The sequence below is a fragment of the Limnobaculum allomyrinae genome, assembly GCF_016649425.1.
Classification (GTDB): Bacteria; Pseudomonadota; Gammaproteobacteria; order Enterobacterales; family Enterobacteriaceae; genus Limnobaculum; species Limnobaculum allomyrinae.
In genome coordinates this window covers 1-57,671 of record NZ_JADRCR010000015.1, presented here as the reverse complement: position 1 = coordinate 57,671, position 57,671 = coordinate 1, and the positions used below count along the sequence as shown (strand labels likewise).

Sequence of the window (57,671 nt, the reverse complement as noted above, 5' to 3'; positions counted from 1 at the left end):
CACGAACAAAAATTCTCATTCGCCACCAGCAACAACTGCATTCCTCGCGGCGCGTCTAACCACGCCAGACTGATAAAGCCACCATTACGTACGCGCTTCTCAATCCATGACTGTTGCTCATACGAAAATACCGGATTCACGGTCTCTCCGGCGCAGGTAATAATCTCACCATTATTAATATAGCCCTGGTGCAACACGATTTTACCGGCATCAAGGGACTCACTGGTTGTCAGAATTCGCTGCTCTTCGTATTTTAGTCTTAGAATATCGTCAGCAGAAAGCTGCTCATTGCGATCCGCCAGTTGGCGTTGCATAAAACTGGGATTACCTTCGCTGTCCAGACGCATTAATTCTTTAGGATAGCCATCAGGAGTTTGAACTTCACGGCGAATCAAACTTACTTTTCCTGCCGAGTATTCATAATAGGTGGAGACAGTGCTGCCGGTATAAGGCGTATATACGCTCATCAGCCGCATAGGCTGACCTTCGCCACTGATTTTAGTCCAGATTCTCATCATGCCATCAGTGGCAATATAGCCCGAGGCACTTAAGGTAGGATCTTTTAGTGAAGTACTGCATCCCGTCAGAATCAGACTGCTTATAACAATCAATCGTTTTATCATGGTCTGAATAAAATAAAAGGGGCCATTCTGCCCCTTTTTTTATCTCATTAAGTGGCTGTTAATTACTTCTTAACAGCTTCTTTCAGCGCTTTACCAGAAACAAATGCTGGAACATTAGCTGCAGCAATTTTGATTTCTTTACCAGTCTGTGGGTTACGACCAGTACGGGCATTACGATGATTCACTTTAAATGTACCAAAACCAACCAGTTGTACTGGGTCACCATCTTTCAGAGACTCAGTAATTGCGCCTAAGGTTGATTCCAGAGCCGCTTTGGCCTGAGCTTTAGTAATACCAGCCTTGTCTGCAATTACGTCAATCAGTTGAGTCTTGTTCATAAATTATCCTTACAATGTGTTTTATGGCATGCAATGTATCGAATACGGGCGGGAAAAGAAAATTTCTAAACCCTTAGCCTGAGCGTCTCGATAGCCACCTTTCAAAGGCAAGACAAATGTAGACCAATAGAGGGCGGCTGTGAAGCCTTAACATGCTATTATTTAAGCTCTGAATCACGTTTTATCATCTATTGTGTTAAATTTATACCAATATTGCTGGTTGCGGCCTCTTTTAAGTCCGCTCTTAGCCCTTTAATCAGCTCAATATCACGCTCTTCGCACTCCACCAGCAGACGATATATTTCCCACTGAACATCAAATTCATGCTCAATGAGTGGCAAAGCTTTTAGCTCATCGTCGGTCATTTCACGGTTAGCTTCAGTCATCTCCAGCATTGCTACGGTACGAACTGACATCTCACTCACGGCGATGGCGTGTTCCAGTGTTTCACCACTTAAATGAGAGTGTAACACTTCACTTAGGGCAACACAGGCATCAATAGCCGGGTAAACGCCATATATATCAAACTGTTCTGCATCAGGAATAATGTCTTCCAGTTTTTCTAACTGGCTGTCAAAATTCACTTTTGCACCTTTCACTACCAGCGTTTCCCAAATTAAATCCAGAATACGGCGATACACTTGAGGTTCCGCAAACCCGGTTTGGTGACAAAACGCCTGATAATTTGGATACATACGCTCACACAAGCAGGCCATAAAAGTGTAGTGCTGCCAGCCGGTCAGCTTTTCCATACGTTTGTGAATCGGGTTACGTAGCATTAAGATATCTCATTAATATTCAATATGATGGGGAATTTCCCACGTTATAATAGCCGTAGCTTAATCAATATTTTTTTCTGGGTGTTGCGCCAGCCAGCGCAAAAACGCAGGACGCCGCGAAGCTATCGCATCAGCCCAACGGGTTGGTTCCGGCAAGCGATAACCGCGCATACAACGTTTTACCCAAGTCAGTGCACTATCTGTACTAATCCGATGCCCAACTGAAATATACAGCGGCTTACAGCGCGCTTTACTGTTCCATACCCAACCGAGGAACTCATTCTTATCACTCAGTTCAGCCAAATCACCCGGTTCTGCAGTTAATGGACGATGTTGCCCACACAGGCGACTCTTTGCTACACCGATCGTTGGTACATCAGCCAACAGCCCAAAGTGGCTGGCAACACCAAGCCGCCTGGGATGAGCAATGCCCTGACCATCAACAAATAGCAGTTGAGGCTTAATGGTGAGCTTTTGCCATGCAGCCAGCAAAGCCGGGCATTCACGGAAAGAGAGTAACCCGGGAATATAGGGAATATTTGTTGGCACTCTGGCTATCTGATACTCCACCAGTTCCAACGAGGGATAACTCAGAATGGCTATCGCTGCCCGGGTTATGGTTCCATCCTGTTCAAAACCAACATCTGCACCAGCGATCCAGTCCGGTTCAGTAAACCCCAGCCGATCGTCTCTGACAATCAACCGGGCTTTTTCTGACTGTTCAGCCCGCAAAGACGCGGTATCAATCATGATAGGCGCGAGACAGTTTATGAACCGCTTCAACAAAAGCACCAGCATGTTCAGGTGGAACATCCTGATGAATGCCGTGGCCCAGATTAAATACGTGGCCGTTACCATGACCAAATCCGGAGAGAATAGTCGCCACTTCCTGCTCAATTCTGGCAGGCGGCGCATACAACATGGAAGGGTCCATATTTCCCTGTAGTGCCACACGATCCCCTACCCGCTTACGGGCATCGGCAATATCGGTCGTCCAGTCTAAACCTAGCGCATCACAACCAGTATCAGCCATAGCTTCTAACCATTGACCACCACCTTTAGTAAACAGGGTTACCGGCACTTTTCGACCTTCATTTTCACGCATCAAACCATCAACAATCTTGTGCATATAGGTCAGCGAGAACTCCAGATAATCACGTCCGGTTAACACCCCACCCCAGGTATCGAAAATCATCACCGATTGCGCGCCCGCTTTAATCTGAGCGTTCAGATATAAAATGACGCTGTCAGCGATCTTATCCAGTAATTTATGTAACACGGGGCCATCGGCATACATCATCTTTTTGATTTTTGTAAATGCTTTGCTGCTGCCACCTTCCACCATATAGGTTGCCAGAGTCCAGGGACTGCCGGAAAAACCGATAAGAGGAACATCGCCCTTCAGATTATGGCGAATGGTGCGCACCGCATTCATCACATAGGCCAGCTCCTGCTCCGGATCGGGAACCGGCAGATTATCAACATCCGCTTTACAGGTGATAGGGCGTTCAAAACGAGGGCCTTCACCGGCTTCGAAGTAAAGTCCCAATCCCATCGCATCAGGAATGGTTAAAATATCGGAAAATAGAATAGCTGCATCCAGTGCATAACGACGCAATGGCTGTAATGTCACTTCACAGGCCAGTTCAGCATTTTTACACAGCGACATAAAATCGCCGGCTTCAGCTCGGGTAGCTTTATATTCAGGCAAATAACGTCCGGCCTGACGCATCATCCAGACCGGGGTTACATCAACAGGTTGGCGTAATAACGCACGCAGATAGCGATCGTTTTTTAATTGGTTCATTATTTTTATCCTTCTGGTATTGCGCGCATTGTAGCATGCAACAAGCTCTTCCAATATCAAGTGGGCATATTACTATATCTGCCCGAGATACTGGTCGGCAAAATGCTAATAATCATGCTCAGATCGACATAATGCGATAGTGTCCTCAATCAAGCGGCGCGCTACCGTACCAGGAGGAGGAAGTTGAGGAAGATTGTCATAGCGAAACCAGTCAGCATCCAGCAATTCTGAAGTGTCTATTTTCAGCTCTCCCCCCGCATAGTCAGCTAAATAGGCCACCATCAGAGAGTGAGGAAACGGCCATGGCTGAGAAGAGATATAGCGCAGATTAGTCACCTGCAAATTACTCTCTTCCTGCACTTCCCGGGCTACCGCTTGCTCCAGTGTTTCCCCGACTTCAACAAAGCCAGCCAGTGCTGTATAAATCCCACCCCGATGGCGGTTATGCTGTGCCAGTAAAATTCGGTCTTCACGGCGAATGGCTACGATAATGCAAGGCGCTATTTGCGGATAGTAGCGCTGACGGCAATTGTTGCATAAACAGGCCCACTCGCGATCGCTGACATGCATTGGATGACCGCAATAACCACAGAACTGATGCGCCCGGTAAAAGCCCTCTAACTGAACTGCTCTGCCTGCCAGTTGGAACAATCCACGATCTTCATTCAGCAACTGCCGAACTGAAGCCATCTCCCTTGAGCGCTCTTTACACACCAGCCAAACGGACTCACTTTGCCACTCACCAATTCGATGAGCCTTTTCACCGGATAAGCCAAAATCATTGGCACGACCATAAGGCACCTCACCTTTTGGCAACCATAATTTCCCGGCATGGCTCAATAGCCACCAGCCAGATTCATGACCTTGTAGTTGTTGTTCCATAAACGTTTTGCTCAACCTCTTAATTTGCTGGCAATCTAACAACAATAGATTTACATTACTTTAACTTGCTATTTTACTAACAGCCATCACTCTGGAAACCCTATGCTAAACCAACTTGAAAGCTTAGCCGAGCGCGTGGGCGGCAAAATTAAACTGATTGATCAGTGGTTAGAATCACGTAAAAACCTACTGGTTACTTATTACCGTCTTGTTGGTATTAAGCCAAATAAAGAAAAAAATATTCCTCTCGATGAAAAAGCCCTAATCGATTTTGGACACCATTTAGTGGACTATCTCTCCTCTTGTCATTTTCATATTTATGACAAAGTCATTACTCAGGAAGAAGGTGCCGGTAGCCCAAGTCTGCTTATTGGCCAAAAAGCCTATCCGAGATTAGAAGAGAACACTCAAAAGATTATGGCGTTCTACGATAATTATGTCGAAAAGGGCATCAATGAAGACACCATATTACAACTGCATGAAGATCTTTCAACCGTTGGCGAACTGTTAGAAAGGCGCTTTTCACTGGAAGATAAACTGATCCAGGAAGCAACCAACAGCTGGCTGAGCCATCACTCTTCTACCGCCTCAAAATAATATCTAAACATGGTGTCAGCGACTGACACCATTAGAGTATAAACCGGGCACAAAAACCCACTTGTGGTTTTTATTAGCTTACTTATACTGTGTTGCATCACCGCTTTTGGTGATTAATCTTGTCGGAGTGCCTAGTGCCACCGTGGTGACACAGGCTGAGACCGTTAATTCGGGATCCGCGGAACCTGATCGGGCTAATACCCGCGAAGGGAACAAGAGTAATATCATCCAGATAAACTGAAATCATTAACCTGCTTTTCGGCTTTATCATTACTCCCTCTCCGAACTCCGGACAAGCAATCCTTAATTTATTAGGAGTTTGCTATGTCTAACCGAAGAACCCAACGCGCTCAGGCGCAGCAATTTATTGACCAGCTACAGGGAAACGCCTTTCCCGATTCTAAACGTATCTATCTACAAGGTTCACAAGCGGATTTACGCGTTCCTATGCGTGAAATTCAGCTATCACCCACACTGATTGGCGGTAGCAAAGAGGAACCTGAATATCAGGATAATGAACCGGTACCGGTTTACGATACTTCCGGCCCTTATGGCGATCCTCAGTCAACGTTGGATGTTCGACAAGGGTTACCTGCTTTGCGAAAAAACTGGATCGAACAACGTGGTGATTCTGAGCCGTTGCCCCAGGTCAGCTCGCATTTTACTCAAAAGAGGCTGGCTGACGAAGGTTTAGACCACCTGCGTTATACCCATCTTCCCGCTCCTCGCAAAGCAAAACCCGGCACACGAGTGACTCAGTTACACTACGCCAGAAAGGGGATCGTAACGCCGGAAATGGAGTTTATCACCATCCGAGAAAATATGGGACGGGAACGTATTCGTACCGATGTATTAAAACAGCAACATCCGGGTCAAAACTTTGGTGCAGTGTTGCCGGACAATATCACTCCCGAATTTGTTCGTGATGAAGTGGCTGCTGGCAGGGCGATTATTCCTCTGAATATCAACCATCCGGAATCTGAGCCAATGATTATCGGCCGAAACTTTCTGGTAAAAGTGAACGCTAACATTGGTAACTCAGCGTTAACCTCATCTATTGAAGAAGAAGTAGAAAAACTGGTTTGGTCTACCCGCTGGGGAGCGGATACGGTGATGGATCTCTCCACCGGACGCTATATTCATGAAACCCGCGAATGGATTATCCGCAATAGCCCGGTGCCTATTGGTACTGTTCCTATTTATCAGGCGTTGGAAAAAGTAAACGGTATTGCTGAAAACCTCAGTTGGGAAGTATTTAAAGACACGCTGATTGAACAGGCTGAACAAGGGGTCGATTATTTCACCATTCATGCCGGTGTGCTATTACGTTATGTGCCGATGACCGCTAATCGTCTGACGGGCATTGTTTCCCGGGGCGGCTCTATTATGGCGAAATGGTGTCTATCTCACCATCAGGAGAACTTTCTCTATCAGCATTTTCGTGAAATTTGTGAATTATGCAATCAGTATGATGTTGCACTTTCTCTGGGTGACGGCCTGCGCCCCGGCTCTATTCAGGACGCCAATGATGAAGCTCAGTTTGCGGAACTGAAAACCCTGGGTGAACTCACCAAAATCGCCTGGGAGTATGATGTTCAGGTGATGATTGAAGGGCCTGGCCATATTCCTATGCATATGATCCGCCAGAATATGACCCTTGAACTGGAGCACTGTCATGAAGCGCCTTTTTATACCTTAGGCCCGCTGACCACCGATATTGCCCCGGGATATGACCATTTTACCTCTGGCATTGGTGCCGCTCTGATAGGCTGGTTTGGCTGCGCTATGCTTTGCTACGTCACCCCCAAAGAACACCTTGGTCTCCCCAATAAAGACGACGTAAAGCAAGGGCTTATTACCTATAAAATTGCTGCTCATGCTGCCGATCTGGCGAAAGGCCACCCCGGCGCCCAAATTCGCGACAACGCCATGTCAAAAGCTCGCTTTGAATTTCGCTGGGAAGATCAGTTTAATCTGGCCCTCGATCCGGAAACCGCCCGAGCCTATCACGATGAAACCTTACCTCAAGCCTCCGGCAAAGTTGCCCACTTCTGTTCAATGTGCGGGCCGAAATTCTGTTCAATGAAAATTTCTCAGGAAGTACGGGATTTCGCCAAAGGCCAGGCTCAACAGAATCTACTGTCAGAGCAAGTCAGTGGAATGAACGAAATGTCAGAAAATTTCCGCGCTCAGGGCAGCGAGCTTTATCACCCTGCCACATCAAATACTGCAATAACGGAGAAAAACGCTCATGGCTGATACCATCCAAACCCATCTTTCTGCATTACCCGATACGCCATTTCTTCCGACGGAGAAAAAGCTGGGGCTCTATCCGGTGGTTGATACTCTGAGCTGGATCGAACGTTTGCTAAATGCCGGCGTTACTACCATCCAACTACGTATTAAGGATCAACCAGACTGTGAAGTGGAAGACATTGTCCAACAGGCGATTGAATTGGGAAAACGTTTTAATGCGCGCCTGTTTATCAATGATTACTGGGGTCTGGCGATCAAACACCAAGCCTACGGCGTCCATCTTGGTCAGGAAGATTTGCTGACTGCCGATCTTAAGGCCATTCATCAGGCTGGCCTGCGTCTGGGTGTCTCTACCCATGATGATGAGGAGTTGGCGCTAGCGGTTGCTGTTCGCCCTTCTTATATTGCCTTAGGCCATATTTTTCCAACTCAAACTAAAGATATGCCTTCTGCTCCTCAAGGGTTAGCCGAGTTAAAGCGCCATGTCGCCACCATCCCTGAATATCCTACCGTAGCCATAGGTGGCATCAGTATCGACCGCGTACCTGATGTATTGGCCTGTGGTGTTGGCAGCATCGCCGTGGTGAGTGCTATTACTCAAGCTCAGGACTGGCGTCAGGCCACCGCTGAACTGCTCCGATTAATAGAACATGAGGAGCATTAATTATGCTGAACGACAGCGAGTTTTTGCGCTATAGCCGCCAATTACTGCTGGAAGATATCGGACCGGAAGGCCAAGTCAAACTTAGACAATCTACGGTATTGATTGTCGGTCTGGGTGGGCTTGGCTCGCCGGTATCGCTCTATCTGGCCGCGGCAGGCGTAGGTAACCTATTACTGGCGGATGACGACAGAGTTCATCTGACTAATTTACAGCGTCAAATACTGTTCCGTACTCAGGATATTAAACAATCTAAAGCCGAACTGGCAAAAGAGCAGTTACAGGCGCTGAATCCCCACATCAGTTATCAAGTCCTGACTCAGCGGCTCACCGATGAAAACCTGAATACGATTTTGCCTCAGGTCGATCTGGTGCTGGACTGCTGCGATAACATGGCAACCCGCCATGCTGTTAATGCTGGCTGTATCCAACATCGCATCCCACTGGTCAGCGGTAGTGCAGTCAGCTTTAGCGGACAGCTAATGGTACTGAAGCCGCCGTTCGATCATGGCTGCTATGCCTGTCTGTACCCTGACCAACAGGAACCCGAACGTAACTGCCGTACTGCCGGAGTCCTTGGGCCAATGGTTGGTACTATCGGCTCACTACAGGCACTGGAGGCAATAAAACTGCTTACGGGAGGAGACTCAGCCCTGGAAGGTAAACTACAGCTATTTGATGGTAAACAACATCAGTGGACCACCTTGCGACTGCATCGTGATCCAGACTGTCAGGTATGCGGAGGTCAGTATGCAAATTAGGGTGAATGAATCACCGATTGACGTAGAGCCTCCCGTTACGCTCTCTGCCCTACTCCAGCAGTTAAATAAATCTACAGTGGGTATGGCGGTAGCAGTTAATCAGCAAATATGTCCACGAACCCAGTGGGACAGCCATCTGCTTCAGGATGGTGATGACATTTTACTTTTTCAAGCCATTGCAGGGGGATGATATGTTAACTATTGCAGAGACTACATTTACTTCACGTCTGTTTGTTGGTACCGGAAAGTTTTCATCGTCACAGATGATGATGCAGGCTATTGCTGCTTCGGGTTCAGAACTGGCAACCATGGCGATGAAACGGGTTGATGTTGATAGCAACAGTGATGCTATTTTGACACCACTACAGCAGCACGGTATCCGATTACTACCTAATACTTCCGGAGCGAAAACTGCCGCAGAAGCTATTTTTGCAGCTCAATTAGCAAGAGAAGCGCTGGAAACCAATTGGCTCAAGCTGGAAATTCATCCTGATGCCCGCTATCTGCTGCCAGACCCGATTGAAACCTTAAAAGCAGCGGAGGAACTGGTTAAGCAAGGTTTTATTGTGCTGCCCTACTGTGGTGCCGACCCGGTGTTGTGTAAACGTCTGGAGGAAGTTGGTTGTGCTGCAGTGATGCCATTGGGTGCGCCTATTGGTTCCAATTTAGGTTTAGTCACCAAAGAGTTTTTAAACATTATTATTGAGCAGTCCACTGTTCCGGTAATAGTGGATGCAGGTATCGGCAGCCCAAGCCACGCCGCTCAGGCGATGGAATTGGGGGCCGATGCAGTGTTGGTCAATACCGCCATTGCCGTAGCCAGAGACCCAATAAACATGGCGCAGGCTTTTAAACTGGCGGTTGAGGCTGGTCGCTTAGCCAGACAGTCCGGATTAGGTGCAATACGCCACAATGGCCACGCATCCGCTTCCAGCCCGTTAACTGACTTTCTCAAGTCCAAAGCGGTGGAGGTGAAATGAAAACGGAATTTCGCCACCACTGGCAAAATTTGGACTGGGATGATATTTCCCTGAGTCTGTACAGCAAAACATCAAAAGACGTGGAACGGGCTCTGAGAAACCAACAGCCTACGCTACGTGATTTTATGGCACTCATTTCTCCGGCAGCGTTACCTTATCTGGAAGAGATGGCACAAAGGGCACAAAGCCTTACCCGCCAGCGTTTTGGTAATACCATAAGCTTTTACGCTCCGCTGTATCTTTCCAACCTTTGTGCCAATGATTGTAGCTATTGTGGTTTTTCAATGAGCAATCGCATTAAGCGTAAAACGCTGGACGAACATGAGATCGCACTGGAATGTCAGGCATTAAACGCCATGGGTTACAAACATCTGCTGCTGGTCACCGGGGAGCATCAGGGAAAGGTTGGCATGGACTACTTTCGTCAACATCTTCCCGCCATTCGACAAAGATTCAGCTCTCTAATGATGGAAGTACAGCCGCTAAAAACCGAAGAGTATGCTGAACTAAAAACCTTAGGACTGGATGCGGTGATGGTCTATCAGGAAACCTATCATAGCTCCACCTATCAACAGCACCATCTGAGAGGTAACAAACAGGACTTCTTCTGGCGGCTGGCAACACCGGAAAGGCTGGGAGATGCGGGCATAGACAAAATTGGGCTGGGAACGCTAATCGGACTTTCCGCCGACTGGCGTACCGATAGCTACTATCTGGCGGAACATCTGAATTTTCTGCAAAAGCGCTACTGGCAAAGCCGTTACTCTATCTCTTTTCCTCGTCTGCGCCCTTGTACCGGTGGAACTGAGCCCGCATCGCTTATGGATGATGCTCAACTGGTTCAACTTATTTGTGCCTTTCGTCTGTTTGCTCCGGAAGTGGAACTTTCTCTGTCTACCCGTGAATCACCGCACTTTCGTGACCATGTCGTACCGCTGGCAATTAACAGTGTAAGCGCCGGTTCAAAAACTCAACCCGGTGGCTATGCTGATAATAAGCCTGAGCTGGAACAATTTTCACCCCATGATAATCGTTCTCCACAGCAAGTAGCCAATGCACTGATTGCCAAAGGGCTACAGCCGATTTGGAAAGACTGGGATCGGTATCTGGGGCATATTTCAGGGATGTAGTTCGCAAAATTGATGAAAACGACACAACGAACATAAATTGATTGCGCTACGTCGCGCAACATCAACCAGTGTAAATAACAGGGGAAAAGTAAATTACATATAGTCGCAGTGTAAAGGTTGTCGACGCCTTTACCGGAGCCACTAATTTCCCCCCGGCTCTGCATCTGTAATACTGAGGCATTTCGTATAAGAGTTTTTATTCGTTATGTCTCAGTCCTTTCTCATTATCTGCAAGTATATATCTGTAGATATCAGGCATAAAAAAACCGCCCCTTGGGGCGGTTTTTAACTCAGCTAATCAGGCCGATTATTCGTCATCACTACCCAGACCAGCGTTCAGTAGCTCAGCCAGGTTGGCTGTTGCTTCTTCTGCACTAACCTGAGGTGTTGCAACGTCTTCAACATGACGGCGACGCGCACGATCCTGATGATAAGCGTAACCGGTACCCGCCGGAATCAGGCGACCAACGATAACGTTCTCTTTCAGACCACGTAACTCATCACGTTTACCAGCAACGGCAGCTTCTGTCAGCACGCGCGTTGTTTCCTGGAACGATGCCGCAGAGATGAAGGACTCTGTTGCCAACGATGCTTTGGTGATACCTAACAGGTCACGGGCAAAGGTTGCAGCCAGTTTACCGTCTGCTTCAAGAGTGCGGTTAGCAATCTTGATGCGAGAGTATTCTGCTTGCTCGCCTTCCAGGAACTCAGTGTTACCCGGATGAACGATAGTACCTTTACGCAGCATTTGACGAACGATAACTTCAATGTGTTTATCGTTAATCTTAACGCCCTGTAAGCGGTAAACTTCCTGCACTTCGTTAACGATGTAACGAGTCACTTCATGCACACCACGCAGACGCAGGATGTCATGTGGAGACTCAGGACCATCGGAAACAACGTCACCGCGTTCTACCAGTTCGCCTTCAAACACGTTCAGCTGACGCCACTTAGGAATCATCTCTTCGTATGGCTCGCTGCCATCCATCGGAGTGATTACCAGACGACGTTTGCCTTTCGTCTCTTTACCGAAGGAGATCACGCCGCTGATTTCAGCCAGAATCGCAGGCTCTTTCGGACGACGAGCTTCAAACAGGTCAGCAACGCGTGGCAGACCACCGGTAATATCGCGTGTACCGCCAGATTCCTGAGGAATACGCGCCAGTGTGTCACCTGGGTTAATCTCTACGCCATCTTCTAACTGGATAATTGCTTTACCCGGCAGGAAGTATTGAGCCGGCATATCAGTACCTGGGATCAGGACATCATTGCCTTTAGCATCAACAATTTTCAGCGCAGGACGCAGGTCTTTAGTACTACCTGTACGTTCAGCACCTTCCAGCACAACGATTGAAGACAGACCGGTTAATTCGTCGGTTTGACGAGTAATCGTCTGGCCATCAACCATATCGGTAAAGCGAATGAAACCGCCTACTTCAGAGATAACTGGCATGGTATGTGGATCCCAGTTAGCGACAGTTTCGCCACCGGTAACGCCAACGCCATCGCCTTTCGCCATAACGGCACCATAAGGCACTTTATAGCTCTCTTTAGTACGACCAAATTCATCGATTAAAGTCAGTTCAGTATTACGTGAAGTGATAACCAGCTTGTTAGCAGCGTTGATAACAAACTTAGCGTTTTTCAGCTTCAGGTTACCGGTGTTTTTCACCTGAATACTGGATTCAGCAGCCGCACGCGATGCCGCACCACCAATGTGGAACGTACGCATGGTTAACTGTGTACCAGGTTCACCGATTGACTGAGCCGCGATAACACCGATAGCTTCACCTTTGTTGATGATATGGCCACGGGCCAGGTCGCGTCCGTAACAGTTAGCACAAACACCGAAGTCGGTATCACAGCTAACCACAGAACGTACCTTGATAATATCAACAGAGTGCTCTTCTAACAGGTCACACCATTTTTCGTTCAGCAGCGTGTTACGTGGCACCAGAATGTCAGCAGTACCTGGTTTCAGAACGTCTTCAGCCGTTACACGGCCTAATACGCGCTCACGCAGAGGTTCTTTAACGTCGCCACCTTCGATAACCGGCGTCATCACGATACCATCGTGAGTTCCACAGTCATCTTCGATAACCACCAAGTCCTGCGCCACGTCAACTAAACGACGAGTCAGATAACCGGAGTTTGCTGTTTTCAGTGCGGTATCCGCCAGACCTTTACGAGCACCGTGAGTAGAGATGAAGTACTGGAGTACGTTCAGACCTTCACGGAAGTTCGCAGTGATCGGGGTTTCGATGATTGAGCCATCTGGCTTAGCCATCAGACCACGCATACCCGCTAACTGACGAATCTGTGCTGCCGAGCCCCGTGCACCGGAGTCAGCCATCATAAAGATGCTGTTGAAGGAAACTTGTTTCTCTTCCACACCGTCACGGTTGATCACGGTTTCAGAAGACAGGTTTTCCATCATCGCTTTCGCTACGCGTTCGTTAGCGGCAGCCCAGATATCGATAACTTTGTTATAACGTTCGCCGGCGGTAACCAGACCAGACTGGAACTGTTCCTGAATTTCTGCCACTTCGGTTTCGGCTTCATTGATGATTTCTGCTTTCTTGGCAGGGATCACCATGTCATCGATACCTACAGACGCACCGGAACGTGCCGCATAAGCAAAGCCGGTATACATGGTCTGGTCAGCAAAAATAACGGTAGGTTTCAGACCCAGGATGCGATAACAGGTGTTAATCATCTTGGAAATGGCTTTCTTACCTAACGCCTGGTTGATAATTGAGTAAGGCAGACCTTTTGGCACGATCATCCACAGGATGGCGCGGCCAACGGTAGTATCTACCAGACCCGTTTTAGCAACCAGTTCGCCTTCAGCATTTTTTTCATACTCAGTGATACGAACTTTAACGCGAGCGTGCAGCTCTGCGTGGCCAGCACGATATACGCGCTCGGCTTCTTTAGGCCCGCTCAGGACCATGCCTTCACCTTTCGCATTCACTTTGTCGCGGGTCATATAGTACAGACCCAAAACAACGTCCTGAGATGGTACGATGATTGGCTCACCGTTCGCAGGAGACAGGATGTTGTTGGTAGACATCATTAACGCACGCGCTTCCAGCTGAGCTTCCAGCGTCAACGGTACGTGAACCGCCATTTGGTCACCATCGAAGTCGGCGTTATAAGCCGCACACACTAACGGGTGCAACTGAATCGCTTTACCTTCGATCAGAACCGGTTCAAACGCCTGAATACCTAAACGGTGCAGGGTTGGTGCACGGTTTAACAGTACCGGGTGTTCGCGGATAACTTCATCCAGGATATCCCATACCACGGCTTCTTCGCGCTCAACCATCTTCTTGGCAGCTTTAATGGTGGTGGCTAAACCACGCAGTTCCAGCTTGCCGTAAATGAACGGTTTGAACAGCTCTAATGCCATCTTCTTAGGCAGACCGCACTGATGCAGACGCAGGTATGGACCTACGGTGATTACAGAACGACCGGAGTAGTCAACACGCTTACCTAACAGGTTCTGACGGAAACGACCCTGCTTACCTTTGATCATATCGGCCAAAGATTTCAGAGGACGTTTGTTAGAACCGGTGATAGCACGACCACGACGACCGTTATCTAACAGCGCATCAACCGCTTCCTGCAACATACGTTTTTCGTTACGTACGATGATATCTGGCGCAGCCAGATCCAGCAGGCGCTTCAGACGGTTGTTACGGTTAATCACGCGACGATATAAATCGTTCAGGTCAGAGGTCGCAAAACGACCACCGTCCAGCGGAACCAGCGGACGTAAATCTGGTGGAAGAACCGGTAATACGGTCAGGATCATCCACTCTGGTTTGTTGCCAGACTGAATGAACGCTTCCAGCAGCTTAACGCGCTTGGTCAGCTTTTTACGTTTGGTTTCAGAGTTGGTTTCATTTAACTCTTCACGCAGTTGTTCACACTCAGCTTCCAGATCCATGCCTTTCAGCAGAGACTGGATAGCTTCGGCGCCCATCTTGGCATCGAATTCATCACCGAACTCTTCCAGCGCATCCAGATACTGCTCTTCAGTCAGGATCTGACGACGCTCCAGATTAGTCATACCGCCTTCAACAACCACATAAGATTCGAAGTACAGTACGCGCTCAATGTCACGTAATGGCATATCTAACAATAAGCCGATACGAGATGGCAGTGATTTCAGGAACCAAATATGCGCAGTAGGAGAAGCCAATTCAATATGGCCCATACGCTCACGACGCACTTTAGTCTGAGTAACTTCAACGCCGCATTTTTCACAAATGACACCGCGATGTTTCAGACGCTTGTACTTACCGCACAAGCATTCGTAATCTTTTACTGGTCCGAAAATACGGGCACAGAAAAGGCCGTCACGTTCTGGTTTGAACGTACGGTAGTTAATGGTTTCCGGCTTTTTAACTTCGCCGAAAGACCAAGAACGGATCATGTCTGGCGAGGCCAGCGCTATTTTGATTGCATCAAACTCTTCGGTCTTAGTTTGTGCTTTCAGAAACTTCAGTAAGTCTTTCACGGATCGGCTCCTGTCGGAGTTAAACCTGTTGGGCGCTCAACTTATTCCTAAACTTACGTTTAAGGGGTTAAGCGCCCCTGTGCCCTGCAACCATCCCCGGCGACCGGGGCTGGAAATAAGAGGAATTTATTCCTCTTCCAACTCGATGTTGATACCCAGCGAGCGGATCTCTTTCAACAATACGTTGAAGGATTCCGGCATGCCTGGCTCCATCTGATGGTTGCCATCCACGATGTTTTTGTACATCTTGGTACGGCCGTTTACATCGTCGGACTTGACGGTCAGCATTTCCTGTAGCGTGTACGCTGCGCCATAAGCTTCCAGCGCCCACACTTCCATCTCACCGAAGCGTTGTCCACCGAACTGAGCCTTACCACCCAGCGGCTGCTGAGTAACCAGGCTGTAAGAACCGGTAGAACGTGCATGCATCTTGTCATCAACCAAGTGGTTCAGTTTCAGCATGTACATATAGCCAACGGTAACCGGACGTTCGAACTGTTCACCGGTACGTCCATCAAACAGCGTGATCTGACCAGAGGTCGGTAAACCGCCCAGTGTCAGTAGCTCTTTGATTTCTTTCTCTTTTGCACCATCAAACACTGGTGTTGCAATTGGCATACCCTTACGCAGGTTCTCTGCCAGAGTCAGCACTTCTTCATCGGTAAACTTAGCTAAGTCTACTGTCTGACGCGTATCATCACCCAGATCGTAAGCTTTCTGGATAAATTCACGCAGTTTTGCAACTTCCTGCTGCTGTTTCAGCATGGCGTTAATCTTGTCGCCAATACCTTTAGCAGCCAGACCCAGATGGGTCTCCAGAATCTGACCGATGTTCATACGCGATGGTACACCCAGCGGGTTCAGAACTAAGTCAACAGGCACGCCGTTTTCATCGTAAGGCATATCTTCGATCGGGTTGATCTTAGAGATAACACCTTTGTTACCATGACGACCTGCCATCTTGTCACCAGGCTGAATCTGACGCTTAACCGCCAGATAGACTTTGACAATCTTCAGAACGCCAGGGGCTAAATCGTCGCCCTGAGTGATCTTACGGCGCTTACCTTCAAGTTTCTTCTCAAACTCAGATTTCAGTTCGTCGTATTGCTCCGCCAACTGTTCCAGCTGGTTTTGCTTATCTTCGTCACTTAAACCGATTTCAAGCCACTTGTCGTGAGTCAACTTGCTCAACTTCTCTTCTTCGATGCCGCCGGAAACCAGCACATCGTGAATACGAGCAAACAGACCAGCTTCGAAAATCTTCAGTTCTTCAGTCAGGTCTTTCTTAACCTGCTTCAGCTGCATATCTTCGATTTCAAGCGCACGCTTATCTTTTTCTACGCCGTCACGAGTAAATACCTGAACGTCGATAATGGTACCTGAAACGCCGTTTGGTACGCGCAGTGAAGAGTCTTTAACATCAGACGCTTTCTCACCAAAAATCGCGCGCAACAGTTTCTCTTCTGGCGTCAGTTGAGTTTCGCCTTTAGGCGTTACTTTACCAACCAGAATGTCACCGCCGGTCACTTCAGCACCGATATAAACGATACCGGATTCATCCAGTTTAGACAGCGCCGCTTCACCCACGTTAGGGATATCAGCAGTGATCTCTTCCGGCCCTAACTTAGTATCACGAGATACGCAAGAAAGTTCCTGAATGTGGATAGTTGTGAAACGGTCTTCCTGTACAACACGCTCAGATACCAGGATGGAGTCTTCGAAGTTATAACCATTCCAAGGCATGAATGCGACGCGCATGTTCTGACCAAGAGCCAGTTCACCCAGGTCAGTAGACGGACCATCAGCCAACACGTCACCGCGTTCAACTGGCTCGCCTAAAGAGACGCATGGCATTTGACTGATACAGGTGTTCTGGTTAGAACGGGTGTATTTAGTCAGGTTATAAATATCGATACCTGCTTCGCCCGGCATCATCTCGTCTTCGTTAACTTTAATTACGATACGAGATGCGTCAACGTATTGAACGGTACCGCCACGAGTTGCAACGGCGGTTACACCGGAGTCAACTGCTACAGCACGTTCCATACCGGTACCTACCAGCGGCTTATCAGCGCGCAGGGTTGGAACCGCCTGACGTTGCATGTTCGCACCCATCAGGGCACGGTTGGCGTCATCATGCTCCAGGAACGGGATCAGAGAAGCACCTACGGAGACAACCTGTTGGGTTGAAACGTCCATATAGTCCACTTGATCGCGGCTGAACAGGCTTGATTCGCCTTTGTTACGACAGGTCACCAGATCTTCCATGAAGCGGCCTTCGTCATCCAGGTTGGAGTTCGCCTGAGCGATAACGTAGTTGCCTTCTTCAATGGCGGATAAGTAATGAATCTCATCGGTTACCAGACCGTCACGTACGCGACGATATGGAGTTTCCAGGAAACCATACTCGTTAGTCTGTGCATACACAGACAGGGAGTTGATCAGACCGATGTTTGGACCTTCCGGCGTTTCGATTGGACATACGCGACCGTAATGAGTCGGGTGTACGTCACGTACTTCGAAGCCCGCACGCTCACGCGTCAAGCCGCCCGGGCCCAGTGCAGAGATACGACGTTTGTGCGTAATCTCAGACAGTGGGTTGTTTTGGTCCATAAATTGTGAAAGCTGGCTTGAACCAAAGAACTCTTTCACCGCTGCCGAAATCGGCTTAGCGTTGATCATGTCCTGAGGCATCAGAGTGTCGAGATCGCCTAATGACAGGCGCTCTTTAACCGCACGCTCAACACGCACTAAACCAACACGGAATTGGTTTTCAGCCATTTCACCAACGGAACGAATACGACGGTTACCCAAGTGATCGATATCATCCACTTCACCAATACCGTTACGGATACCGATCAGTTTCTTCATCACTTCAATAATGTCGTCTTTGCTCAGAATGCCGGAGCCTTCAATTTCTTCACGACCTAAAGAACGGTTGAACTTCATGCGGCCTACCGCAGAAAGGTCATAACGATCTTCAGAGAAGAACAGGTTCTCAAACAGGTTTTCTGCAGCTTCACGCGTTGGTGGTTCACCAGGACGCATCATACGGTAGATTTCAACCAGCGCGCTTAAGCGATCGGTAGTTGGATCGACACGTACGGTCTCGGAGATATAAGCACCGTGGTCCAGATCGTTGGTAAACAGCGTTTCAATACGCTTGTGGCCAGCCATACTCAGCTTAGCCAGCAGATCCAACGTCAGTTCCATATTCGCAGGGCAAATGATTTCCCCGGTCTTCTCATCGATATAATCTTTAGATACGACTTTTCCAATAATGTATTCGGTCGGAACTTCAATTTTATCGATGCCATCTTTTTCAAGCTGGCGAATATGACGAGCAGTAATACGACGACCTTTCTCTACAAAGATCTTACCGCCAGCTTCGATATCGAAAGAGGCAGTTTCACCGCGCAGGCGCTCAGGAACCAGTTCCATTTGCAGCTTGTTATCACGGATTTCAAATACGATCTTGTCAAAGAACAGATCTAAAATTTGTTCAGTCGAGAAATCCAGCGCACGCAGAATAATGGTCGCTGGCAGCTTACGACGGCGGTCAATACGAACAAACAGGTTATCTTTCGGGTCAAACTCGAAATCCAACCAGGAACCGCGGTAAGGAATAATACGTGCGTTATACAGCACTTTACCCGATGAGTGGGTTTTACCCTTGTCGCTATCAAAGAACACACCCGGACTACGGTGTAACTGAGAAACGATAACACGCTCAGTACCGTTAATAACAAAGGTACCGTTATCGGTCATGAGTGGAATTTCACCCATGTAAACTTCTTGTTCTTTGATGTCTTTAACCGTGCCCGCCGGAGCGTCACGATCGTAAATCACCAGGCGCAGTTTTACGCGCAGCGGTGCGGAATAGGTCACACCACGGATTTGACACTCTTTGACATCGAATACAGGTTCACCAAGACGATAGCTCACATACTGTAACTCGGAGTTACCGCTGTAGCTCTGGATAGGGAACACTGAACGGAATGCTGCTTCCAGTCCGTGTTGGCCTTCCGGGTCTTGCTCGATGAACTTCTGGAACGAGTCAAGCTGGATAGAAAGAAGGTAAGGAATGTCCAGAACTTGTGGACGTTTGCCAAAATCCTTACGAATACGTTTTTTCTCGGTATAGGAGTAAACCATAGGGTTCCTCAGCTCGCTGATCAGTGACCCACTCTGTCCGTCCGAACAGGGACAGTTCTTCATGCAACACTATTTATTTCGATCGGAAGAATGAAAATCTTCCGCAATACCCATTTCTATTACTCTTAAATCATTTCATTGCGCTGGCAGCCGGTCAGTAAACCAGACAGGGAACGCAGTATATTAAGTCGTCAATAGAAAGAAATATTGGGGTTACTCAGTAGGCAAACAGTGTGAAATTCTACTGAAACCCTATAGCGCAAAAAGGCTGGTGACTAAAAAGTCACCAGCCATCAGCCTGTAAGTCAGGCTGCAAACTGGAACGAGGTCTTACTTAACCTCAACAGAAGCACCAGCTTCTTCCAGTGCTTTCTTCAGAGCTTCAGCTTCATCTTTGCTGATGCCTTCTTTAACTGCAGCTGGAGCAGCTTCAACTAAGTCTTTAGCTTCTTTCAGGCCCAGACCAGTTGCGCCACGTACTGCTTTGATAGCAGCAACTTTGTTAGCGCCAGCGTTAGTCAGAATTACGTCGAATTCTGTTTTCTCTTCAGCAGCTTCAACAACAGCAGCTGGGCCAGCAGACAGAGCTGCTGCAGAAACGCCGAATTTCTCTTCCATAGCAGAAATTAATTCAACGATTTCCATTACAGACAGAGCTGCGATACCGTCTAAAATTTGGTCTTTAGTGATAGTTGACATAACAAGTGATCCTAAAATATAGAAATAATTTATACGCTAAAAAGCAACGATAGAATAAGCAATTAAGCTGCTTGTTTCTGATCGCGCAACGCAGCCAAGGTACGAGCCAATTTGCCGGCAGCGGCTTCTTTCATGGTTCCCATCAGGCGTGCGATTGCTTCGTCGTAGGTTGGTAAAGTTGCTAAACGGTCAATATTTGCCGCAGTAATCAACTCACCTTCAAAGGCTGCTGCTTTAACCTCAAACTTTGCATTCTCTTTAGCAAACGCTTTGAATAAACGAGCAGCTGCGCCCGGATGTTCAGTAGAAAACGCGATTAAGGTTGGACCAACAAACGTGTCTTTCAGGCACTCAAATGGAGTACCGTCAACTACGCGACGCATTAAGGTGTTACGAACAACACGCATATATACGCCAGCTTCACGACCTGCTTTACGCAGTTCAGTCATTTTGGCTACAGTAACGCCGCGGGAATCCGCAACTACTGCAGACAGCGCACCCTTGGCTACTTCGCTAACTTCAGCAACAATCGCTTGTTTGTCTTGAAGATTTAATGCCATTGGCTTTGTGCTCCTGGATTAGACCGGGATAATTCCCGGAACTCACATCACCTGAATCAATCGTTTCCCGAAGAAAACGATGAACAGGCGTTAAAACACGGTGAGTAGAATCCAGCAAAGACTATTCTTTTTAATAAGAAAAACATTCTTTTGGCTCTCTCACCGTCTACGCAGGTCGTTATACTTTTTCATTAAGAACAAGCAATTAAGTATGTTGCCATACACCTGCGGTCTTGGACGGAGGCCTGGATAAGGCCAGGCTCCAACCGAAAAATTCTATGGCGCCAAATTCTAGACGAATCTGGCGCCATAGTAAAGCAGTGAATTAAACGTTCGCTGCTGAGCTCAGGCTGCTTTGATCGATAGCTACGCCAGCACCCATGGTGGTTGACAGGCTAACTTTCTTAACAAAAACACCTTTAGCTGTAGATGGTTTAGCTTTCTTCAGTGCAGACAGCAGAGCTTCTAAGTTCTCTTGCAGTTTATCTGCATCAAAGTCAACTTTACCGATAGTGGTATGGATAATACCGTTCTTATCATTACGATAACGAACCTGACCCGCTTTAGCGTTCTTAACCGCTTCAGCAACGTTAGGAGTAACGGTACCCACTTTCGGGTTTGGCATCAGACCACGTGGACCTAATACCTGGCCTAATTGACCTACAACGCGCATTGCATCAGGAGAAGCAATAACTACGTCGAAGTTCATTTCGCCTTTTTTGATTTGGTCTGCTAAATCTTCCATACCGATCAGATCTGCACCAGCTTCTTTAGCTGCTTCAGCGTTTGCACCCTGAGTAAATACAGCTACACGAACGGTACGACCAGTACCGTGTGGCAGTACAGTTGCACCACGGACGTTTTGGTCAGATTTACGAGCATCGATACCGAGGTTTACGGCAACGTCTACACTCTCAACGAATTTAGCAGTTGCTAATTCTTTCAGCAGAGCAACAGCTTCAGTAATTTGATACTGCTTAGTTGCGTCAACTTTGTCACGGATTACGCGCATGCGCTTGGTTAGCTTAGCCATTGATTAACCCTCCACTACCAGGCCCATGGAACGAGCAGTACCTTCAATAGAACGCACCATAGCGTCTACATCAGCACCAGTCATATCCGCGGCTTTAGTTTGTGCAATTTCACGAACTTGCGCGTTTGTAACAGTTCCAACTTTAGTTTTGTTTGGAACGCCAGAACCAGACTTAATGCCTGCAGCTTTCTTCAGAAGAACAGCAGCCGGTGGAGTCTTAGTAACAAACGTGAAAGAACGGTCTGCATAAACGGTGATTACCACAGGAATTGGTAAGCCTTTTTCAATGCTTTCAGTTTTAGCATTGAACGCTTTACAGAATTCCATGATGTTCACGCCTTGTTGACCCAGAGCTGGACCAACTGGTGGACTTGGGTTTGCCATACCAGCTGCAACTTGCAGCTTAACGTAGGCTTGGACCTTCTTAGCCATGTGTATTTCCTCGGTTTGGGTGATAACGCCCCGAAAGGCTCCCCGTTTTTAAATAAAGCTGTGAGTGCTTTTATAAAATAAAAGGCGCGGAATTATACGATAACCCCGCGCATCTTACAATACAGTAATCCAATAACCTGACGGTTATATTTTACTAACCGGAGTTGGTTAGTAAATCAGCCTTTTTCGACCTGGCTGAAATCCAGTTCAACTGGTGTCGCACGACCAAAGATAGAGACCGATACTTTCAGACGGCTCTTCTCATAGTCAACTTCTTCAACCACACCGTTAAAGTCAGCAAATGGACCATCATTAACGCGGACCAGTTCACCCGGCTCGAACAGCGTTTTCGGACGTGGCTTATCACCAACTTGTTGCAGGCGATTCATAATCGCATCAACTTCTTTATCGCTAATCGGAGCTGGACGATCTGAAGTACCGCCAATGAAGCCCATAACGCGTGGAATGCTACGAACCAGATGCCATGTCGCATCGTTCATCGCCATCTGGACTAATACATAGCCTGGGAAGAATTTACGTTCGCTTTTACGACGTTGGCCACCGCGAATCTCAACAACCTCTTCGGTTGGAACCATCACTTCACCAAATTGATCTTCCATCTCGTTCAGTTTGATGTGCTCACGCAGAGACTGCGCTACGCGACCTTCAAAACCGGAGAATGCTTGCACTACGTACCAACGCTTTTTAGGGGCTTCAGACATCTTAGAACCTCAGGCCAGTTATAAATGAGACCAAACGGACCAGAATACCATCCAGCCCCCATAGAATCAGTGACATAACAACAGTCACCGCCGCAACAATCAATGTTGTTTGCAGCGCTTCCTGACGTGTAGGCCAAATTACTTTTTTCATTTCAATGCGTGCAGCGCGCGCAAATTCAAGGGTTGCTTTACCTTTAACGGTAAACAACGCAATCACAAAAGCAATGCCAATAATCGCTACAACCGCAATTGCGCGTATCGGTAAGCTATACCCACGATAGATATAATTACCTACGATAGCAGCAATCAATAACGCAGCGACAATCAGCCATTTAACTATTTCTAGTCCGCGCCCGCTTGCTTGAGCTTCGGTATTCGCACTCATAAACCAACCTGTCATTATGACTTAAGTAAATCTTTCACCCCGCATTATAGCAGAGCAACCAAGCCGAATGCTCGTTCTTCGGCATAATACGCCGTATATGAGCCTATCTCACCCTAGCTCTCACTGCCCTTATACCAGATTTCAGAACAGAAAAACTTGATGAGATAGGTTCTTTTTAATTCACAACGTTGAAAAAGGGCATCAAATGATGCCCTCTTACAGCTAGTTTCGTCAAACTTATTTGATGATCTTAGCAACAACACCAGCACCAACAGTACGGCCACCTTCACGGATAGCGAAGCGTAAACCTTCGTCCATCGCGATTGGAGCAATCAGCGTTACTGTCATCTGAATGTTATCACCTGGCATTACCATCTCTACGCCTTCTGGCAGTTCGATAGTACCGGTCACGTCTGTTGTACGGAAGTAGAACTGTGGACGGTAGCCTTTGAAGAATGGAGTGTGACGACCACCTTCATCTTTGCTCAGAATATAAACTTCTGATACGAACTGGGTATGTGGGTTGATAGTACCTGGTTTTGCCAGTACTTGACCACGTTCGATTTCTTCACGCTTAGTACCACGCAGCAGAACACCTACGTTCTCACCCGCACGGCCTTCGTCCAGTAACTTACGGAACATTTCAACGCCAGTACAAGTCGTTTGAGTAGTATCTTTGATACCAACGATTTCTACTGCTTCACCTACTTTAACGATACCGCGCTCTACACGACCAGTTACTACTGTACCACGACCAGAGATAGAGAATACGTCTTCGATTGGCAGCAGGAACGGCTTATCAATTGCACGCTCTGGCTCTGGGATATAAGAATCCAGGGCTTCTGCTAATTCGATGATTTTTGCTTCCCATGCTGCGTCGCCTTCCAGCGCTTTCAGTGCTGAACCACGGATTACCGGAGTATCATCACCTGGGAAATCGTACTGAGACAGAAGCTCACGAACTTCCATTTCAACTAATTCTAACAGTTCTTCGTCATCAACCATGTCACACTTGTTCAGGAACACGATGATGTAAGGAACGCCTACCTGACGGCCTAACAGGATGTGCTCACGAGTTTGTGGCATTGGGCCGTCAGTTGCAGCTACTACCAGAATAGCGCCGTCCATTTGAGCAGCACCAGTGATCATATTCTTAACGTAGTCGGCGTGTCCCGGGCAGTCAACGTGTGCATAGTGACGGCTTGGGGTGTCGTATTCTACGTGAGAAGTATTGATGGTGATACCACGTGCTTTTTCTTCTGGTGCGTTATCGATTTGATCGAATGCACGAGCCTGGCCACCGTAAGCTTTTGCTAATACGTTGGTGATAGCTGCTGTCAGAGTTGTTTTACCGTGGTCAACGTGGCCGATAGTACCGACGTTTACGTGCGGTTTTGTACGTTCAAATTTTTCTTTAGACATCGATAGTCCCTCTAAAACACGATAGATCGTGGTTAAACCACATTAACCAAGCAAAAGCTTGTAATATCAGTTCGAGTTAGAAGTTATCAGGGGAATTTACTGTAGAAGGGAAAGTGGTGCTGATAGGCAGATTCGAACTGCCGACCTCACCCTTACCAAGGGTGCGCTCTACCAACTGAGCTATATCAGCATTTGGAGCGGGCAGTGGGAATCGAACCCACATCTTCAGCTTGGAAGGCTGAGGTAATAGCCATTATACGATGCCCGCAGTTCCGAACTCAGTGACCTGGTGCTTCAACACTCTAAACTCGGTGGTGGGGGAAGAATGACTTCAGACACTGCGATACACCCGTTGGGTAACTACTCAGTAGTTTTTCTCGCTTTGCTGAGTACTGAACTTCAACTGAAGTTCTTAACTCATCCCCTTTCAGGTGTCTTTTCAGACACTGTATTGATGCCACATCGCGTCAATACAATCAAATATGGTGGCGGGGGAAGGATTCGAACCTTCGAAGTGAATCACGGCAGATTTACAGTCTGCTCCCTTTGGCCGCTCGGGAACCCCGCCCAAAAAAACTTGATGGTGCCGGCTGCCGGAATCGAACTGGCGACCTACTGATTACAAGTCAGTTGCTCTACCTACTGAGCTAAGCCGGCATCAAGTGCTGCGCATTCTAGGGAGACATGAAGAACGATGCAACAAAAAAATTCAGTTTAATGCGCTATCGCTCACTTTTTAATCAAACCTGTCTTTTTTTCATCCACAGCGAGCAGATTATAGTCAATTTTTGCGTCTGAACTAAACAAAATCTGACCAGTTATTTTCATCTGTTTTTTGTCCCGCGTTTTTTACCACACATTTTACTCAAATTTCGATATATCCGATCTAAATCAAAGTGCGGAATTTTCATCCTTGTTATAAAACGCACCTAAAGTATGAAGTTTTCATGAAAAGTTATGACGAACGTTTTAACGCATTCCAAATTCTATTAATAAAATATCAGGAGCAACGTTATCTCATGAAGTCCGGATTATCCCCTTTCACACTTTGTTTGTTTGCCGCCTTAGCAGCAGCCCCCATATCAGCACAAAACCATACGTTAAAACTGGCAATAGGCGCTGAGCCTTCTGAGGGTTTTGATCCGTTGCTGGGTTGGAGCCACGGCAGCTATGTATTACTGCACAGCCCCTTGCTACGGCAGAATGCTGACCTGAGCTGGCAACCGGTACTGGTTGATAGCTACAAATTAAGTGATGATGGCCTGACCTGGACTGTACATCTGAAACCCGATTTAAAATTCTCCGATGGCTCACCATTGACCGCTGACGATGTGGTGTTCTCTTATAACCAGGCCGCTATTAGTGGTGGTAAAGCGGATATGGGCAGCTTTCAGCAGGCCAAAACTATCGATAAACAAACGCTAACTATTCAGCTTAAACACCCTGAAAGTACCTTTATCAATGTGCTTGGCGCCTTAGGTATCGTCCCACAAACAAAATATGGTAAAGACTTTGCCCGCCAGCCTATTGGAGCAGGCCCTTATAAGCTAGCCAGTTTACAGCCCGGACAGCAGCTAATTGTTGAAGCAAATCCCTATTACGCAGGTAAAAAGAATGACTTCGACAAACTGGTATTTGTATTTTTAGATCAGGATAGCGCCTATGCAGCAGCCAGCAGCGGCAAGTTGGATTTAGTTCGCGTTCCACAAACCCTGGCTAATCAGCCAGTGAACAATATGAAACTGCTGGTTCAACCCAGCGTTGAAAACCGCGGTATCATGTTTCCGATGATTTCTGCCGGTAAAAAAGATGCTCAGGGCAATGATATCGGTAATAACATTACGGCTGATATCGCTATTCGTCAGGCGATTAACTATGCGGTTGACCGCCAGCTTCTGGCAACTCAACTGTTTGATGGACACGCAACTCCAGCTTACTCCGCAGTTAAAGGGCTTCCATGGGATAACCCGGAAGCACAATTCAAAGATGGTGATGTTGAGAAAGCCCGTCAAATTCTGCAACAGGCAGGATGGGTGAGCAAAACGCCTGACGGAATTCGTGCGAAAAACGGTACTCCGGCGAAGCTTACCCTCTGGTATGCCAGCGGTGACAGCACTCGTCGCGATTTGGCACAGGCTTTTAGCGCCATGCTAAAACCTATAGGTATTGAAGTAACCCTCAAGTCAGGCAGTTGGGAAACCGTAGAACGTTATATGCATGCTAACCCAACCCTGTTTGGCTGGGGCAGTCTGGATCCAATGGAACTGTACCACCACTACTCCAGTAAGCTGCAAGGAGAAGGCTATTTCAATCCGGGATACTACTCTAATGCCACCGTAGATAAACATCTGCAACAGGCGATAGAAACTCCGAACTGGCAGGCAGCCACACCAATATGGCAAAAAGTTGAATGGGACGGAACCACCGGAGTAGGCGTTAAGGGTGATGCAGCATGGGCATGGCTGATTAACCTGAATCATACTTATCTGGTTAATCCCTGCGTTAGTTTAGGTCAGGGAGCGCCGGAAGCTCACGGAGACTGGACGGTGCTCAACAATCTTGAGAACTGGAGTTGGACTTGTAAGTAATGCGCCAGTTGCCACTGCTCAGTTTAAGACTTATCAGCCTACTGCTTATGGTTGCCGTGGGCACTTTTGTTTTGCTAAGTTTTTCTCCGGTAGATCCTATCCGAGCCTACATAGGTAACGACTTACTCCACGTGCCGCCAGAACAATATGCGCAAATTGCTGCGCGTTGGGGTTTGGATCAACCGCTATGGCAACGTTTTTTGCTCTGGCTGAAACAGTTGTTACAGGGCGATCTTGGTTATTCCATGGTGTATAACGCACCGGTCACTGAAGTGATTACCCAACGATTCCTCACCTCATTCATGCTACTGGCATCAGCCTGGGTACTTTCTGGTGTACTCGGTATCACATTGGGGCTAATTGCTGGTCGTTATCTGAATCGTTGGCCTGACAGTATTATCCGTACGCTGTGTTATCTGTTGTCTTCTTTACCGACTTTCTGGATTGGCATCCTGCTGCTGGCATTCTTTTCGGTGAAACTGGAATGGGCTCCCATTTGTTGCGTCTGGCCACCGGGGTTAACCGGAAGTGAGGCTACGTTTATACAGCGCATTCACCACCTGATTTTACCTACCATCGCTTTAGGATTATTAGGGGTAGGTAATATTGCTCTGCACACACGTTCTCGTATTGAAGAAGTGGCCCAAAGTGAATTTATCTACTACGCCCACGCACAAGGCGACAAAGGCTGGTCGTTGATCAGATTTCATATGCTGCGCCATGCTCTAACGCCTGCTATCTGCCTGCAATTTGCCTCATTGGGAGAGTTGTTAGGCGGAGCACTGTTGGCAGAGAAGGTGTTTGCCTATCCCGGTTTAGGTCAGGCAACGATTGATGCCGGACTGCGTGGTGATGTACCGCTGTTGCTGGGCATCGTGCTATTTATCACTCTATTGGTTTTTATTGGTAATACCTGTGCAGCAATATTACTCAACCGCATTAATGCGCCATTGCGGAGGGTTCAGTGAAAGGTTCAATGAACAAAACGCTGCTCCAACTGCTTCTGGCAACTACGCTGCTCGGTATCCTGCTATTTCTTGGAATTCACAGCAATACTCAGGAAATTACGCTAAATTTGCTTAGTCGCCGCAGTGCTCCTTCTCTGCAATTTTGGTTTGGTACCGATAATTTGGGGCGCGACCTGTGGCTACGCTGTTTACAGGGTATGATGACCAGCATACAAATCGGTTTTATCACCGCACTATGCAGCGGTCTACTGGCGCTGGTCATTGCCATCCTCAGTCAGCTCAGCAAAACCATGGATTACCTTATCCGTACGCTGATTGATACCTTTATTGCCCTACCCCATTTACTGTTATTGATTCTGATCTGCTTTACCTTTGGCGGCGGAAAATGGGGTGTGATTACAGCCGTCTCTCTGACCCATTGGCCAAAGCTGGCTCTTATTTTGCGTTCAGAACTATTACGAATCGGTCAGGCTGACTACATTTTACTGGCTCAGCGTACTGGCCTCAGCCGCTGGCAATGCTGTTATAAACACTATCTGCCGCTGCTGTTACCTCAACTTCTGGTGGGGGCATTACTGATTTTCCCTCATGCGGTGCTGCATAGTGCCGGGCTCAGCTTTCTTGGATTTGGGCTTGAGCCCCATGAGCCTTCTCTGGGATTACTGTTATCTGATGCCCTGCGATATTTAAGCAGCGGTGACTGGTGGCTGGCAGTTTATCCTGGCCTGACGCTGGTCATTCTGGTTCTGACCATCGATCAATTAGCCCGCGGCCTGCAAAAAATCTGGCTAAGGAAATCATCATGTTACAACTAAAAAATCTTGAACTGTCTTGTGCTAAAGAGCGTTGGTTTCGTCCTCCGGTCTGGAACTCAATTTTGCATAACATCAATCTAAAAGTTCAGGCGGGAGAATTAGTAGCGCTGGTTGGAGGAAGCGGTGAAGGTAAAAGTTTATTACTGCAAAGTATATTAGGGTTGCTGCCTTCCACCATGCGTTCATCCGGGCAAATTTTAATTGATGATTGTATTATCAACGCAGCCCAACAGCAGACGCTTAGAGGAAATACTTTGGGTTATATTCCACAAAGTGTTAGCGCGTTGAATCCTTTAATTCAAACAGGAAAGCAGATTCAACGGGCAGCAAAATTAAGTGGAAAAACACCTTCATATCAGGCTATTTCACAGCAGTTACAACAGTATAATTTGCCAGAACAGCTATTAGAACAATATCCATTGTCTCTCTCCGGCGGTATGGCAAAACGAGTTTTAGTAAGTTGCACCACACTCAGTCAGGCTCGTTTTATTCTGGCAGATGAGGTCACAGCCTGGCTGGATAACCATCACGCAGAAATTTTACTCCACCACCTGAAAAGCTTATGTCATCAAGGTCGTGGAGTACTGTGGATCACCCACGACTTACATCTGGCTGCTAATTTTGCCGACCGAATTGCTGTTTTACATCAAGGAACGATCAAGGAAGTTATTCACTCCAGTACATTGCGTCATGGTGGTGGTAGCCCATGGCTTCAATCGCTATGGCAGGCTCTGCCGGAACAGCATTTTATTCATACCCCGGAGCCACTTTATCATGTTGCAAACGCATAATTTAAGCATCACACAAGGAGAAACAACTCTTTGGCATGATCTTAACTTATTCATAGCGCCGGCGGAACGATTGGGTATTTTCGCCCCCAGCGGCTACGGTAAAACCACGCTGGGCAGAGTATTGGCTGGCTGGCAACAGCCAACAAATGGTTATATTACATTGGACAATCAACCTCTCCCCCTCAGAGGTTATTGCCCGGTACAACTGGTTCCTCAACATCCCGAACGTACATTTAATCCTGCCCGAACCACTGGTGCCGCTTTATATGATGTATGGCACCCCGCCAATGACTGGCTGGAAGCATTAGCCATCGATCCTGAGTTATTAAAGCGCTATCCGTCGGAGATTTCTGGTGGTGAACTGGCTCGCATTGCCCTTCTCAGAGCGTTAGCCCCAAAAACACGCTTTTTGATTGCAGATGAAATCACTGCCCAATTAGACCCCGTCATGCAAGCTCAAACCTGGCGTTTCATTTTGCAACAAAGCCAACAACGTAATTTGGGTATGGTTATTATTAGTCATAGCAAAGCGCTGTTAGATCAAGTGTGTACACAAGTCTGGCAATCTGAGCCATAACCGCTGTTCCCACCAGCAAATCATCTAACGACAAAATGATTAGAATCTTATCGATAAAATTTAAAATTTCCCCTCGTTACTATTACGTACTGTAGGATACTCCTCACATTTTGCGACAGTGCCTCTTGTACCATCTGTCTGAAGAACTATATTCAGGCCAACGCTCTGGCTACAGTTCAATGGCCAGAAAATACGCTATTAATATCTAAAGGAACCGACTGCAATGTCTCCCCCTTTTTTGGACTACAAACGGTTCATTCAACGAATTCGGCCACACACTCTACGCAGTAAAATGATGGTGTTGGCGATTGTAATGGTCTCGTTACCTACACTGGTTATTGGCTATCTGGTTGAAACCGAAGGTCGGGATGCGCTATTGCAGGAAAAAAAGATTAAATTATCCGCCGTCACACGATTGTTAGATGACGCGCTGAAAGATTCATTTAAACTTTACCCGGACTTGCCTCGCGACCAGCGTATAGCCGCACTGAATCAGCAATTAGCCCCGATAACCGACAGCATCACCAAAGCGTTTTCTGGTGTAGGTGCCGGTTATTACAACCGGGAGCTGGATGCCATCATTACCTATGGCCCACAAGCACTACACGGCAACGCTGTTGGGGTCACGATAAAGCAAGACCATCCAGGACGGGACGTAATGGCAACCGGAGAACCACTTGTTCGTTGGGGGTCTCAGGTTCGGGGCAATATCATGAACTCAATGATCCCTATTAAGCGTGACGATCAGGTTATCGGCTATATCTGGGCTAATGAGCTCTCCAATGATATTGCCCGTCAGGCTTTAGCCATGGATCTGAAAATCATTGCGGTAATCTGTATTGGTATGCTGTTCAGTATCTGGATGATCGTCGCTTTTTCCCGCCGATTCGCCTCAGATATCGATACCATCAAGTCAGGTTTAAATGAGCTACCCCTCAATCTAAAAACGCAGATTCCCCCAATGAAAGGCGAGATGGGCGAAATATCCGACAGTGTAAACTCACTCTCCAGAGCGCTAAGAGAGGCGAAAACGCTGAACGAGTTGATCATTGAAAGTGCCGCTGATGGTGTAATCTCCGTCGACATAGAAGGCCGTGTCACCATGATGAATCCGGCAGCAGAAGAGATCACCGGTTATCGTCAAAAAGAGTTGATTGGCAGACCCTACGCAGAAATATTTGAAAACACTAATTTCTTCAGTCCGGTACTCGATACCTTAATCCACGACATTGAGCATGTGGCTCTGGAAGTGGATTACCCCGGTAAAAATCGCACGATACAAATCAGCGTCAGTACCAGCCAGCTACGTAATGCCCAAGGGGATACCATTGGTGCTCTGGTTATTTTTACTGACTTAACCGCCAAGAAAGAGGTTCAGCGCCGCATTGAACAGGCGGAACGTTTAGCAACACTTGGTGAGTTAATGGCTGGTGTGGCACATGAAGTTCGCAACCCGTTAACCGCCATCAGTGGTTTTGTTCAGATACTCAAAGACAGTGAAACCGACCCACAGCGGCTGGAATATACTCAAATCATTCTGAAAGAAGTCCATTCCATCAACAAAGTTATTCAACAGCTATTGGACTTCGCCCGACCACGACCAAGTCTGTATCAAAAAATCAATTTAAATCAGATTATTAATCAAAGCCTGGTTCTGGTAAAAACTAAAGGGGTCGAAGCCAGAATTGATTTCGTGGTTCAACTTGAAGAGCAATTACCTGATATTGAAGCGGATGGAGAACTGTTAAAGCAGGTTTTGCTCAATCTGTTGATTAATGCGGTGCAATCCATTGCTGCCCGAGGTGAAATTATTATTGTCACCCGAGCGTTATCGTCAGACTGGCAGGAGATTATTATTTCCGATAACGGTTGCGGTATTAGCGACGAAATAAAAACCAAAATATTTGATCCATTTTATACCACCAAACCATCGGGTACCGGGCTTGGCCTCTCAATCAGCCACCGTATTATTACCGCCCACGATGGGGATATTACGCTAACAAGTAAGCTTAATCAGGGAACTACCTTTACCATTGTATTACCGGTTAAGCATAGCGAAGGAATTCCACAATGAAAAAATCCTACCGTATTCTTATCGTTGATGATGAAGAAAGCGTTCGTCACATGCTTACCGCGGTATTTACTCGTGACGGACATCAGCCCATCTGTGCGGAAGACGGTCAGCAGGCGTTAGAACTCTTTAAACAACAGACGCCAGATATCGTCCTGATGGATATTCGCATGCCAAAGTTAAACGGTATGGAAGCACTACAGGTGATGCGACAAACTCATCAGAGCATACCGGTCATTTTAATGACGGCTTATGCCGCGATAGAAACTGCAGTGGAGGCTCTGCGTCTGGGTGCGTTTGATTATGTCATTAAACCTTTCGATCTTGATGAACTAAAGATGATGATCGGCCGAGCTATGCAGCTGCGGGAAATGAAGCAAGAGATTAATTTGCTGCATCGTGCACTGTCGGATAGCTATCAATGGGATCGTATTCTGACTAACAGCCCCAAAATGATGGAGTTGTGTAAAGACACAGCAAAAATAGCCCAAAGTAACGCCAGCGTACTGATTACCGGAGAAAGCGGCACCGGCAAAGAGCTGATAGCCAAGGCCATTCACTACAACAGTCCACGTGCCAAAGGGCCATTCATTAAAATTAACTGTGGTGCACTACCGGAATCTTTACTGGAAAGTGAACTGTTTGGTCATGAAAAAGGGGCGTTTACCGGTGCCCAGACTCAACGTCAGGGGCTATTTGAACGCGCTAATCAAGGAACGCTGTTACTGGATGAAGTGGGCGAAATGCCTCATAACTTACAGGTAAAATTGCTACGGGTTTTGCAGGAAAGAGAGTTTGAACGCTTAGGTGGAAGCCAGACCATTAAAACCGATATTCGCCTGATTGCCGCCACTAACCGTAATCTGGCGGCCATGGTGGAACAAGGCGAGTTTCGTCAGGATCTATTCTATCGCCTGAACGTCATACATCTCTCTCCAATTCCGCTACGTGAGCGACCGGAAGATATCGCTCTGTTGGCACAGCACTTTTTACAAAAATTCAGTGCAGAAAACGGTAAAGAGATCGTAGAGCTGGATCCCAGCACATTAGCCATTCTTGAAAGCTATCCATGGCCTGGAAACGTTAGAGAGCTATCCAACGCCATAGAGCGAGCGGTCATCATGAGTACCGGATTTATTATCTTCCCTGATGAACTACCGGAACACTTACAGCAACAACTCAATGTTCCTCATATCAGTGAAACAGTACATACCCTGATAGGACATACGTTAAAAGAGAACCTGAAAGCTTATGAGCGTGAATTAATCTGCACCGCGCTGGCTAACAATCAGGGAAACCGGGTTCAGACTGCACGAGTTTTGGGAATCAGCCGCCGGGCATTAATGTATAAACTGCAAGAGCATCGAATTGACTAACGTGACGTGCATGGATGTCATTACCGGTCTCTGGGCCGGTTATTCCGCACCTTCGTGATGCTGTTTCAAGTAGAGATTCAATTGTGTCGCAGCGTGTTTAAAGCCACAGTGAAACAATGATGAACATGCTTTATCTAACTGGTTCTCAACATTTTTCTTTCTACGGCTCAGCAACAAAAAATAACCGGCCATTGCTACTGTAAACACCATCATTGGGATATCCCAAACGCTACCAAATACCAACATGTAAGCAACGATAGCCACACTAAGAAAAAATATAATCACAATTTTACGTAACGAACCATTAAGGGTTTGATAATCCTCTAACAATGATGTTATTTGCCGCTTAGTCAGCGAACTTACTTCTGTGTTCTCTTTTATTATCTTTTCTGGCATAACCGTTACGTTTCCTATTGTTTCAGCTGTAAGTTTTACGCAAATAATAGAACCATAGTTTAGCGTAAACCCCCTGATGGAAAAATGAGAACTCGCAAGTAATCCCGAAAAATCAAGATGTGGCTCATCGATGAAAAATTATTTCCATGAATGAACAATAACGGCTGGTTTTTTTATTCATGAATAGGGAAAATAGCGCAAACGATTACGTGAACCATAACAGGAAATAAGTGATGTTAAAAAAGAGTGTGTGCCCGTTGTTTTTCCTTCCGCTTTTTATCTCCGGTCAGGCATTAGCCAGCGAAGCCCCAATTAAAGTAAAAGTGTTTGTTGGCTCTATGTTTGAGATTGGCCAAAACACCGGAGATAAAGCCGGAGAGTTCCAGTATTGGTATGAGAAATATTTCAAAAATAGCCAACCAATTACCGTTAAAGGTGCCGCATCTCCCGTTTTTTGTAACGATGATGGTGTGTGCGGTTCCGTATTAGGTATGGGTAAAGTAGCCTCTTCCTCCTCCGTACAGGCTATCCTGTTAAACCCTAAGTTTGATATGTCACAAACCTATTTTATGATTAACGGCGTTGCCGGTACTCCGCCATCTCGCGGAACCATCGGTGATGTAAGCTGGGGCTCGTGGGCAATTGATTACGATCTTGGTCACCGCTGGGCACCGGAGGAAGGGTTACATAACGGCCAAACTTTTATGCCGCGTAAAGGTTACGAAAACATTCGTAGCTATCAGCTCAATCCAACGCTGGTTTCCTGGGCAATGAAGGTTACCGGACAAACTAAGCTGCTGGATTCCGAAGGCGCACAAAAATATCGTGAACGCTATCCGGATGATAACGCCAGGCGCGCACCAAAGGTTCTGACGGGTACTCATATGACTGGAGACACTTTCTTCCACGGCCCGGGAATGTCAAAAGAGGCTCAGTACATTGCTAAACTGTACGGCGCGGACGACTATCTGGTAACTGAAATGGAAATTGCTGCCATCACTCAGGTGATTGCCCGCACTCAAGGTACCACTCAACGCGTGTTCAGCTTACGTGGGTCAGTTAACTTCGATCAGGGTAATCCTAACGAAACCACGCTGGAACATTTAGACCCGGCTCCGGGCCAAACGGCGGGTGGTTTTAAAGAAACGGTAGAGAATATTGCCACTGTCGGTGGCGAAATGACTGACTACATTGTAACCCACTGGGATACATGGAAAGACGGCGTCCCGCCGCTGAAATAATCTTACTCATAAGGGCTGCAACCATTGCAGCCCTTTTTACTATTCGCTATCCCTTTTAAACCAGAATGAATTGGTCCATGCTCAACTGCTCACGGGGGACATCAGCCAGTAGTATCGAGTTATTTTCGCCATAACTTACCATCGTCCCTTGCTCGGTCATCATGAGATCTTTAAATAAATCCTCGACTCGAGTTAATCCCGCAATGCCAACCAATTGAATCAGATCGCCCTGATCAAAACCGTGAATAACATCATTGCCATCACCGTCATTAAACACAAACAGGTCATCAGCCAGGCTGACTAATGTGTCATCTCCCTTGCCTGAAAAGAATAACGAGGGTTTATCACTGCCGATCAATATATCATTACCATCGCCACCAAACATCCAGCCACTCTCGGTTAACTGTAATTGGTCATCATCCGCGGAGCTTGCCGCTGTGGTGGCATAATCATAAACGATGGAAGGGTCATCCACCCGCTGTAAGCCATGTTCGCATATTTGATAGGTCGTTCCACTCGCTGTGTTGTCTGAGATATATTCCACATCATATAACGTGTTTAAAGTACCTTGTTCTGCATGATACAAATAGACCGTTCCTTCGCTATCACGACTAATACTGTATTCCGACAAAGGATGAGTCAATTCAAGCACATCATTACCTTCACCACCGGCGACAATGTTATACCCTTGCCCTAATTGAAAACGATCGTCACCAGAAAAACCTTCCAGACGATCGTTGCCCAAACCGCCTCGCAGCAAATCATCATGATCTGAACCAAGAATAAAGGCACTCTTGCCATAATGATTGGAGGTTCTGGATTGGATATCCTCTACCCATGTATTACCTCGCGTCACATCAGACAGGCTGGATACCACAATCACTGAATCTTGCTCGGTTAAATCATAAAATTGGGAACCTGTAATGCCTTTAATCACATCACTATAGGTAAATGGCATGTGCGTCACCCATGAAACCGGATTAGCGATGCTATAAGGTAACCAATTCAATAATCCGGCCTTACCGGCATAAAGATCGTTAAAACCAACAATATTATCGGTTGAGTTAGGGTATTCCTGATCGTGAACAAATAACGAGTCAAAGAACATAATTTTTCCGCTATCAGTTACCCGATAGACGGGCTCATTTTCCAAACCATAATGCAACACATTCATCGCATTACTATCAATACGTGAAGAGGCGGAAGAGATATACACAGAATCTTTATAAAACCCGCCCCATTCAGCTTCACTGAGCATTGCCATATTACTGACCAGTGAACCCCCTAAACTGTGGCCCGTAAAAATAATATCTTCCCCGCTCAGGCCATTTGCCTGAGCAAATTCCGCAACAGTTTGCAGTAACTCACCAAAAGCTTTAGGTAAATAATCCGGTTGTGGTTTCACAATACTGTTATAAAGATTCACCACATCCATCAAAGTATCGGTAACCAGATTCTCCCGCTCTCCGGTAATACCGCGAAAGGCAATAGTGATTTTACTTAACTGTCCTTGCTCATCGTGAAACCCTAAAACATCAGCCTGAGCGGAACGAAATAGCGGATGTTCACCAACGATGGCATTCCACTTATCTTCCTTTCCCTGATAATTTAATTCACTGGCGGAAATTCGCTGCCATCCACTATCCGCAAGACTCTGGTAGCTTCTATCTTCAGCACCTTTTAATCCACTCCAGCTCATTACTCCCTGAGACGTTTTAGAACCAAACAGGCCTGTCCAGAGCATCGGAACTATCCCTGTCGTCGTCATACCATATTTGTAATAACCTTCAGCTAATCCTTCAGGTAAACCTCGAAATGAATAATTAATTATCGCTAAAGACTGGTTAACTAATTCTGCTGATTCTTTACTCGAATATCCCTTGATATCAAAGATAGCCATATTGGTTCCCCGCCAGATAGAATAAATAATGATTTAAACATTCATTTATTTTTATAAAAATAGAATTACTGATATAAGAATAAACAATAACGTTTATTATCAATCGAATGAAAATATTAAACGCACATCTAATAGCTAAGTGATTCTATTTATCAGAAAAAATAAAATTATTAATTAGATCAAATAATTGAGTTGAAAAGTTTATCTCAATAAAAAAAGGGGGGAAATAATCCATTAATAAATCATTTCCAGATAGAAATTAAGTAAAAATAAATTTAAATAGAAATAACTTATTTTTTACAAAGAAACTCGTTCAAGCACGCTTAAGGGCTAATAAAAAACGCGTCTAATCAGGCAACTTAAAAAATGAATAGCATAAAATGAAACTAAATCCTGACTTATGGCCGCTATGATCTAACAAACCTCTGCGAGTAAACCTTCTGTTTCAACTATTGCTCTGAAATAGCAAATCCTGATTTTTAGCATACCTCCAACAGTGAAACAAAAGGTGCACACCTGTGCAAATAATTGCACACTTCTCCTTACTAATTTTAGCCATCGCCTCGTTTCAGCTCCTGACTGGAATTAAATTAATCAATTGATTATTAATAATTAATTATCACAAAGTGCAAAAAACTGCATAAAAACCATAACTGGCACATCCCTTGCAATTCCTTGTGTGAGTCCTTCTTCGGACGTCAAAACATAAGGAATAATTATGAAAAATAAACATATTGATATACAGCAGGCTGCTGAATATTTTCGTGATGGTATGACTATCATGGTTGGCGGTTTCATGGGTGTGGGAACACCGCCGCGTCTGGTCGAGGCCCTCCTTAATTCTGGTGTAAAAGATTTAACTATCATTGCTAACGATACTGCATTTGTTGATACCGGTATTGGCCCTTTAGTGGTTAACGGCAGAGTGAAGAAAGTGATTGCGTCACACATCGGCACCAACCCGGAAACCGGTCGTCGTATGATTGCCGGAGAAATGGAAGTGGAACTGGTACCTCAGGGTACTCTGATTGAACGGATCCGCTGCGGTGGTGCTGGCCTTGGTGGTTTCTTAACCCCAACTGGCGTTGGTACCGTCGTTGAAGAAGGCAAACAAAAACTGACTATCGACGGTGTTGAATATCTTCTGGAACTCCCTTTGCGTGCTGATTTAGCACTGATTCAATCCCATATCGCTGACCATCAGGGCAACCTGGTTTATGAATTAACTGCCCGTAACTTTAACCCAATCATCGCGCTGGCCGCAGATGTGGTTATTGCTGAACCGGATAGTCTGGTGGCGGTGGGTGATATTGCTCCGGACCACGTAATGACACCTGGCGCATTAATCGATCACATTGTTTATCCAAAGGAGAGCTAATCATGAACGCAAAAGAACTCATCGCTCGCCGCGTAGCCCTTGAACTACATGATGGTGACATTGTGAACCTGGGTATCGGCTTGCCAACTCAGGTAGTGAACTATTTACCACAAGATATTCATATCACTCTACAGTCAGAAAACGGTTTTCTGGGTTTAGGCCCGGTAACTGAAGCACATCCTAATCTGGTCAACGCCGGTGGACAACCTTGTGGTGTTCTGCCAGGTGCTGCCATGTTTGACAGTGCCTTCTCGTTTGCCCTGATCCGTGGTGGTCATGTGGATGCCAGCGTTTTAGGCGGCCTGCAGGTTGACCAAAGCGCCAACCTGGCAAACTGGATGGTTCCGGGAAAAATGGTTCCGGGCATGGGTGGAGCAATGGATCTGGTTACCGGTGCTCGCCGCGTCATTATCGCGATGGAGCATTGTGCCAAAGATGGTTCATCAAAAATCCTCAAGCAGTGCACTTTACCGTTAACCGCTAAGAACAAAGTCAGCATGATTGTGACTGAAATGGGCGTGTTCGAGTTTGAAAAGGGACAGCTAATTCTGAAAGAACATGCTCCGGGCGTTACGCTTGAAGCTATCAAGGCTGCAACTGATGCTGAATTTAGCGTGGCTGCAGACTTTAAAGTTATGCCAATCGTTGTTGAGGAAGGTGTAGCATGATCGGCCGCATATCTCGTTTCTTAACCGGCTTTGTTAGCCGCTATCTGCCCGATCCGTTAATTTTCGCCATGTTGTTAACCATGCTCACTTTTGTGATCGCACTGGCTCTGACACCACATACACCTGTCGATATGGTGCAAATGTGGGGTAACGGCTTCTGGAACCTGCTTGGTTTCGGTATGCAAATGGCGCTGATTATCGTAACAGGACATGCATTGGCCAGCTCCGCGCCGGTTAAACGTATCCTGAAACTAACCGCATCAGCCGCTAAAACCCCTGCTCAGGGCGTTATGCTGGTAACCTTCTTTGGTTCTGTTGCCTGTGTAATTAACTGGGGCTTTGGACTGGTAGTCGGTGCAATGTTTGCCCGTGAAGTGGCTCGTCGGGTGAAAGGCTCTGACTATCCATTGCTGATTGCCTGTGCTTATATCGGCTTCCTGACATGGGGTGGTGGTTTCTCTGGTTCAATGCCGCTGCTGGCCGCAACGCCAGGTAACCCGGTTGAGCATATCGCGGGTCTGATCCCGGTTTCTCAAACCATTTTCACTAACTACAACATCTTTATTACGTTATCTCTGATTGTGGTGATGCCGTTTGTTACCCGTATGATGATGCCAAAACCAGAAGATGTGGTAACTGTTGATCCATCTCTGCTGGCTGAAGAGCCAGACTTCCAGAAAAAACTTCCTGCTGATGCTCCAGTGGCGGAAAAAATGGAAGAAAGCCGTATCATCGCGTGGATCATTGGGGCGCTGGGTATTGCTTACTTAGGCATGTATTTCTACGAAAAAGGCTTCAATATCACCATCAACACCGTCAACATGATGTTTATGATTGCCGGTTTACTGCTGCACAAAACGCCAATGGCCTATATGCGCGCCATTTCTGCCGCAGCCAAGAGTACCGCCGGTATTCTGGTACAATTCCCGTTCTATGCCGGTATCCAGTTAATGATGGAACACTCCGGTTTAGGTGGTCTGATCACCGAGTGGTTTATTAACGTTGCCAACAAAGATACCTTCCCAATCATGACCTTCTTCAGTTCTGCGTTGATTAACTTCGCAGTACCATCAGGCGGCGGTCACTGGGTTATTCAGGGTCCATTTGTTATGCCTGCGGCACAAGCTTTAGGCGCCGATCTGGGTAAATCAGCCATGGCAATCGCCTACGGTGAACAGTGGATGAACATGGCACAACCATTCTGGGCCTTACCTGCTCTGGCGATTGCTGGTTTAGGGGTTCGGGACATTATGGGTTACTGTGTTACCGCCCTGCTGTTCTCCGGAATCATATTTGTTATAGGCCTCACCGTATTCTGACGCCAATAGTAAAATAGATAAAAATTAAGGAATTGAGTTATGAACAACATTGTTATCGTCAGCGCAGCGCGCACCGCCATCGGCAGCTTTAATGGCTCACTGGCTTCGGTTTCCGCCGTTGATTTAGGTTCAGTAGTTATTCGTGAAGCAATGGCCCGTGCTGGTATCAGCGGTGAAGCAGTTGATGAAGTTATTTTTGGTAACGTACTACAAGCGGGTTTAGGTCAAAACCCGGCTCGTCAGGCTCTGCTGAAAAGCGGTATTCCTGAAACGGTTTGTGCTTATACCGTAAACAAAGTCTGTGGTTCTGGCCTGAAAAGTGTCGCTCTGGCAGCTCAAGCCATTCTTGCTGGTGATGCTCAGGCAATTATTGCCGGTGGTATGGAAAACATGAGTCAGGCGCCTTACTTGCTGGATAGCAAAGCGCGCTGGGGTTACCGTTTAGGTGATGGCAAACTGATGGATGTTATCCTGCAGGATGGCTTAATGTGCGCCACTCACGGTTACCACATGGGGATCACCGCAGAGAACGTTGCTAAAGAGTACGATATCAGCCGTGAAGCACAGGATGCACTGGCGCTGGCATCACAACAAAAAGCCGTAGCTGCTATTAACAGCGGTGCTTTTGCCAAAGAAATCGTTCCGGTAACGGTAAAAACCCGCAAGGGCGAAATCATTGTTGATACCGACGAATTCCCGAAAGCTGACACCACGGCAGAAGGTCTGGCGAAACTGCGCCCGGCCTTCACTAAAGAGGGTACAGTAACCGCAGGTAATGCTTCCGGTATTAACGATGGTGCTGCTGCTCTGGTAGTGATGTCTGAAAGCCGTGCCAAAGCGCTGGGATTAACGCCTCTGGCCCGTATCAGAGGCTATGCTAACGGCGGTGTTGCCCCATCACTGATGGGTATGGGCCCTGTTCCTGCAACGCTGAATGCGTTAAAGAAAACCGGCCTGTCACTGTCTGATATTGACCTGATTGAAGCTAACGAAGCTTTCGCCGCTCAGTTCCTGGCCGTAGGCAAAACGCTGGGATTTGACGCAGCCAAAGTTAACGTTAACGGCGGTGCTATTGCTCTGGGTCACCCAATCGGTGCATCCGGCGCACGTATTCTGGTCACCCTGCTGCACTCGTTACAAGCCAGAGATAAAACTCTGGGCCTGGCAACGCTGTGTATTGGTGGTGGTCAGGGTACTGCAATGATTGTTGAACGCATGAGTTAATCAGTCGCTTCTACCTCAAATGCCGGTATCATTTGGTACCGGCATTTATATCCAAATCCTTCGTTCATCCGCGTCAACGCCCCTCCTCTTACTCAAACTTCGCCTGTTCATCCAAATCAATATGTTGGCCAATAAGCTCCGCTTCAATCTCTTCAATACTGGGTAAGTCCGTCAATAATTTATCTGGTAACGAATTAATCAGTTGGTACTCCGCAACACCTATCGGATGATTAGAGTCACGCAGAGCGTATTCAGCAACAACTCGATTTTGGCTTTTGCACAGCAGCAACCCTATCGTAGGAGAATCTTCTGAACGCTTTATCTGAGCATCAACAGCACTTAGATAAAAACTCAGTTTTCCCGTATGATCCGGCTTAAAAGCACCTGCTTTAAGTTCAACGACCACATAACAACGCAGTTTTAAGTGATAAAACAAGAGATCAATAAAAAAGTCATCACCGCCAACCTCTAAATGAACCTGCCGCCCGACAAAAGCAAATCCACTCCCCAGTTCAATCAAGAAGCGGGTAATATGTTATACTAACGCCGACTCTATCGCCCGCTCCTCCGCATCCTTTCCCAGACCAAGAAAATCCAGACGATAAGGATCTTTCAATGAATCTCTGGCCAGCTCAGATTGATATGCAGGAAGGCGGGATTCAAAGTTGGTCACAGCTAACCCTTCACGTTCTATACGTTGAGTCTCAATATGAATATTCAATGTATTGCGAGACCAGCCATACTCAAGTGCCTGTCGGGCATAGGCCATACGTAACCCGGTATCTTTCAAACGCGTTAATAACACAATGTTATGCCCCCATGGCAATTGTCCAACAAGCTGTTGGACAATTGCCATATCAGGCCAGGCCTCAGCAAAAGCGCGCATTGACATAAGGTTAGCGCGGGAAAAACCTTTAAGTTCCGGAAATGCTGTTCTTAAATCTTTGGCTAACTGTTCAATAACTTTGGTTCCCCAACCCTGTTCAGCCTGTCGGGTTAAAATGTCTCTCCCAATATGCCAATAAAGTGCAATCAACTCCTGATTGACCGCTAAGATAGCTTTTTGCCGTGCTGTCTGAATTTGAGTTTTTAGAGCCGCCAGCCATTCACTGTAATCTGAGGGTATTAATTCTGAGGTCATTTTTTGATTCTTCTGATACAAGCCAGAGCAAATCATAAAATGTTTGTTACCGTCCCCCTCGCTCAACTTTGGTTATCTGGAATCTATTACCCAATATTTGTTTCCTGCCATAAAAATAGCCCCGACGGTTCTCACCGGTCGGGGCTATTTTCATCAATACTACTGTTAGCAAATTCTTGGCAATGGTTCGCTATGCGGTAAATCCAGCAGGCGAGAAGCGCCAAAGATTCCTTTTAGTTGAACTCGGGCCGTATCGGTTACAGTACCAATCACCGCGGCATCTTTACCCAAAGGATGAGCACGTAATGCAGCTAAGGTTGCCTGCTCCGCTTCTGGCGCGATGACAATCACCAGCTTGCCTTCATTGGCAAAGTTCAGCGGTTCCAGCCCCAATAGCTCACATACACCACGAACCGCAGAATTGACCGGCAGATCCCCTTCATTAATCGACATACCGCAACCGCTGGCAGCAGCAAATTCATGCAGAATAGCAGTTACTCCGCCCCGGGTTGCATCACGTAACGCTCGGACACCATCAATCTCGCGTAATGGTGCAATCAGTGGCGTTAATACCGCGCAATCACTGGTTAACTCAGCTTCAAGACCCAGATTCTCACGCAAATTCAGAATGGTTGCGCCATGATCCCCCAACGTTCCACTCACTAAAATGCGATCGCCGGGGCGAATATGCTGTGCGCCCCAGTTAATCGTCCCGGGAATAGCGCCAATGCCCGCTGTATTAATAAATACTTTGTCTGCCGCTCCACGCTGTACCACTTTGGTGTCACCAGTAACAATCTCTACGCCTGCTGCTGCAGCGGTATCAGCCATGGATTTAACAATTTGCTCCAGCTGTTGCAACGGAAGTCCTTCTTCAAGGATAAATCCACAGGAGAGATATTGTGGAACCGCACCGCTTACCGCCACATCATTGACCGTTCCACAAACCGCCAGCTTACCAATATTACCGCCGGGAAAGAAAATAGGATCAATAACATAGCTGTCAGTACTAAATGCTAAACGATCGCCCACTGAGGTAAGTAATGACAACGGGATACGAGCCTGATCTTCCCGCTCATTCAACGCCGGATTAGCAAAAGCCTGTAAAAACAGCTGTTCAATCAGCTGCTGCATAGCCTGACCGCCGCTACCATGGGCCATGGTAACGACATCTTTTTCAGTAAAAGCCATAAATTAAGCGAGCCCCCGACGATATTGATAATAGGCGGCACACGCGCCCTCTGAGGAAACCATCAGTGCCCCAAATGCGTTTTGTGGCGTACAGCGAGAACCAAACAGCGGGCAATCATTTGGCTTACAGCGTCCGGTCAGAACATCACCACAACGAGCCAGAGGATCGTCAGCTACCTGATGCTCTTGAGTATTGAAACGCAATTCTGCATCAAATTCACGATAGGCAGGAGTCAGCTGCACGCCAGATCCGGCTATCGAACCCAAACCACGCCATTCGCTGCTCTCTTTCAGTTCAAAAACTTCATCCAGAGCTTTGCGTGCCAGCGCATTTCCCTGCCGGGAGACGATACGTTTATATTGGTTTTCCACTTCACAACGACCATCATGTATCTGGTCTACCAGCATTGCCAGCGCTTGCAGGATATCCAATGGTTCAAATCCGGTAACCACTAGTGGTTTATGGAAATCTTCCGCAATAAAGCCATAAGGTGTAGTACCAATCACCATACTTACATGGCCGGGAGCAAGAAAGCCGTCAATTCTGACATCAGGCTGCTCCAGCAGGCTACGCAAGGTTGGAATAATAGTAATGTGCTGACAGAAAATGCTGAAATTCGTTAAACCACGGCGTTTGGCCTGTTGTAGCGTCAGCGCGGTACTTGGCATCGTCGTTTCAAAGCCAAGACCAAAGAACACCACCTGCTTGTCCGGATTTTGCTCGGCAAAAGTCAGGGTATCCAATGGAGAGTAGACAATACGCACATCAGCACCGCGACGTTTGGCATCTAACAGAGATCCATTACGCCCAGGCACCCGCATCGCATCGCCGTAGGTACAAAAAATCACCTCAGGGCGTTCAGCAATTTCAATACAGCCGTCAATACGCCCCATCGGCAATACACAGACCGGACAGCCCGGCCCATGCACAAATTCAATTTCTGGTGGTAGCAGTTGGTCAATACCAAACTTATAGATAGCATGAGTATGCCCACCGCACACTTCCATCAGTTGCAGTGGATGTTCACCGGCCTTAGCAATAGCTGAAACTTTATGGCGAATATGGGACAGCAGCGTTTTTGCCAGTTCAGGATCGCGGAATTCATCAACGTACTGCATCATCCGCTCCGGCATTGATCCCGAGGAAATCGCCCACTTCATGTTCAAGCACGCTCATTGCCATCAGAGCTTCGAGCGTGGCCTGCGCCTCTTCTTCATTAATGATGCTCATCGCAAAACCAACGTGAACCAGAACCCATTGCCCGATTAATTCAGCCGGTTCGCCTTCACAAATGAGGGCTATATTCACATCGCGTTTTACGCCACAAACGTCAACCTGAGCTAACTGATGAATATCTTCACCTACGGCAACAATTTGCCCCGGAACCCCTAAGCACATAACTGCGTCTCCAGCCATGAAACCCAGGCTTCCATACCTTCACCGCTGGTTGCCGACAGTTGGATAACCTGAATATTCGGGTTAATCCGACGAGCATTGGCAATACAGGCCGCAACATCAAAATGCAGATACGGCAGTAAATCGATTTTATTCAAAATCATCAATTCTGATGCGGCAAACATATGTGGATATTTTAAGGGTTTATCTTCCCCTTCCGTCACTGACAAAACGGCAACCTTCGCCCGTTCACCCAGGTCGAAACTGGCAGGACAAACCAGATTGCCTACGTTTTCAATAAACAGCAGACTCTTCTCTTTTAACTCAAGGCGAGTAGCCGCATCGTGCACCATTTGTGCATCCAGATGGCAGCCTTTGCCGGTATTTACCTGAATTGCCGGTACGCCAGTGGCACGAATACGCTCGGCATCATTGGTGGTTTGCTGATCCCCTTCAATCACCGCACAGGATAAACGCTCCCGTAAACGCATCAGGGTTTCAGTTAATAATGTGGTCTTGCCAGAACCCGGGCTTGATACCAGATTCAGCGCCAGAATATGTTTTTCAGCAAAGTACTCTCGGTTATGCTCTGCCAGATGGTTGTTCTTACTCAGCACATCCATCTCAATTTGCAGCATTCTTTTCTGGCTCATACCCGGTGCGTGAGTACCCGCTTCACCATGACCGTAATCTAAATCTTGTTCGACTTCACGCGGCTGAAATTTCTCTTCACTCTTCTCTGCGCTCTCTTTTTGTTCCATCTCCAGTTCAAACTCTACATCGCCCATCTTTTGAGCGATGGCGGTATGTACGTGGTGATGTACATCCCCCTGATGGTGGTAATGATGATGGATAATAATGGTGCGCGGAGTTTCATGATGTCCATGATGATGCTCATCATGGTGATGGTGACCATGATCGTGATGAGCATGGTCATGATCGTGCCCATGATGACTATGCCCATGATCGTGGTGGTGATGTTCATGGTCGTGGTGATGGTGGTCATGGTCGTGGTGATGGTGGTCATGATCGTGAGCATGATTATGCTCATGGCTGTGATGGTGATCGTGTCCGTGATGGTGAGAATGCGCGTGTTCCTCTCCTTCAATTCGCCGCTCGCCCGCAGCACATCCGCAAGTAGTACACATATAACTCCCCCTCAAGACATTATCTTGTCACAGTTCAATCGGTAAATTCGGCCAGCTCATTTGCCTCGGCAATATGAGATAAATATTCGAATTAGTTATTCAAGGTGTTACTCAACTTCCAACTCTTTAATTTGCAACGTATCACCGCTGTCGACACGCAAACTAAAACCCTGACATTTAGGGCATTGAGCCTCATGCTGAGTAATTTCTACTTCACTGCTACAGTCCCAACACCAGGCCTGAGCAGGTTTATGAATAATATGAAGCTGACTGCCTTCGGCTACAGTACCACGACAGACAACATCAAAACAAAATCGCAGAGAACTCTCTTCCACACAGGAGAGGGCTCCGACTTCTAACCATACGCCGGTAACCCGCTTCACACCATGTTGTTGAGCTTGTTTCTGAATAATTTCTATTGTGCTTTCACACAATGATACTTCATGCATTACTACAATTCCTGCGGCCTAATAACAGTGCACGCCGCCCTAATTGGGCCGGGGCATCCGGATCGCTAACCGGAATCGACAACAGCATGCGCGTACAATCGTTGGCCAATTGTACACCCTGTTCAGGCGTTAAAGAATGATCCAGCGGGGACATCAGTGAACACGTCAGATATTGGGAAATACCTTCCAGCTCACCAACGGTAAAGGTCATATTGTCATAAGGCATCGCTAACCCCAGTTTGTCACTGATAGTACGCAACGGCCAAACCTGATTCGGCCCAGGCAATATCAATGCACTCAGCATCCATGGGGTAATAACACAGCCAACCCACTGCCCTTCAAACAGCTTAAAGCCGGACACATATACTGGCATATTAGGATGAAGGAAAGAGAGGTCATGCATCGCTTTATCAGCAACATCCTGAAAAGCGCGCTGAACCAGAGCCGTTGGCTCCTCAGCGTAGCCACAAATCTCATCGGACATGCTTATTTCTCCTTGGGTAGAACGTCTACACCAGATGAGCGCAAGGCCGCTATCACTTCTTGTAACGCTGGTTCAACCATGGCTTCAACCGTTGCGGTCATGCCAATGTGCGGCTCCAGTGATTCAGGAATAACACCAACCAGAGTCAGTTTACCGGGGAACTCCCCGGTAAAGCGGAGGGCCGACAGAACGTCGGCCAAACCTAACTGATGCGGAGAAATCTTATTAGTAAACAGCGTTGGCACTTCTTCATCACGCAAAATCATAATGGTGCCCGGCGTGCGCTTTTTAGAAACGATAGCATCGGCAATGATCAGATGATCGCGGTTTGCCATCGCTTCCAGCAGTTCCATTCCGGCGGTTCCGCCGTCCAGAACTTCTACGTAGTCGGGCAGGACGTAGTTTTGCTCCAGTGCTTCAACAACACGTACGCCTATCGCTTCGTCGGTTAAAAGAACATTACCAACGCCTAAAACTAATATCCGCATTAAAGAACCTTAACTTTTGTGACTTCATTACCATCTGCGTCAACCACGTGTACCGCACAAGCCATACATGGGTCGAAGGAGTGAATGGTACGTACAACTTCTAACGGTTTCGCCGGATCGGCAATCGGAGTACCTACCAGAGACTGCTCGTATGGCCCAACTTCATCATTGAAGTTACGTGGGCCAGAGTTCCAGGTGGATGGAACGACTGCCTGATAGTTTTCGATTTTACCATCTTTGATGACGATCCAGTGGGATAACATTCCGCGTGAAACTTCCGCAAAACCTACGCCCTTGAAGGTGCCGGTTGCCGGAATATTTGGTTTCACATAGGCAACATGATCCCCTTTGCCGATGTTTTCAATCAGTGATTTATACTGATTTTGTAACAAATCTTGCAGAGTACAAGCGTGTACAGTACGGCCAACAATACGTCCCAGTGTTGAATGCAGCTGAGCAACTTCAATGGTTTTACCGGTTAATGCGGTATAAATACCCACGATATCATTCAGATGCTTCTTGGTTGGTTCATGGTTAGCAGCCAGTTTACACAGCATGTTGGCTAATGGGCCCACTTCAGTCGTTTTACCGTAGAAGGTTGGTGACTTAACCCATGAATATTTGCCGTTCTCATCCCAAGTGCTGTAGTTAGGAATCGTTGTTCCTTCCCACGGTGCCTGTGGTTCTTCATCTTTATACCAGGCGTGTTTAGCGCTTTCCTGAATACCTTTAATCAGGAACTCATCTGATTGAGAGGTAATCGGACGATAAGTCGATAAATCACTGTTAGTGATATAACCACCCGGGAATACGAAGCTACCATTCTTGCTATCGGTCGGGAATTCAGGGGTACTCAGGTAGTTAACCGCCCCTTTGCCCAATTCCAGCCACTCAGGATAGAACGCTGCAATCACGGCCGTATCGACTTTGTACACTTGTTGTACGAAGTCATTTAAACGGTCAATGAAAGATTTAATGTACATCAGACGCTCAAGGTTCAGTACACCTAAACCATCCAGATTGATTGGGTTAGCTACCCCACCAACTGCCAGGTTTTGAATGTGGGGAGTTTTACCACCCAGTAACGCCACCACACGGTTAGCATCACGCTGACATTCAAGGGCCTGCAAATAGTGAGCAACAGCAATCAGGTTCACCTCTGGCGGTAATTTCATCGCCGGGTGACCCCAGTAACCGTTGGCAAAAATGCCCAACTGACCACTGGCTACCAGATCTTTAATTTTGTTCTGAACTTTAGTGAACTCTTCTTCACTATTCAGATGCCAGCTGGAAACACCTTTCAATAAGGCCGCTGCTTTAGCTGGATCGGCTTGTAGTGCAGAGGTGATATCTACCCAGTCTAACGCTGAAAGCTGATAGAAGTGCACGATATGGTCGTGCGTCATATGCGCAGCCAGTATCAGGTTACGAATGTATTGTGCGTTTACCGGGATATCCAGATTCAATGCGCTCTCAACAGAACGAACTGATGCAATAGCATGAGTAGTGGTACACACGCCACAGATACGTTGAACAATCATCCATGCATCACGCGGATCGTTACCCTTTACGATCTCCTCCATGCCACGCCACATAGTACCTGACGCCCACGCTTTGGAGACCTTTCCATTTTCAATTTCGCAATCAATGCGCAAGTGACCTTCGATACGAGTTACCGGGTCAATAGTGATACGTTGGCTCATGCTTTACTAGCCTCTTGATTCTTATGAAGATTTTTTAAAGAAGGAATAATCGGCAGTAGACGAATCAGCAAGATATAGGCACATATCTCGATACTCACAAAGCCAATTGAAATTAACAGTTCTTCCCAGGTTGGGAAATAGTGGTAACCACCACCTGGATTAAACGCTACCAGGGAGTAAGACATACGCCACATAGCACAACCCAACAGCATACTGACGGCACCGATAAACAGCATACGAGAATCGTTAGCCCATTTACGGAAACGGAAGACCACCAGTGGGAATAGCAGCAATGCGATTTCAATCCAGAACATCAGTGCATAGAAGTCACCGGCAAAGATATAAGACAGCTTATCTCTGTAAACCAGCTCACCGAAACGCAATACCAGGAAGAGCAGCAGGAATACGCTAATGATACCCATCAGCTTCCTGAACATATCTTTCTCATCCTGCCCTTTACCTCTCAGCCCTGCCTGCACCAGCGATCCTTCGAATATCACTATCGAGAATCCCATAATGAATGCGGTCAGCAATGAGTAAAGCGGTAGCATTTCATAGCTTTGCCAAATTGGGTGGACTTTATGACCTGCAGCAATCATCAGAGAACCCATTGATGATTGGTGCATGGTTGGCAGTAATGCACCCAGCGCGATAATAAAGAACATCGCTTTATTCAGGCGCTTCAGGGAGACTTTCCACCCCATGCGCTCAAACAGTGCCGGTGCAAACTCTAACGCCATGACGCCAATATAGATGGTCATACATACCGCCGTTTCAAACAATACCGAGTTTACGTTGAAATAACCCGGAATGTAGAAGTACGGTAAGTTCCAGTAACGGCCTACGTCGATGGTAATCGACAGACCACCCAGAGAGTAACCAAACAGACTGGCTAACAGTGCAGGACGAACCAGAGGATGGTATTCGCCTTTATTAAAGACATATACCGCCCAGGCTAACGCCCAGCCACCACAGGCAAAACCGGTGCCGATTAACAGGTCAAAGGCGATCCAAATACCCCACGGATAACCGCCGTTCAGATCGGATACCGAGCCCAGTCCAAAGACTAAACGCTTAACCACAAAAATTAAGCACAGCACAACCAACGGCCCGAATACGATAATCGGCCAGCTGACGAGTTTGCCGCCCAGCGGCGTTGGCTTATGATGTGTGCTCATTATCATCTCCTTCTTCGTGATGGTCGTTTTTAGTATTACGACGAACCAACACGGTTAAGCCCGCTAAAACGGCCAGCGGCAACATCATGCCTTTATAAACCGTATGCTGAATATTTTCAGAACGTGCACCGGTAGAGAGCTCTGCAACTTCTGGTAAATCAAGGTTTTTAAAAGGAACACCCGTCAGCACTAACACCTGAGTACCACCCCCCTCTTTTTCACCATACAGATGAGGATAGTAATTCGGAACCGTATGGATATACGGGTCGTTACTGGTTAATGTCTGGCGAGGATAGTGATATTCATCACCCGCTTTCAGCGCCAGGCGCTTCTTGGCTTCCGCCATCAGCTCTTCGCGCGTACCAAAAATCACGGCACCAGCAGGGCAAACTTCCACACAACCCGGTAAACCGCCTTTATCCAGACGTTCAACACCTTTCTGATTACACAGCTCACACTTGTGTAACTCACCAAATGGGTTGTTATAGTCATACTTAGGAATGTTATACGGGCAACCCACCATGCAGTAACGGCAGCCGGTACAAATATCAGCGTCGTAATGAACGATACCGGTCTTCGGATCCTTCTTCAGCGCAGATACCGGACAAACTGAAACGCAGTTTGGATCAACACAGTGCATACACTGCTTTTTGATGTAGGCGTAACCGTCTACTTCCTGATCTTTGTGTTCACCAGTACCGCTACTCCACACCTGAATGATGTTATTGGTATAAGGGGACAGTTTATCGTTGTTTGACCAGGTTTGGTTGCCGACAGGATTACGCTGTGGATGGTTAATGTCCTGACACTTTGTCACACAGGCCTGACAGCCCACGCAAAGCGTTGAGTCATATAACATCCCCAGAGAACCCGGAATAGGTGGTTTATTCTCAGCAGCCGCAAGACAGGTAGACGTACCACCCGCCAGCAGCGCACCACCTGAAGCTATTTTAAGGAAATTGCGTCTATTCACGGTTATTCTCCCCGTGAGTCAGTATCGTCTTTCTTTTGCTGACGTCCAAGTTCACGAACCGCCATCACGCTTACCCCGGCAACCAGACCAGCTATACCACCAATCAGGCCAACCGCCGTTGGTGAAACGCTTCCACCTTCACGGTTATCAACATCTGGTTTCGCATAGCGCGGCGTTGGATTTTCAACGCTGGCCAGTTGATGGATTCCTTTATGGAAGCCAACCCCTTCTTCGTTACAACCATAACAAGGGTGACCAATAGCAACAGGCCATACACCACCAACATCACAGAATTGTAGCGTTGAGCAGTTACCGTAAGTTTCAGGGCCTTTACAACCTAAATGATACAGACACCAGCCTTCGCGGTGACCATCATCACCAAACTCTTTCGCAAAGCGGCCAGCATCGAAATGTGGACGGCGTTCGCAATGTTCGTGAATCAGACGACCATAGGCAAAAGTAGGACGGTTTTTAGCATCCAGTTTTGGTGCTTTACCAAAAGTAATGATATGAGCAACAGTTGCCAGGAAGTTATGTGGGTTTGGTGGACAACCAGGAATATTAATGACGGTTTTACCAGGGAGAATTTCCTGCAGGCCAACTGCGCCTGTCGGGTTAACACCAGCCGCCGCTACACCACCCCATGCCGCACATGAACCAATCGCAATAATCGCCGCAGCATGTTCAGCCGCTTTGCGAATATGGTCGATAATTGGTTCACCAGCCACCATACAGTAGATGCCATTATCTTTTAATGGAATAGAACCATCAACGACCAGTACATACTGGCCTTTATATTTCTCAATGGCATTGTGCTTGTTTTCTTCAACCTGATGACCGAAAGCCGCGGAAAGCACTTCATGATACTCAAGTGAAATGGTTTCCAGTATCAGGTTCTCAACGGTAGGGTGAGTCGCACGCAGCAACGATTCCGTACATCCCGTACACTCTTGCGCCCCGATCCAGATAACAGGTGGGCGCTGAGGGTTACTAACCGATTCCGCAATTTCAGCGGCTGCATTAGCACTCAGGCCCATAGTAGCGGCCAGAGCTGTACACAGCTTCATAAAATCACGGCGATTAATACCGTGGGAAGGAAGAAGAGGGTTGTCTTCTATCATTATAATTATTCCTTTACGGTGACTAACGACATTGTTCATTTATACGAATTTAGTGGACAAATGTTAGGCCTATGAAACAAACCTCGTTTGATCTTTATCAAACACCGTGGAACATAGATCCAATTTTTCATTGATATGTGACTAAAAACGATTCAGCAAATGCATGCCGTGAACATAAAATTAACAATGAATTAATAATTGGTAACATTAACTTATTTTATATAACCACATTTGATTATACTGAGGACGATATTCAAAATTTTTGATATTGATCAGGGGGGATCAGAATAGAAAAAACCAATACGTAACAAAATATAAATATACTTTAAAATCAATAAAATAATTAATTTTCAAATAAGAATCATTCCACAAATAATAATATTATCTGATACGAGAAGAATCTCTGATAATCAATGAAACAGGTAGCGTAGTTATTATTTCATTATCCCTCAAATATGGTTTATTTTGATGAGGGAAATCTATTTTTGATAATAATTTATGTGCTGCATATTGCCCCATTTCGCGGCGGGGAATAGCCACTGTAGATAGAGAAATATTCAAACTCTCCAATAAATCAATATCAGAAAAACCAACAACTGAAATATCTTCAGGCACTCTTAAATTATTATTATGGCAATAATTCAACACTCCTAAAGCAGTTTCATCATTCACCACAAATAGTGACAATGGTAATGAATAATATTTCAAAATTTCCGACATTATTTCATAACCATCTTCAGCACGTAATCGCTCAACATAAAATACACTGCGCTGCGCATCAAAATCAGGATCTGCTGCTGCCATTGCCTGGCAATAGCCCTGATATCGCTCCTGAATACCTGACTTAGCCTCTACTGGCCCGGCAATGTGCAATACAGGTCGACCTTTCAGCGACAATAAATGCTCGGTTGCCATTCTCGCTCCAACAATGTTATCCGCCACTACCGCCGGGAAAAGTTGCTCCAAAGAGTGACTGATTAACACCAAAGGAATATTGAAACGGGAGGTCATCTCTGTCAGGTGAGAAATCTCTTTAGAACAAGGAAGTACAATCAACCCATCCACACCGAGTTGCGCCAGCTTTCTTACCTGCTTCTGTTCTTGTTCCAGATCGTCCCAGGTTTGAGAAACCCAGTAAGAGAAATCGATCTTATTGGTCACATCTTCCAGACCCATAAAAAAATCATGGAAGAATGGGTTATTAAAATAGTTAATCACCACACCGAATGAGCATGTGTGGCTGCCACGTAAAGAACGCGCACCGGCATTTGGCACATAACCTAATTCAGACGCGACTCTTTTAATCTCTTCCCTGCGGCTATCGGTTAACGCTCCCCGATTATTTAAGGCCATTGAAACAGCGGTAGCCGATACTCCGACAATCTTTGCTATGTCTTTAACCGTAATTCGACTGCTACGCTTTTCGCTCATGTCCAACCTTTAACAAAAATCACAATTTAACCGGGAAAACAGTATACGGAATTACGTTAACCGCTTCATCCGTCACACGCATAATTTAATCATTTTACAACATATTGTTTTATAAGATTAAAATTTTTTATTTGTAACTCAGCTCACAAACCACAATTTTTGTATGGAAATAATTTACACACAAGTTTAACGTTAAAGTGAATTTAACAAACTACTCAGGAATGGGTATCACAGTGTCGGCTTGAGCCTTATAAGCCGAGTTCTAAAATGCTGATGACCTACTTCCTGATTATTTTTCCCTTTTTAGTTTAACGTTAAACTGGAGATAAAATATGAACTCTACCGTTATCGATAGTCAGGTTTTTGGCCCTCTTTTCAGCACTCAAGAGATGCGTACTATTTTCAGCGATAAGAATCTGGTTCAGAAATGGCTGGATACCGAAGCGGCACTGGCTAAAGCAGAAGGTACGTTGGGTATTATCCCACAAGAAGCCATGAAAGAAATTTGCAGTAAAGCCAATGCTGATCTGCTGGATATTGCTTCCATTGGTGAATTCTATAAAAGCTCAATCACCATTGTTCCGTTGCTAAAAGCGTTTAAAAACGTTCTGGATAATAACGCCGGGGAATTCGTGCACTGGGGAGCGACCAGTCAGGATATCGTGGATACCGGTCTGGTTCTGCAAATTCGTGAAGCCCATGCGGTACTGCTAAAAAAAGTACAACAGTGTGAATCGGCCTGCTATGTACTGGCGGAAAAATATAAGCATGTGGTGATGGCAGGCCGCACCCACGTGCAACACGCACTCCCAATCACCATGGGCTTTAAAGCCGCCGTTTGGGCATCGGAGTTCTCTCGCCACGTTACTCGCCTGAATGAAATCACGCCACGCCTGTTTGTTGGTCAGTTTTCCGGTGCAGTGGGTACGCTGGCGTCTTTAGAAACTGAAGGGCTTAAAGTACAAGAATTAATGATGAAAGAGCTGAAGCTAAATGCACCGGATATCGCCTGGCACTCAGCACGGGATAACATTGCCGAATTTATCAACGTACTGGCATTAGTGGCCGGCACCATCGGTAAAGTCACCCGTGAAGTTCTTACCTTACAACGTACCGAAATTGGCGAACTGGAAGAGCCCTTCTTTATGGGAAAAGTGGGCAGCAGCACCATGCCACATAAGCGTAATCCACAGGTTTGTGAAAACGTTATCGCACTGACCCGCAGCGTACGCGCACTGGCACCATTGGCGGTTGAAGCCATGAACTGTGAAAACGAGCGTGACTGGAGCTGCGAAATCGCCGAATGGGATTTCGTACAAAGAGCCTGTCATCTGCTGGATGCCGCATTAGAAAAGAGCGTAGATATTCTGGAGAACCTGATGGTCTATCCGGAAAAAATGGAGAAGAACCTTAACTGCCTGAAAGGTCTGATGCTATCAGAATCAGTAATGATGCATCTGGGCGCTAAAATGGGCCGTTTAACCGCCCATGAAATTGTCTACACCATCTGTATGGATGCCTTCGAAAAAGACATTGCCATGCAGGATGCCCTGCTCGCCCATCCGGAAGTCATGCAGCATTTCACCACCGATGAAATCAAGCAAATGCTTAATCCACATAACTACATCGGACTGGCAACCACCTTTGTCGACCGCGTATTAGCTAAACGCCCGGCGGTGAAGTAATGCATAGGAACAAAAGCTAACTTCGGCTTCTGTCATTGGTATCCCATACCAATACCTGAACAAAAATAACAATAAGCGGGGTGGCTATTATTGCGCCAGAAAACAGATAAAAAAACCAATAGAGATCAAACAATTATTTTATCTGTATGGTCAGTAATACCCCCTGCATGGAGGTCATATGTCCAATAACTTAATAAAAGGGCTGGTGACAATTCTGATTGGGATAGCTATCTGGTTTATTCCGGTACCAGAAGGATTAACACCTCAGGCGTGGCATCTGTTTGCCTTAATGGTTGCCATCATCATTGGATTCATTCTTCAACCCGTGCCGGTTGGTGCAGTTGCCTTTATTGGTATCACAGCAATTGTACTAACCGATACGCTAAAGCTCTCTGAAGCCTTATCAGGTTTTAGTTCCGGGGCTATCTGGCTGATTGTTGCTGCATTTCTGTTTGCCAGAGGATTTATCAAAACTGGATTAGGCCGCCGTATTGCCTACATGATCCTCAAAGCCATCGGCGACAGCACCTTAAAAGTGGGCTATGCGCTGGCATTAAGCGATCTGATTCTGGCTCCGGCAACGCCATCCAGTGCGGCACGAGCTGGAGGAATTATCTTTCCAATCGCTCGTAGCCTTGCTTCTGCGCTGGATTCCGAACCTGGGCCAACCAGCCGTAAAGCCGGTGCCTATTTCCTGCAAGTTATTTACCAGACGGAATCCGTGGTTTGCGCCATGTTCCTGACCGCTATGGCGGAGCACCGGGCCCTATCTATTATGGTGCCGGATATGTTGACCTTAGTACCTGGTGGAAAATAGGATTTTTGTTCTCAGTAGTAAATTTAATTATCTGGATTGGGGTAGGATCAATGTGGTGGAAAGTATTAGGTTTATGGTAACCACCTAAATATCCCGTTTGAAATTAAATCAATTAAAATAATAAAGCACATACTTAATATGGCAAATGCACAAATATTTTGTCACTCATACAACAAAAGAGTGATGCAAATGCCATATTAAGCTCGCCAGCTCGGCTATAATATGCCGGTTCATATAATAAATCTGTTGTTACACACACAATAAGAAAACTTTAACCCATCCACTAAACTGGAACATTTGGAGGAATGCAGTGCAAACCTTTAACGCAGACATTGCTATCATCGGAGCAGGTGGTGGCGGTCTTCGTGCAGCCATTGCCGCTGCCGAAGCGAATCCCAACAGTACCA

General features: G+C 46.8%; 53 protein-coding genes, 4 tRNA genes and 1 riboswitch (1 of these 58 running past the window's edge). Of the genes, 22 read left to right on the top strand and 35 right to left on the bottom strand.

Annotated features, from left to right (window positions below; translation table 11 throughout):
• From I2494_RS19205 to nudC, 6 genes are all read right to left on the bottom strand, one after another.
• Window positions 1–611, bottom strand: the 5' portion of a protein-coding gene (locus I2494_RS19205; protein ID WP_218468585.1) for a DUF1481 domain-containing protein. It extends 25 nt beyond the left edge of the window; 611 of the gene's 636 nt are visible here — the first part of the coding sequence; its start codon is at window positions 609–611; its stop codon lies off the left edge, out of view.
• Between the two features lie 74 nt (window positions 612–685).
• Window positions 686–961: a nucleoid-associated protein HU-alpha gene (gene hupA, locus I2494_RS19200; RefSeq protein WP_130593042.1), complete on the bottom strand. Its 276-nt coding sequence runs from the start codon at window positions 959–961 to the stop codon at window positions 686–688.
• Window positions 962–1,149: 188 nt separating this feature from the next.
• The gene (locus I2494_RS19195; RefSeq protein WP_218468584.1) at window positions 1,150–1,740 is read right to left on the bottom strand and encodes a YjaG family protein; all 591 of its coding nucleotides are present in this window, start codon (window positions 1,738–1,740) and stop codon (window positions 1,150–1,152) included.
• A gap of 60 nt (window positions 1,741–1,800) precedes the next feature.
• A complete protein-coding gene (nfi, locus tag I2494_RS19190; RefSeq protein WP_218468590.1) occupies window positions 1,801–2,487 on the bottom strand; it encodes a deoxyribonuclease V in 687 nt (228 codons plus the stop codon).
• Window positions 2,483–3,547, bottom strand: coding sequence for a uroporphyrinogen decarboxylase (hemE, locus tag I2494_RS19185; protein ID WP_218468583.1), 1,065 nt, complete (start codon window positions 3,545–3,547; stop codon window positions 2,483–2,485). The genes nfi and hemE overlap by 5 nt, the downstream gene beginning before the upstream one ends.
• 105 nt (window positions 3,548–3,652) lie before the next feature.
• Entirely contained in the window at window positions 3,653–4,429 is a 777-nt protein-coding gene (gene nudC / locus I2494_RS19180) for an NAD(+) diphosphatase (RefSeq protein ID WP_218468582.1), read from the bottom strand.
• Between the two features lie 102 nt (window positions 4,430–4,531).
• Here nudC and rsd point away from each other — a divergent pair, with 102 nt between their 5' ends.
• From rsd to thiH, 7 genes are all read left to right on the top strand, one after another.
• Window positions 4,532–5,026, top strand: a complete 495-nt coding sequence (rsd, locus tag I2494_RS19175; protein ID WP_218468581.1) for a sigma D regulator — start codon at window positions 4,532–4,534, stop codon at window positions 5,024–5,026.
• A gap of 113 nt (window positions 5,027–5,139) precedes the next feature.
• Window positions 5,140–5,255, top strand: a riboswitch (TPP riboswitch).
• A 95-nt stretch (window positions 5,256–5,350) separates the two neighbouring features.
• Window positions 5,351–7,285: a phosphomethylpyrimidine synthase ThiC gene (gene thiC, locus I2494_RS19170; protein WP_218468580.1), complete on the top strand. Its 1,935-nt coding sequence runs from the start codon at window positions 5,351–5,353 to the stop codon at window positions 7,283–7,285.
• Window positions 7,278–7,946: a thiamine phosphate synthase gene (gene thiE, locus I2494_RS19165; protein WP_218468579.1), complete on the top strand. Its 669-nt coding sequence runs from the start codon at window positions 7,278–7,280 to the stop codon at window positions 7,944–7,946. The genes thiC and thiE overlap by 8 nt, the downstream gene beginning before the upstream one ends.
• A gap of 2 nt (window positions 7,947–7,948) precedes the next feature.
• Window positions 7,949–8,704: a HesA/MoeB/ThiF family protein gene (locus I2494_RS19160; protein ID WP_218468578.1), complete on the top strand. Its 756-nt coding sequence runs from the start codon at window positions 7,949–7,951 to the stop codon at window positions 8,702–8,704.
• Window positions 8,694–8,894, top strand: coding sequence for a sulfur carrier protein ThiS (gene thiS / locus I2494_RS19155; RefSeq protein ID WP_218468577.1), 201 nt, complete (start codon window positions 8,694–8,696; stop codon window positions 8,892–8,894). The genes I2494_RS19160 and thiS overlap by 11 nt, the downstream gene beginning before the upstream one ends.
• 1 nt (window position 8,895) lies before the next feature.
• Window positions 8,896–9,684: a thiazole synthase gene (locus I2494_RS19150; RefSeq protein ID WP_218468576.1), complete on the top strand. Its 789-nt coding sequence runs from the start codon at window positions 8,896–8,898 to the stop codon at window positions 9,682–9,684.
• On the top strand, window positions 9,681–10,814 hold the full coding sequence (gene thiH, locus I2494_RS19145; protein WP_218468575.1) for a 2-iminoacetate synthase ThiH: 1,134 nt from the start codon (window positions 9,681–9,683) through the stop codon (window positions 10,812–10,814). Before I2494_RS19150 ends, thiH begins: the two co-directional genes overlap by 4 nt.
• 307 nt (window positions 10,815–11,121) lie before the next feature.
• On the opposite strand, the gene rpoC is transcribed toward thiH, so the two are convergent.
• From rpoC to I2494_RS19080, 13 genes are all read right to left on the bottom strand, one after another.
• Window positions 11,122–15,339 carry a DNA-directed RNA polymerase subunit beta' gene (rpoC, locus tag I2494_RS19140; protein WP_218468574.1) on the bottom strand — a complete coding sequence of 1,406 codons (4,218 nt, stop codon included), beginning with the start codon at window positions 15,337–15,339 and terminating at the stop codon, window positions 11,122–11,124.
• Between the two features lie 126 nt (window positions 15,340–15,465).
• Window positions 15,466–19,494 carry a DNA-directed RNA polymerase subunit beta gene (rpoB, locus tag I2494_RS19135; protein ID WP_218468573.1) on the bottom strand — a complete coding sequence of 1,343 codons (4,029 nt, stop codon included), beginning with the start codon at window positions 19,492–19,494 and terminating at the stop codon, window positions 15,466–15,468.
• 330 nt (window positions 19,495–19,824) lie between these two features.
• Window positions 19,825–20,193 carry a 50S ribosomal protein L7/L12 gene (rplL, locus tag I2494_RS19130; RefSeq protein ID WP_218468572.1) on the bottom strand — a complete coding sequence of 123 codons (369 nt, stop codon included), beginning with the start codon at window positions 20,191–20,193 and terminating at the stop codon, window positions 19,825–19,827.
• A gap of 62 nt (window positions 20,194–20,255) precedes the next feature.
• Window positions 20,256–20,753, bottom strand: a complete 498-nt coding sequence (gene rplJ, locus I2494_RS19125; protein WP_218468571.1) for a 50S ribosomal protein L10 — start codon at window positions 20,751–20,753, stop codon at window positions 20,256–20,258.
• 325 nt (window positions 20,754–21,078) lie between these two features.
• A complete protein-coding gene (gene rplA / locus I2494_RS19120) occupies window positions 21,079–21,786 on the bottom strand; it encodes a 50S ribosomal protein L1 (RefSeq protein WP_218468570.1) in 708 nt (235 codons plus the stop codon).
• 3 nt (window positions 21,787–21,789) lie between these two features.
• Window positions 21,790–22,218, bottom strand: coding sequence for a 50S ribosomal protein L11 (gene rplK / locus I2494_RS19115; protein ID WP_130593057.1), 429 nt, complete (start codon window positions 22,216–22,218; stop codon window positions 21,790–21,792).
• A gap of 176 nt (window positions 22,219–22,394) precedes the next feature.
• A complete protein-coding gene (nusG, locus tag I2494_RS19110; RefSeq protein ID WP_108901157.1) occupies window positions 22,395–22,940 on the bottom strand; it encodes a transcription termination/antitermination protein NusG in 546 nt (181 codons plus the stop codon).
• A gap of 1 nt (window position 22,941) precedes the next feature.
• Window positions 22,942–23,325, bottom strand: coding sequence for a preprotein translocase subunit SecE (gene secE, locus I2494_RS19105; protein WP_218468569.1), 384 nt, complete (start codon window positions 23,323–23,325; stop codon window positions 22,942–22,944).
• A gap of 237 nt (window positions 23,326–23,562) precedes the next feature.
• Window positions 23,563–24,747: an elongation factor Tu gene (gene tuf, locus I2494_RS19100; RefSeq protein WP_218466761.1), complete on the bottom strand. Its 1,185-nt coding sequence runs from the start codon at window positions 24,745–24,747 to the stop codon at window positions 23,563–23,565.
• Window positions 24,748–24,861: 114 nt separating this feature from the next.
• Window positions 24,862–24,937, bottom strand: a tRNA-Thr gene (locus I2494_RS19095).
• 3 nt (window positions 24,938–24,940) lie between these two features.
• Window positions 24,941–25,015: transfer RNA gene (locus tag I2494_RS19090), tRNA-Gly, on the bottom strand.
• Window positions 25,016–25,230: 215 nt separating this feature from the next.
• A tRNA-Tyr gene (locus I2494_RS19085) sits at window positions 25,231–25,315 on the bottom strand.
• Window positions 25,316–25,328: 13 nt separating this feature from the next.
• A tRNA-Thr gene (locus tag I2494_RS19080) sits at window positions 25,329–25,404 on the bottom strand.
• Between the two features lie 362 nt (window positions 25,405–25,766).
• On the opposite strand from I2494_RS19080, the gene I2494_RS19075 reads away from it, so the two are divergent.
• The 7 genes from I2494_RS19075 to atoC all read left to right on the top strand — a co-directional run bounded on the left by I2494_RS19075 (window position 25,767) and on the right by atoC (window position 33,933).
• Window positions 25,767–27,335: an ABC transporter substrate-binding protein gene (locus I2494_RS19075; protein ID WP_218468589.1), complete on the top strand. Its 1,569-nt coding sequence runs from the start codon at window positions 25,767–25,769 to the stop codon at window positions 27,333–27,335.
• Complete coding sequence (locus I2494_RS19070) at window positions 27,335–28,303, top strand: ABC transporter permease (protein ID WP_218468568.1); 969 nt, start codon at window positions 27,335–27,337, stop codon at window positions 28,301–28,303. Before I2494_RS19075 ends, I2494_RS19070 begins: the two co-directional genes overlap by 1 nt.
• A gap of 8 nt (window positions 28,304–28,311) precedes the next feature.
• Window positions 28,312–29,118: an ABC transporter permease gene (locus I2494_RS19065; RefSeq protein ID WP_267081351.1), complete on the top strand. Its 807-nt coding sequence runs from the start codon at window positions 28,312–28,314 to the stop codon at window positions 29,116–29,118.
• The gene (locus I2494_RS19060; protein WP_218468566.1) at window positions 29,106–29,909 is read left to right on the top strand and encodes an ATP-binding cassette domain-containing protein; all 804 of its coding nucleotides are present in this window, start codon (window positions 29,106–29,108) and stop codon (window positions 29,907–29,909) included. The genes I2494_RS19065 and I2494_RS19060 overlap by 13 nt, the downstream gene beginning before the upstream one ends.
• Entirely contained in the window at window positions 29,893–30,486 is a 594-nt protein-coding gene (locus I2494_RS19055) for an ATP-binding cassette domain-containing protein (RefSeq protein ID WP_218468565.1), read from the top strand. The genes I2494_RS19060 and I2494_RS19055 overlap by 17 nt, the downstream gene beginning before the upstream one ends.
• Window positions 30,487–30,709: 223 nt before the next feature.
• The gene (gene atoS / locus I2494_RS19050) at window positions 30,710–32,560 is read left to right on the top strand and encodes a two-component system sensor histidine kinase AtoS (protein ID WP_218468564.1); all 1,851 of its coding nucleotides are present in this window, start codon (window positions 30,710–30,712) and stop codon (window positions 32,558–32,560) included.
• Window positions 32,557–33,933, top strand: a complete 1,377-nt coding sequence (atoC, locus tag I2494_RS19045) for an acetoacetate metabolism transcriptional regulator AtoC (protein WP_218468563.1) — start codon at window positions 32,557–32,559, stop codon at window positions 33,931–33,933. The genes atoS and atoC overlap by 4 nt, the downstream gene beginning before the upstream one ends.
• 39 nt (window positions 33,934–33,972) lie before the next feature.
• Here the strand turns inward: atoC and I2494_RS19040 are convergent, their stop codons facing one another.
• Complete coding sequence (locus tag I2494_RS19040; RefSeq protein WP_218468562.1) at window positions 33,973–34,329, bottom strand: hypothetical protein; 357 nt, start codon at window positions 34,327–34,329, stop codon at window positions 33,973–33,975.
• A 233-nt stretch (window positions 34,330–34,562) separates the two neighbouring features.
• Here I2494_RS19040 and I2494_RS19035 point away from each other — a divergent pair, with 233 nt between their 5' ends.
• Window positions 34,563–35,570 carry a purine-nucleoside phosphorylase gene (locus I2494_RS19035; protein WP_218468561.1) on the top strand — a complete coding sequence of 336 codons (1,008 nt, stop codon included), beginning with the start codon at window positions 34,563–34,565 and terminating at the stop codon, window positions 35,568–35,570.
• A gap of 55 nt (window positions 35,571–35,625) precedes the next feature.
• Here I2494_RS19035 and I2494_RS19030 read toward each other — a convergent pair whose 3' ends face one another.
• Window positions 35,626–37,470: a polyurethane esterase gene (locus I2494_RS19030; protein ID WP_218468560.1), complete on the bottom strand. Its 1,845-nt coding sequence runs from the start codon at window positions 37,468–37,470 to the stop codon at window positions 35,626–35,628.
• Between the two features lie 718 nt (window positions 37,471–38,188).
• On the opposite strand from I2494_RS19030, the gene atoD reads away from it, so the two are divergent.
• From atoD to I2494_RS19010, 4 genes are read left to right on the top strand one after another with little or no spacing between them, the layout of a single operon-like run.
• A complete protein-coding gene (gene atoD, locus I2494_RS19025; RefSeq protein WP_218468559.1) occupies window positions 38,189–38,848 on the top strand; it encodes an acetate CoA-transferase subunit alpha in 660 nt (219 codons plus the stop codon).
• A 2-nt stretch (window positions 38,849–38,850) separates the two neighbouring features.
• Window positions 38,851–39,516 carry a CoA transferase subunit B gene (locus tag I2494_RS19020; RefSeq protein ID WP_218468558.1) on the top strand — a complete coding sequence of 222 codons (666 nt, stop codon included), beginning with the start codon at window positions 38,851–38,853 and terminating at the stop codon, window positions 39,514–39,516.
• The gene (locus I2494_RS19015) at window positions 39,513–40,835 is read left to right on the top strand and encodes a TIGR00366 family protein (RefSeq protein ID WP_218468557.1); all 1,323 of its coding nucleotides are present in this window, start codon (window positions 39,513–39,515) and stop codon (window positions 40,833–40,835) included. Before I2494_RS19020 ends, I2494_RS19015 begins: the two co-directional genes overlap by 4 nt.
• A 39-nt stretch (window positions 40,836–40,874) precedes the next feature.
• Entirely contained in the window at window positions 40,875–42,059 is a 1,185-nt protein-coding gene (locus I2494_RS19010; RefSeq protein ID WP_218468556.1) for an acetyl-CoA C-acetyltransferase, read from the top strand.
• An 88-nt stretch (window positions 42,060–42,147) separates the two neighbouring features.
• On the opposite strand, the gene I2494_RS19005 is transcribed toward I2494_RS19010, so the two are convergent.
• The 14 genes from I2494_RS19005 to I2494_RS18940 all read right to left on the bottom strand — a co-directional run bounded on the left by I2494_RS19005 (window position 42,148) and on the right by I2494_RS18940 (window position 54,762).
• Complete coding sequence (locus I2494_RS19005; RefSeq protein WP_321206126.1) at window positions 42,148–42,591, bottom strand: PDDEXK nuclease domain-containing protein; 444 nt, start codon at window positions 42,589–42,591, stop codon at window positions 42,148–42,150.
• 3 nt (window positions 42,592–42,594) lie between these two features.
• Window positions 42,595–43,200, bottom strand: a complete 606-nt coding sequence (locus I2494_RS19000; RefSeq protein WP_228351026.1) for a DUF1016 N-terminal domain-containing protein — start codon at window positions 43,198–43,200, stop codon at window positions 42,595–42,597.
• Window positions 43,201–43,365: 165 nt separating this feature from the next.
• Window positions 43,366–44,391 (bottom strand): hydrogenase expression/formation protein HypE, encoded by a 1,026-nt coding sequence (hypE, locus tag I2494_RS18995; RefSeq protein ID WP_218468555.1) that lies wholly within the window; start codon window positions 44,389–44,391, stop codon window positions 43,366–43,368.
• A 3-nt stretch (window positions 44,392–44,394) separates the two neighbouring features.
• On the bottom strand, window positions 44,395–45,510 hold the full coding sequence (gene hypD / locus I2494_RS18990; protein ID WP_218468588.1) for a hydrogenase formation protein HypD: 1,116 nt from the start codon (window positions 45,508–45,510) through the stop codon (window positions 44,395–44,397).
• On the bottom strand, window positions 45,497–45,790 hold the full coding sequence (gene hybG, locus I2494_RS18985; protein WP_130593774.1) for a hydrogenase maturation factor HybG: 294 nt from the start codon (window positions 45,788–45,790) through the stop codon (window positions 45,497–45,499). Before hybG ends, hypD begins: the two co-directional genes overlap by 14 nt.
• Window positions 45,781–46,935 (bottom strand): hydrogenase nickel incorporation protein HypB, encoded by a 1,155-nt coding sequence (gene hypB, locus I2494_RS18980; RefSeq protein WP_218468554.1) that lies wholly within the window; start codon window positions 46,933–46,935, stop codon window positions 45,781–45,783. The genes hybG and hypB overlap by 10 nt, the downstream gene beginning before the upstream one ends.
• 107 nt (window positions 46,936–47,042) lie before the next feature.
• Window positions 47,043–47,384 carry a hydrogenase maturation nickel metallochaperone HypA gene (hypA, locus tag I2494_RS18975; protein ID WP_130593076.1) on the bottom strand — a complete coding sequence of 114 codons (342 nt, stop codon included), beginning with the start codon at window positions 47,382–47,384 and terminating at the stop codon, window positions 47,043–47,045.
• On the bottom strand, window positions 47,377–47,868 hold the full coding sequence (hybE, locus tag I2494_RS18970) for a hydrogenase-2 assembly chaperone (protein WP_218468553.1): 492 nt from the start codon (window positions 47,866–47,868) through the stop codon (window positions 47,377–47,379). Before hybE ends, hypA begins: the two co-directional genes overlap by 8 nt.
• Window positions 47,869–47,870: 2 nt before the next feature.
• The gene (locus I2494_RS18965; RefSeq protein WP_218468552.1) at window positions 47,871–48,356 is read right to left on the bottom strand and encodes a HyaD/HybD family hydrogenase maturation endopeptidase; all 486 of its coding nucleotides are present in this window, start codon (window positions 48,354–48,356) and stop codon (window positions 47,871–47,873) included.
• Window positions 48,356–50,059, bottom strand: coding sequence for a hydrogenase 2 large subunit (gene hybC, locus I2494_RS18960; protein WP_218468551.1), 1,704 nt, complete (start codon window positions 50,057–50,059; stop codon window positions 48,356–48,358). The genes I2494_RS18965 and hybC overlap by 1 nt, the downstream gene beginning before the upstream one ends.
• Window positions 50,056–51,237, bottom strand: a complete 1,182-nt coding sequence (hybB, locus tag I2494_RS18955; protein ID WP_130593080.1) for a Ni/Fe-hydrogenase cytochrome b subunit — start codon at window positions 51,235–51,237, stop codon at window positions 50,056–50,058. The genes hybC and hybB overlap by 4 nt, the downstream gene beginning before the upstream one ends.
• Window positions 51,221–52,210, bottom strand: a complete 990-nt coding sequence (gene hybA, locus I2494_RS18950) for a hydrogenase 2 operon protein HybA (protein ID WP_130593081.1) — start codon at window positions 52,208–52,210, stop codon at window positions 51,221–51,223. The genes hybB and hybA overlap by 17 nt, the downstream gene beginning before the upstream one ends.
• A 2-nt stretch (window positions 52,211–52,212) precedes the next feature.
• Complete coding sequence (gene hybO / locus I2494_RS18945) at window positions 52,213–53,331, bottom strand: hydrogenase 2 small subunit (protein ID WP_218468550.1); 1,119 nt, start codon at window positions 53,329–53,331, stop codon at window positions 52,213–52,215.
• A 381-nt stretch (window positions 53,332–53,712) separates the two neighbouring features.
• Window positions 53,713–54,762: a LacI family DNA-binding transcriptional regulator gene (locus I2494_RS18940; RefSeq protein WP_218468549.1), complete on the bottom strand. Its 1,050-nt coding sequence runs from the start codon at window positions 54,760–54,762 to the stop codon at window positions 53,713–53,715.
• Between the two features lie 332 nt (window positions 54,763–55,094).
• On the opposite strand from I2494_RS18940, the gene purB reads away from it, so the two are divergent.
• The 3 genes from purB (at window position 55,095) to I2494_RS20740 (ending at window position 57,344) form a co-directional block, all read left to right on the top strand.
• Window positions 55,095–56,447 (top strand): adenylosuccinate lyase, encoded by a 1,353-nt coding sequence (gene purB / locus I2494_RS18935; protein WP_218468548.1) that lies wholly within the window; start codon window positions 55,095–55,097, stop codon window positions 56,445–56,447.
• A 178-nt stretch (window positions 56,448–56,625) separates the two neighbouring features.
• The gene (locus I2494_RS18930; protein WP_218468547.1) at window positions 56,626–57,264 is read left to right on the top strand and encodes an SLC13 family permease; all 639 of its coding nucleotides are present in this window, start codon (window positions 56,626–56,628) and stop codon (window positions 57,262–57,264) included.
• 5 nt (window positions 57,265–57,269) lie between these two features.
• Window positions 57,270–57,344 (top strand): hypothetical protein, encoded by a 75-nt coding sequence (locus I2494_RS20740; RefSeq protein WP_407657931.1) that lies wholly within the window; start codon window positions 57,270–57,272, stop codon window positions 57,342–57,344.
• The last annotated feature ends 327 nt before the right edge of the window (window positions 57,345–57,671 follow it).

Bases quoted from the DNA above. Each gene is read 5' to 3' on its own strand.
- hypB (WP_218468554.1), bottom strand. From the start codon at position 46,935: ATGTGTACTACTTGCGGATGTGCTGCGGGCGAGCGGCGAATTGAAGGA.
- nusG (WP_108901157.1), bottom strand. From the start codon at position 22,940: ATGTCTGAAGCCCCTAAAAAGCGTTGGTACGTAGTGCAAGCATTCTCC.
- thiH (WP_218468575.1), top strand. From the start codon at position 9,681: ATGAAAACGGAATTTCGCCACCACTGGCAAAATTTGGACTGGGATGAT.
- I2494_RS19195 (WP_218468584.1), bottom strand. From the start codon at position 1,740: ATGCTACGTAACCCGATTCACAAACGTATGGAAAAGCTGACCGGCTGG.
- atoS (WP_218468564.1), top strand. From the start codon at position 30,710: ATGTCTCCCCCTTTTTTGGACTACAAACGGTTCATTCAACGAATTCGG.
- I2494_RS18930 (WP_218468547.1), top strand. From the start codon at position 56,626: ATGTCCAATAACTTAATAAAAGGGCTGGTGACAATTCTGATTGGGATA.
- rplK (WP_130593057.1), bottom strand. From the start codon at position 22,218: ATGGCTAAGAAGGTCCAAGCCTACGTTAAGCTGCAAGTTGCAGCTGGT.
- purB (WP_218468548.1), top strand. From the start codon at position 55,095: ATGAACTCTACCGTTATCGATAGTCAGGTTTTTGGCCCTCTTTTCAGC.
- I2494_RS18940 (WP_218468549.1), bottom strand. From the start codon at position 54,762: ATGAGCGAAAAGCGTAGCAGTCGAATTACGGTTAAAGACATAGCAAAG.
- I2494_RS19060 (WP_218468566.1), top strand. From the start codon at position 29,106: ATGTTACAACTAAAAAATCTTGAACTGTCTTGTGCTAAAGAGCGTTGG.
- rpoB (WP_218468573.1), bottom strand. From the start codon at position 19,494: ATGGTTTACTCCTATACCGAGAAAAAACGTATTCGTAAGGATTTTGGC.
- thiS (WP_218468577.1), top strand. From the start codon at position 8,694: ATGCAAATTAGGGTGAATGAATCACCGATTGACGTAGAGCCTCCCGTT.
- atoC (WP_218468563.1), top strand. From the start codon at position 32,557: ATGAAAAAATCCTACCGTATTCTTATCGTTGATGATGAAGAAAGCGTT.
- hybC (WP_218468551.1), bottom strand. From the start codon at position 50,059: ATGAGCCAACGTATCACTATTGACCCGGTAACTCGTATCGAAGGTCAC.
- hybB (WP_130593080.1), bottom strand. From the start codon at position 51,237: ATGAGCACACATCATAAGCCAACGCCGCTGGGCGGCAAACTCGTCAGC.
- I2494_RS19035 (WP_218468561.1), top strand. From the start codon at position 34,563: ATGTTAAAAAAGAGTGTGTGCCCGTTGTTTTTCCTTCCGCTTTTTATC.
- hybG (WP_130593774.1), bottom strand. From the start codon at position 45,790: ATGTGCTTAGGGGTTCCGGGGCAAATTGTTGCCGTAGGTGAAGATATT.
- tuf (WP_218466761.1), bottom strand. From the start codon at position 24,747: ATGTCTAAAGAAAAATTTGAACGTACAAAACCGCACGTAAACGTCGGT.
- I2494_RS19010 (WP_218468556.1), top strand. From the start codon at position 40,875: ATGAACAACATTGTTATCGTCAGCGCAGCGCGCACCGCCATCGGCAGC.
- hemE (WP_218468583.1), bottom strand. From the start codon at position 3,547: ATGAACCAATTAAAAAACGATCGCTATCTGCGTGCGTTATTACGCCAA.
- rplA (WP_218468570.1), bottom strand. From the start codon at position 21,786: ATGGCTAAGCTAACCAAGCGCATGCGCGTAATCCGTGACAAAGTTGAC.
- hypE (WP_218468555.1), bottom strand. From the start codon at position 44,391: ATGGCTTTTACTGAAAAAGATGTCGTTACCATGGCCCATGGTAGCGGC.
- nudC (WP_218468582.1), bottom strand. From the start codon at position 4,429: ATGGAACAACAACTACAAGGTCATGAATCTGGCTGGTGGCTATTGAGC.
- thiC (WP_218468580.1), top strand. From the start codon at position 5,351: ATGTCTAACCGAAGAACCCAACGCGCTCAGGCGCAGCAATTTATTGAC.
- I2494_RS19065 (WP_267081351.1), top strand. From the start codon at position 28,312: ATGAACAAAACGCTGCTCCAACTGCTTCTGGCAACTACGCTGCTCGGT.
- I2494_RS19160 (WP_218468578.1), top strand. From the start codon at position 7,949: ATGCTGAACGACAGCGAGTTTTTGCGCTATAGCCGCCAATTACTGCTG.
- I2494_RS19000 (WP_228351026.1), bottom strand. From the start codon at position 43,200: ATGACCTCAGAATTAATACCCTCAGATTACAGTGAATGGCTGGCGGCT.
- I2494_RS19055 (WP_218468565.1), top strand. From the start codon at position 29,893: ATGTTGCAAACGCATAATTTAAGCATCACACAAGGAGAAACAACTCTT.
- thiE (WP_218468579.1), top strand. From the start codon at position 7,278: ATGGCTGATACCATCCAAACCCATCTTTCTGCATTACCCGATACGCCA.
- I2494_RS19020 (WP_218468558.1), top strand. From the start codon at position 38,851: ATGAACGCAAAAGAACTCATCGCTCGCCGCGTAGCCCTTGAACTACAT.
- secE (WP_218468569.1), bottom strand. From the start codon at position 23,325: ATGAGTGCGAATACCGAAGCTCAAGCAAGCGGGCGCGGACTAGAAATA.
- I2494_RS18965 (WP_218468552.1), bottom strand. From the start codon at position 48,356: ATGCGGATATTAGTTTTAGGCGTTGGTAATGTTCTTTTAACCGACGAA.
- hypA (WP_130593076.1), bottom strand. From the start codon at position 47,384: ATGCATGAAGTATCATTGTGTGAAAGCACAATAGAAATTATTCAGAAA.
- hybE (WP_218468553.1), bottom strand. From the start codon at position 47,868: ATGTCCGATGAGATTTGTGGCTACGCTGAGGAGCCAACGGCTCTGGTT.
- rplL (WP_218468572.1), bottom strand. From the start codon at position 20,193: ATGTCAACTATCACTAAAGACCAAATTTTAGACGGTATCGCAGCTCTG.
- hybO (WP_218468550.1), bottom strand. From the start codon at position 53,331: ATGATAGAAGACAACCCTCTTCTTCCTTCCCACGGTATTAATCGCCGT.
- I2494_RS19150 (WP_218468576.1), top strand. From the start codon at position 8,896: ATGTTAACTATTGCAGAGACTACATTTACTTCACGTCTGTTTGTTGGT.
- I2494_RS19015 (WP_218468557.1), top strand. From the start codon at position 39,513: ATGATCGGCCGCATATCTCGTTTCTTAACCGGCTTTGTTAGCCGCTAT.
- rplJ (WP_218468571.1), bottom strand. From the start codon at position 20,753: ATGGCATTAAATCTTCAAGACAAACAAGCGATTGTTGCTGAAGTTAGC.
- I2494_RS19070 (WP_218468568.1), top strand. From the start codon at position 27,335: ATGCGCCAGTTGCCACTGCTCAGTTTAAGACTTATCAGCCTACTGCTT.
- I2494_RS19040 (WP_218468562.1), bottom strand. From the start codon at position 34,329: ATGCCAGAAAAGATAATAAAAGAGAACACAGAAGTAAGTTCGCTGACT.
- hypD (WP_218468588.1), bottom strand. From the start codon at position 45,510: ATGCAGTACGTTGATGAATTCCGCGATCCTGAACTGGCAAAAACGCTG.
- I2494_RS19075 (WP_218468589.1), top strand. From the start codon at position 25,767: ATGAAGTCCGGATTATCCCCTTTCACACTTTGTTTGTTTGCCGCCTTA.
- rsd (WP_218468581.1), top strand. From the start codon at position 4,532: ATGCTAAACCAACTTGAAAGCTTAGCCGAGCGCGTGGGCGGCAAAATT.
- hupA (WP_130593042.1), bottom strand. From the start codon at position 961: ATGAACAAGACTCAACTGATTGACGTAATTGCAGACAAGGCTGGTATT.
- atoD (WP_218468559.1), top strand. From the start codon at position 38,189: ATGAAAAATAAACATATTGATATACAGCAGGCTGCTGAATATTTTCGT.
- I2494_RS19030 (WP_218468560.1), bottom strand. From the start codon at position 37,470: ATGGCTATCTTTGATATCAAGGGATATTCGAGTAAAGAATCAGCAGAA.